The sequence below is a fragment of the Delftia sp. ASV31 genome (genome assembly GCF_016428765.1).
In the GTDB taxonomy this organism is placed as follows: Bacteria; Pseudomonadota; Gammaproteobacteria; order Burkholderiales; family Burkholderiaceae_C; genus Comamonas; species Comamonas acidovorans.
On the sequence record NZ_JAELTK010000010.1, the window covers coordinates 56681 to 101451 of the forward strand.

General features: G+C 68.5%; 43 protein-coding genes and 1 pseudogene. 26 read left to right on the plus strand and 18 right to left on the minus strand.

Annotated elements, in window-relative coordinates:
• Positions 1-105: 105 nt before the first annotated feature.
• The 14 genes and pseudogenes from JHD82_RS05810 to JHD82_RS05875 all read left to right on the plus strand — a co-directional run bounded on the left by JHD82_RS05810 (position 106) and on the right by JHD82_RS05875 (position 12409).
• Entirely contained in the window at positions 106-786 is a 681-nt protein-coding gene (locus tag JHD82_RS05810; protein WP_199135693.1) for a fumarylacetoacetate hydrolase family protein, read from the plus strand.
• Positions 783-1544, plus strand: coding sequence for a fumarylacetoacetate hydrolase family protein (locus tag JHD82_RS05815; protein WP_199135694.1), 762 nt, complete (start codon positions 783-785; stop codon positions 1542-1544). Before JHD82_RS05810 ends, JHD82_RS05815 begins: the two co-directional genes overlap by 4 nt.
• Before the next feature lie 27 nt (positions 1545-1571).
• Positions 1572-3029, plus strand: coding sequence for a 5-carboxymethyl-2-hydroxymuconate semialdehyde dehydrogenase (gene hpaE, locus JHD82_RS05820; protein ID WP_061287518.1), 1458 nt, complete (start codon positions 1572-1574; stop codon positions 3027-3029).
• A gap of 42 nt (positions 3030-3071) precedes the next feature.
• A pseudogene (locus JHD82_RS05825) lies at positions 3072-4067 on the plus strand (tripartite tricarboxylate transporter substrate binding protein); the annotation flags it as partial.
• 20 nt (positions 4068-4087) lie between these two features.
• Positions 4088-4414, plus strand: a complete 327-nt coding sequence (locus JHD82_RS05830; protein ID WP_012202043.1) for an aromatic ring-opening dioxygenase subunit LigA — start codon at positions 4088-4090, stop codon at positions 4412-4414.
• Position 4415: 1 nt separating this feature from the next.
• Positions 4416-5234, plus strand: a complete 819-nt coding sequence (locus JHD82_RS05835) for an extradiol ring-cleavage dioxygenase (RefSeq protein WP_199135695.1) — start codon at positions 4416-4418, stop codon at positions 5232-5234.
• Positions 5235-5669 (plus strand): 5-carboxymethyl-2-hydroxymuconate isomerase, encoded by a 435-nt coding sequence (locus JHD82_RS05840; protein WP_199135696.1) that lies wholly within the window; start codon positions 5235-5237, stop codon positions 5667-5669.
• Position 5670: 1 nt separating this feature from the next.
• Entirely contained in the window at positions 5671-6504 is an 834-nt protein-coding gene (gene hpaH / locus JHD82_RS05845) for a 2-oxo-hept-4-ene-1,7-dioate hydratase (RefSeq protein WP_199135697.1), read from the plus strand.
• Between the two features lie 45 nt (positions 6505-6549).
• A complete protein-coding gene (locus JHD82_RS05850; protein WP_151020354.1) occupies positions 6550-8004 on the plus strand; it encodes an NAD-dependent succinate-semialdehyde dehydrogenase in 1455 nt (484 codons plus the stop codon).
• 18 nt (positions 8005-8022) lie between these two features.
• Positions 8023-8844: an aldolase/citrate lyase family protein gene (locus tag JHD82_RS05855; RefSeq protein ID WP_012202038.1), complete on the plus strand. Its 822-nt coding sequence runs from the start codon at positions 8023-8025 to the stop codon at positions 8842-8844.
• 86 nt (positions 8845-8930) lie between these two features.
• Positions 8931-9419 (plus strand): homoprotocatechuate degradation operon regulator HpaR, encoded by a 489-nt coding sequence (gene hpaR, locus JHD82_RS05860; RefSeq protein WP_013800005.1) that lies wholly within the window; start codon positions 8931-8933, stop codon positions 9417-9419.
• Between the two features lie 44 nt (positions 9420-9463).
• Entirely contained in the window at positions 9464-10099 is a 636-nt protein-coding gene (locus tag JHD82_RS05865; protein ID WP_199135698.1) for a PolC-type DNA polymerase III, read from the plus strand.
• 190 nt (positions 10100-10289) lie between these two features.
• On the plus strand, positions 10290-10793 hold the full coding sequence (locus JHD82_RS05870) for a flavin reductase family protein (RefSeq protein WP_012202035.1): 504 nt from the start codon (positions 10290-10292) through the stop codon (positions 10791-10793).
• Positions 10794-11002: 209 nt separating this feature from the next.
• On the plus strand, positions 11003-12409 hold the full coding sequence (locus JHD82_RS05875) for an amino acid permease (RefSeq protein WP_199135699.1): 1407 nt from the start codon (positions 11003-11005) through the stop codon (positions 12407-12409).
• Between the two features lie 229 nt (positions 12410-12638).
• Here JHD82_RS05875 and minE read toward each other — a convergent pair whose 3' ends face one another.
• The 7 genes from minE to JHD82_RS05910 all read right to left on the minus strand — a co-directional run bounded on the left by minE (position 12639) and on the right by JHD82_RS05910 (position 20020).
• Positions 12639-12902, minus strand: coding sequence for a cell division topological specificity factor MinE (gene minE / locus JHD82_RS05880; protein ID WP_012202033.1), 264 nt, complete (start codon positions 12900-12902; stop codon positions 12639-12641).
• 6 nt (positions 12903-12908) lie between these two features.
• Positions 12909-13721 carry a septum site-determining protein MinD gene (minD, locus tag JHD82_RS05885; RefSeq protein ID WP_016447327.1) on the minus strand — a complete coding sequence of 271 codons (813 nt, stop codon included), beginning with the start codon at positions 13719-13721 and terminating at the stop codon, positions 12909-12911.
• A 49-nt stretch (positions 13722-13770) separates the two neighbouring features.
• Positions 13771-14517 (minus strand): septum site-determining protein MinC, encoded by a 747-nt coding sequence (gene minC, locus JHD82_RS05890; protein ID WP_199135700.1) that lies wholly within the window; start codon positions 14515-14517, stop codon positions 13771-13773.
• 168 nt (positions 14518-14685) lie between these two features.
• Positions 14686-15474 carry a crotonase/enoyl-CoA hydratase family protein gene (locus JHD82_RS05895; protein WP_071953930.1) on the minus strand — a complete coding sequence of 263 codons (789 nt, stop codon included), beginning with the start codon at positions 15472-15474 and terminating at the stop codon, positions 14686-14688.
• Between the two features lie 24 nt (positions 15475-15498).
• Entirely contained in the window at positions 15499-16527 is a 1029-nt protein-coding gene (locus JHD82_RS05900; protein WP_199135701.1) for an acyl-CoA dehydrogenase family protein, read from the minus strand.
• 183 nt (positions 16528-16710) lie between these two features.
• On the minus strand, positions 16711-17868 hold the full coding sequence (locus JHD82_RS05905) for an acyl-CoA dehydrogenase family protein (protein WP_199135702.1): 1158 nt from the start codon (positions 17866-17868) through the stop codon (positions 16711-16713).
• Positions 17869-17956: 88 nt separating this feature from the next.
• Positions 17957-20020, minus strand: coding sequence for an acetoacetate--CoA ligase (locus tag JHD82_RS05910; RefSeq protein ID WP_199135703.1), 2064 nt, complete (start codon positions 20018-20020; stop codon positions 17957-17959).
• 195 nt (positions 20021-20215) lie between these two features.
• On the opposite strand from JHD82_RS05910, the gene JHD82_RS05915 reads away from it, so the two are divergent.
• The 5 genes from JHD82_RS05915 to JHD82_RS05935 all read left to right on the plus strand — a co-directional run bounded on the left by JHD82_RS05915 (position 20216) and on the right by JHD82_RS05935 (position 25413).
• Positions 20216-21523 (plus strand): solute carrier family 23 protein, encoded by a 1308-nt coding sequence (locus JHD82_RS05915; protein WP_012202026.1) that lies wholly within the window; start codon positions 20216-20218, stop codon positions 21521-21523.
• 207 nt (positions 21524-21730) lie between these two features.
• Entirely contained in the window at positions 21731-23245 is a 1515-nt protein-coding gene (locus JHD82_RS05920) for an acetyl-CoA hydrolase/transferase family protein (RefSeq protein WP_043789488.1), read from the plus strand.
• Positions 23246-23375: 130 nt separating this feature from the next.
• Positions 23376-23849 carry a hotdog fold thioesterase gene (locus tag JHD82_RS05925; protein ID WP_012202024.1) on the plus strand — a complete coding sequence of 158 codons (474 nt, stop codon included), beginning with the start codon at positions 23376-23378 and terminating at the stop codon, positions 23847-23849.
• Positions 23850-23956: 107 nt separating this feature from the next.
• Positions 23957-24571 carry a type IV toxin-antitoxin system AbiEi family antitoxin domain-containing protein gene (locus tag JHD82_RS05930; protein ID WP_199135704.1) on the plus strand — a complete coding sequence of 205 codons (615 nt, stop codon included), beginning with the start codon at positions 23957-23959 and terminating at the stop codon, positions 24569-24571.
• The gene (locus JHD82_RS05935) at positions 24568-25413 is read left to right on the plus strand and encodes a nucleotidyl transferase AbiEii/AbiGii toxin family protein (protein ID WP_199135705.1); all 846 of its coding nucleotides are present in this window, start codon (positions 24568-24570) and stop codon (positions 25411-25413) included. Before JHD82_RS05930 ends, JHD82_RS05935 begins: the two co-directional genes overlap by 4 nt.
• Before the next feature lie 34 nt (positions 25414-25447).
• Here the strand turns inward: JHD82_RS05935 and JHD82_RS05940 are convergent, their stop codons facing one another.
• From JHD82_RS05940 to JHD82_RS05965, 6 genes are read right to left on the minus strand one after another with little or no spacing between them, the layout of a single operon-like run.
• Positions 25448-26161, minus strand: a complete 714-nt coding sequence (locus JHD82_RS05940) for an ABC transporter ATP-binding protein (protein WP_374191638.1) — start codon at positions 26159-26161, stop codon at positions 25448-25450.
• Positions 26154-26912 (minus strand): ABC transporter ATP-binding protein, encoded by a 759-nt coding sequence (locus JHD82_RS05945; RefSeq protein WP_126311553.1) that lies wholly within the window; start codon positions 26910-26912, stop codon positions 26154-26156. The genes JHD82_RS05940 and JHD82_RS05945 overlap by 8 nt, the downstream gene beginning before the upstream one ends.
• Complete coding sequence (locus JHD82_RS05950; protein ID WP_199135706.1) at positions 26905-27972, minus strand: branched-chain amino acid ABC transporter permease; 1068 nt, start codon at positions 27970-27972, stop codon at positions 26905-26907. The genes JHD82_RS05945 and JHD82_RS05950 overlap by 8 nt, the downstream gene beginning before the upstream one ends.
• A gap of 3 nt (positions 27973-27975) precedes the next feature.
• On the minus strand, positions 27976-28848 hold the full coding sequence (locus tag JHD82_RS05955; protein WP_013799989.1) for a branched-chain amino acid ABC transporter permease: 873 nt from the start codon (positions 28846-28848) through the stop codon (positions 27976-27978).
• 42 nt (positions 28849-28890) lie between these two features.
• Positions 28891-30054, minus strand: coding sequence for an ABC transporter substrate-binding protein (locus JHD82_RS05960; protein WP_013799988.1), 1164 nt, complete (start codon positions 30052-30054; stop codon positions 28891-28893).
• A 58-nt stretch (positions 30055-30112) separates the two neighbouring features.
• Positions 30113-31669 (minus strand): benzoate-CoA ligase family protein, encoded by a 1557-nt coding sequence (locus JHD82_RS05965; RefSeq protein WP_199135707.1) that lies wholly within the window; start codon positions 31667-31669, stop codon positions 30113-30115.
• A gap of 174 nt (positions 31670-31843) precedes the next feature.
• Between JHD82_RS05965 and JHD82_RS05970 the strand changes: the two genes are divergently transcribed.
• The 4 genes from JHD82_RS05970 to boxA all read left to right on the plus strand — a co-directional run bounded on the left by JHD82_RS05970 (position 31844) and on the right by boxA (position 37446).
• Positions 31844-32758, plus strand: a complete 915-nt coding sequence (locus JHD82_RS05970; protein WP_012202015.1) for a helix-turn-helix transcriptional regulator — start codon at positions 31844-31846, stop codon at positions 32756-32758.
• Positions 32759-32951: 193 nt separating this feature from the next.
• On the plus strand, positions 32952-34622 hold the full coding sequence (boxC, locus tag JHD82_RS05975; RefSeq protein WP_012202014.1) for a 2,3-epoxybenzoyl-CoA dihydrolase: 1671 nt from the start codon (positions 32952-32954) through the stop codon (positions 34620-34622).
• A gap of 38 nt (positions 34623-34660) precedes the next feature.
• Positions 34661-36088: a benzoyl-CoA 2,3-epoxidase subunit BoxB gene (gene boxB, locus JHD82_RS05980; protein ID WP_047217550.1), complete on the plus strand. Its 1428-nt coding sequence runs from the start codon at positions 34661-34663 to the stop codon at positions 36086-36088.
• A gap of 26 nt (positions 36089-36114) precedes the next feature.
• Positions 36115-37446 carry a benzoyl-CoA 2,3-epoxidase subunit BoxA gene (gene boxA, locus JHD82_RS05985; RefSeq protein WP_199135708.1) on the plus strand — a complete coding sequence of 444 codons (1332 nt, stop codon included), beginning with the start codon at positions 36115-36117 and terminating at the stop codon, positions 37444-37446.
• Positions 37447-37584: 138 nt separating this feature from the next.
• Here boxA and JHD82_RS05990 read toward each other — a convergent pair whose 3' ends face one another.
• Positions 37585-38352, minus strand: a complete 768-nt coding sequence (locus tag JHD82_RS05990) for an aspartate/glutamate racemase family protein (RefSeq protein WP_199135709.1) — start codon at positions 38350-38352, stop codon at positions 37585-37587.
• A 14-nt stretch (positions 38353-38366) separates the two neighbouring features.
• Positions 38367-39248: an amino acid ABC transporter substrate-binding protein gene (locus tag JHD82_RS05995; RefSeq protein ID WP_016447309.1), complete on the minus strand. Its 882-nt coding sequence runs from the start codon at positions 39246-39248 to the stop codon at positions 38367-38369.
• Positions 39249-39470: 222 nt separating this feature from the next.
• Between JHD82_RS05995 and JHD82_RS06000 the strand changes: the two genes are divergently transcribed.
• Complete coding sequence (locus JHD82_RS06000) at positions 39471-40700, plus strand: D-amino acid dehydrogenase (RefSeq protein WP_199135713.1); 1230 nt, start codon at positions 39471-39473, stop codon at positions 40698-40700.
• Between the two features lie 12 nt (positions 40701-40712).
• On the opposite strand, the gene JHD82_RS06005 is transcribed toward JHD82_RS06000, so the two are convergent.
• Complete coding sequence (locus tag JHD82_RS06005; RefSeq protein WP_012202007.1) at positions 40713-41618, minus strand: LysR substrate-binding domain-containing protein; 906 nt, start codon at positions 41616-41618, stop codon at positions 40713-40715.
• 42 nt (positions 41619-41660) lie between these two features.
• Positions 41661-42233 carry a cob(I)yrinic acid a,c-diamide adenosyltransferase gene (locus JHD82_RS06010; RefSeq protein ID WP_013799980.1) on the minus strand — a complete coding sequence of 191 codons (573 nt, stop codon included), beginning with the start codon at positions 42231-42233 and terminating at the stop codon, positions 41661-41663.
• A 181-nt stretch (positions 42234-42414) separates the two neighbouring features.
• Between JHD82_RS06010 and JHD82_RS06015 the strand changes: the two genes are divergently transcribed.
• Positions 42415-42768, plus strand: coding sequence for an EF-hand domain-containing protein (locus JHD82_RS06015; RefSeq protein ID WP_199135710.1), 354 nt, complete (start codon positions 42415-42417; stop codon positions 42766-42768).
• An 82-nt stretch (positions 42769-42850) separates the two neighbouring features.
• Entirely contained in the window at positions 42851-44275 is a 1425-nt protein-coding gene (locus JHD82_RS06020) for an FAD-binding oxidoreductase (RefSeq protein WP_199135711.1), read from the plus strand.
• Here JHD82_RS06020 and JHD82_RS06025 read toward each other — a convergent pair.
• Positions 44265-44771, minus strand: a 507-nt coding sequence (locus JHD82_RS06025; protein WP_233174637.1) for a LysR substrate-binding domain-containing protein, incomplete at its 5' end; no start/stop codon positions are given. The genes JHD82_RS06020 and JHD82_RS06025 overlap by 11 nt on opposite strands.

Genomic DNA, 44771 nt, shown 5'->3' on the forward strand with positions numbered 1-44771 from the left:
CGCCGCGCAGGGGCTTTTTGCTGCGGCCTGGGAAAACCCTGAATCCACCGTGTTGACGGGGCTTGTTGCAAAAACAATAATTACCACGTTAACTAAATCCACACCATGCAGATTCAGCCCTTTCTCCTGGATGACGGCCTTGCGCTGGGCACGGTCTACGGCACGCTGCTCAACCAGCAGGCCACCGTGCAGCGCCTGTCGCCGCAGTTCGACAGCGCGCCCTACAAGGCCGCTCCGCGCGCCCCCGTGCTCTATCTCAAGCCACGCAACACCTGGGCGCGCGACGGCGCTGCGGTGGCCCTGCCGGCCGATCCGGGCGAGGTCCGCGTCGATGCCAGCATCGGCCTGGTGATCGGCCGCAGCGCCACGCGCGTCAGCGAAGCAACGGCTATGGACCATGTGGCCGGCTGGCTGATCGCCAGCGACCTCACGCTGCCGCACGAGAACTACTACCGCCCCGCCATCCGCCAGCGCTGCCGCGACGGTTTCTGCCCGCTGGGCACCCTCGTTCGCGCCACAGGCTTTGACGCACAGGCGGCCACGCTCACGGTGTCCATCAATGGTGAACAGGTCTGGCAGCGCGGCTTTGCCGACCTGGTGCGCCCGCCCGCAAGGCTGCTGGCCGACGTGACCGAATTCATGACGCTGTCGCCCGGCGACGTGCTGCTGCTGGGCCCGGGCGAAGGCGCGCCGCTGGCGCGGCCCGGGGACCGCGTGGTCATCGAGGTGCCCGGCCTGGGCCGGCTCACGCATTCGGTGGTGGCAGAACAGGGAGCAGCAGCATGAAGCACGGACGCGTCATCTTCGAAGGGCAGACCCTGCAGGTCACCGAAGGCCCGCACGGACAGGTGCAGTTGCCCAATGGCCGCCTGGTGGCGGAGACCGCCGTGCAGTGGCTGCCGCCGCTGCAGTTCGGCACCGTCTTCGCGCTGGGCCTGAACTATGCGGACCATGCCAAGGAAATCGCCTTCAACAAGGCGCCCGAGGAGCCGCTGGTCTTCCTCAAGGGCCCGAACACGCTGAACGGCCACCACGGCCGCACGTACCGGCCCGCCGACGTGGCCTACATGCACTTCGAGTGCGAGCTGGGCGTGGTCATAGGCAAGACCTGCCGCAACGTGCGCCGCGAAGACGCCTACGGCGTGGTCGCCGGCTACTGCACGGCCAACGACTACGCCATACGCGACTACCTGGAGAACTTCTACCGGCCCAACCTGCGCGTGAAAAACCGCGACGGCGCCACGCCCGTGGGCCCGTGGTTCGTCGATGCAGCCGATGTGCCCGACCCCATGAATCTGCGCCTGCGCAGCTGGGTCAACGGCGAGCTCAAGCAGGACGGCAGCACGCGCGACATGGTGCATGACATCCCCTCGCTGATCGCCCACCTGTCGGGCTTCATGACCCTGAACCCCGGCGATCTCATCCTCACCGGCACGCCCGACGGCGTGGCCGACTCCCGCGTGGGCGACGAGATCGTCACCGAGATCGAAGGCCTGGGCCGCCTGGTCAACACCATCGTCGGCGACGCGCCGGCCGCCTCCTGAACCCATCGCACACGCCAAGGAATCCCCATGCGCATTGACCACCTGATCGACGGCAAGGCCGTCGCCGGCAAGGACTATTTCGAGACCGTCAACCCCGCCACCCAGGAGGTGCTGGCCGAGGTCGCCGCAGGCGGCGAGGCCGAGGTGCAGGCCGCCGTCGCCGCCGCAAAGAACGCCTTCCCGAAATGGGCCAACACGCCCGCCACCGAACGCGCCAAGCTCGTGCGCAAGCTGGGCGACCTGATCGCCCGCCATGTGCCCGAGATCGCGCAGACCGAGACCAACGACTGCGGCCAGGTCATCGCCCAGACGGGCAAGCAGCTGGTGCCGCGCGCGGCCGACAACTTCTACTACTTTGCCGAGATGTGCACGCGCGTGGACGGCCACACCTATCCCACGCCCACGCACCTGAACTACACCCTGTTCCACCCCGTGGGCGTGTGCGCGCTGATCTCGCCCTGGAACGTGCCCTTCATGACGGCCACCTGGAAGGTGGCGCCCTGCCTGGCCTTCGGCAACACGGCCGTGCTCAAGATGAGCGAGCTGTCGCCCATGACGGCCGCGCGCCTGGGCGAGCTGGCGCTGGAGGCCGGCATTCCGCCCGGCGTGCTCAACCTGGTGCACGGCTACGGCAAGGACGCGGGCGAGCCCCTGGTGCGCCACCGCGATGTGCGCGCAGTCTCGTTCACGGGCTCGACCCAGACCGGCAACCGCATCGTGCAGGCCGCCGGCCTCAAGAAGTTCAGCATGGAGCTGGGCGGCAAGAGCCCCTTCGTGATCTTTGACGACGCCGACTTCGAGCGCGCGCTGGATGCGGCCGTGTTCATGATCTTCTCCAACAACGGCGAGCGCTGCACGGCCGGCAGCCGCATCCTGGTGCAAAAGGGCATCTACGCGAAGTTCGTGGACCGCTTCGTGGAGCGCGCCAGGAAGATCACCGTGGGCGACCCGCTGGACGAATCCACCATCGTCGGCCCCATGATCAGCGCCAGCCACCTGGCCAAGGTGCGCCACTACATCGAACTGGGCCAGAAGGAAGGCGCCAGCATGCTGTGCGGCGGCCTGGATGCGCCCGTGCTGTCCGAGCGCGTGCGCAAGGGCAACTACGTGCTGCCCACGGTGTTTGCCGACGTGGACAACCGCATGCAGATCGCCCAGGACGAGATCTTCGGCCCCGTGGCCTGCATCATCCCCTTCAGCGACGAGGCCGAGGCCGTGCGCCTGGCCAACGACATCCAGTACGGCCTGTCCAGCTACGTCTGGACCGAGAGCGTGGGCCGCGCCCACCGCGTGGCCGCCGCCATCGAGGCCGGCATGTGCTTCGTCAACAGCCAGAACGTGCGTGACCTGCGCCAGCCCTTCGGCGGCACCAAGGCCTCGGGCACGGGCCGCGAGGGCGGCAGCTGGAGCTACGAAGTCTTCTGCGAGCCCAAGAACGTGGCCGTCTCGCTGGGCTCGCACCATATCCCGCACTGGGGCGTCTGAACGGGCGACCAGCGACAACGACAAAGAGAACCGAGGAGACAAGACATGCAACGCCGCCATTTCCTGCAATCCACCGCAGCCACCACGGCCGCAGCGCTGATGCTCCCGGGCCTTTCCCAGGCCCAGCCCGGTAGCCCGGCCGGCACCTGGCCTGCAAAACCGCTGCGCATCATCGTGCCCTTCACGCCGGGCGGCACCACCGACCTGGTGGCGCGCCTGGTGGGCACCGAGCTGGGCAAGTCCCTGGGCCAGCCTGTGATCGTGGAGAACAAGCCCGGCGCGGGCACGGTGATCGGCGTGGACTATGTGTCCAAGCAGCCGGCCGACGGCTACACCCTGGTGTGCGTGGCCAACAGCTTCACGGCCAACAAGACGCTGGTGAAGAACCTGCCCTACGACACCACGCGCGACCTCAAGCCCGTGGCGCTGATGGGCCTGTCAGAGCATGTGCTGGCCACCCACCCGGGCAGCGGCCTGAAGACGCTGGCCGATCTGCGCAGCCGCGCCAAGGCCAGGCCCGGCGAGCTCAGCTATGCCTCGTTCGGCAACGGCACCTCGGCCCATCTGTCGGGCGCGCTGCTGTGCCAGGAGATGGGCATCGAGATGGTCCACATCCCCTACAAGGGCCAGGGCCCGGCGCTGGCCGACCTGCTGGGCGGCCAGGTGGACGTGATGTTCGGCAACTGGCCCGAGTTCCGTGGCCATGTGCAAAGCGGCAAGCTGGTGGCACTGGGCATGGCCACGCGCCAGCGCTCGCAGTTCGCGCCCCAGGTGCCCACGCTGGCCGAGCAGGGCGTGGCGCTGGAATCCAACTCCTGGCAGGGTCTGCTGGCACCCGGCGCCACGCCCGATGCGCTGGTGCAGCGCATCAACGCCGCCGTGGTCAAGGCCCTGGCCGAGCCCGCCGTGGTGGACGCTTTCGCGCGCGGCGGCATCGTCTCGCAGGCCGGCACGGCGCAGCAGTTCGCGGCCTTCGTCACCAGCGAAATCGCCAAGTACGAAGCCATCATCCGCCGCGCCAACATCACGCTGGGTTGAGGCAGACACCGGGAGCCGCCATGAGCCTGTACACCATGCAGAAATTCCTGTTCCAGCTCAACCGCGAGCCCGAGGTGCAGCGGCGCTTTGCCGAGGACCGCGCCGCGCTGCTGGCCGAGTACGCGCTGGAGCCCGAGGAGTACGAAGCCATGTTCCACGGCGACATCGGCAAGCTCTACGTGCTGGGCTGCAACGGCCAGCTGCTGATGCACTTCGCGCCGCTGCTGGGCATGCCCTGGGCCGACTACCTGCAGGCCATGCGCGACGGCGTGCAAAAGCACGGACCGGTGCGCGCGGGCGTCTACGCGATGACGACAGCCACCAACGAAAAGATCGCAGGAGTTTGAGATGAGTCTGGTATTTGCAGGCGTTTGCAGCCACGCGCCCGGCATCACGGGCCGCGCACACCTGGCCGATCCGGCCACCAGGGATGCCTTCCATGCCGCCTTCCGCGACATGGGCGCACGGCTGGAGGCGGCGCGCCCCGATGCCGTGATCGTCATCGCGGCCGAGCACTTCGCCAACTTCTTCATGAACAACATGCCGGCCTATGCCATCGGCATGGCAAACCACTACGAAGGGCCCATCGAGGACCCGGCCTGGCTGGGCATAGAGCGCCACCGCATCCCCGGCAATGCCGAGCTGTCGCGGCGCCTGATCACCGAGGTCATGCAGACCGTGGACGTGGCCTTTGCCGAGGAGTGGAAGTTCGACCACGGCATCATGGTCCCGCTGCACTTTCTGACGCCGGCCTATGACAAGGACATCATCCCCGTCAACATCAACTGCCAGGGCCCGCCGCTGACGCCGCTGCACCGCGCCTGGGCCTTTGGCGAGGCCCTGCGCCGCGCCTGCGACAAGGCGCCCGAGCGCATCGCCATCGTGGGCACGGGCGGCATCTCGCACTGGCCGGCCACGCCCGACTCGGGCAAGGTCAACTGGGAGTGGGACCAGCAGTTCATGGACCGCTGGTGCCGCAACGACCGGGACGCGCTGCTGTCGTACACCGACGCCGAGACCTACCGCGACGGCGGCCAGGGCGGCTTCGAGATCCGCAGCTTCATCGCCGTGGCCGCCGCCGCGCGCGGCGCGGGTCAGGTGCTGTACTGCCAGCCCATTCCCATCTTCGCCGTGAGCTGCACGGCCGCCACCATGGAGGTGGCCTGAATGCCGCACGTGGTCATCCTCTACACGGCCAGCCTGGACGCGCACACCGACATGACGCAGCTGTGCCGCGCCCTGGCCGACACCATGCTCACCGTGCGCGCCGAAGACGGCGCCCAGGTCTTTCCCACGGGCGGCACGCGCGTGCTGGCCTACCCCGCGCCGCACAGCGCCGTGGCCGATGGCGGGGCTGCGGGCCGCGCAGCGGGCGGCGATGGCGACTACGGCTTCATCTACATCAACCTGCGCATGGGCCGGGGCCGCTCGGCCGCCGTGCAGCAGCAGGCAGGCGACGCCCTGCTGGCCTGCGCGCGCCGCCATCTGCAGCCGCTGTTCGCGCAGCGCCACCTGGGCCTGACCGTGCAGGTCGATGAAAGCCCGAGCCAGGTGTATGACGGCAAGCACAGCACCCTCCACCCTCTCTTTTCCAGGCCTTGAAATGTTTTCCCAAGAACTGTTGACCCAACTGGCCCAGGAGCTCGACCGCAGCGAGAAGACGCGCGTGCAGGTCGAGCATTTCTCCAAGCGCTTTCCCGGCATGACCGTGGAGGATGGCTACCGCGTCTCGCGCGAATGGGTGCGCCTGCAGATCGCGGCGGGGCGCAAGGTGATCGGCCACAAGATCGGCCTGACCTCGCGCGCCATGCAGATATCGAGCCAGATCGACGAGCCCGACTACGGCACCCTGCTCGACAGCATGCTCTACCGCTGCACGCCGGGCCAGGTGCTGGACATCCCGGCCGCCCACTTCATCGCGCCGCGCGTGGAGGTGGAGCTGGCCTTCGTGCTCAAGGCGCCGCTGCGCGGCCCGGGCCTGCCTGGCGGCAAGGAGATCACGCTGCAGGACGTGCTGGACGCCACCGACCATGTGACGCCGGCCATCGAGATCATCGACGCGCGCATCGAGCAGTTCGACCGCCACACCAAGGCCATGCGCAAGGTCTACGACACCATCAGCGACAACGCGGCCAATGCGGGCATCGTGGTCGGCGCCGGGCAGGCTGTTCCCGGGGTGCTTGACCTGCCCTGGTGCGGCGCCATACTGCGCCAGAACGGGGTGGTCGAGGAGACCGGCCTGGCTGCCGGCGTGCAGGGCCATCCCGCCATCGGCGTGGCCTGGCTGGCCAACAAGCTCTCGCCCTGGGGCGAGGCCCTGGAGGCCGGCCAGACCGTGCTGGCCGGCTCGTTCACGCGCCCCGTGGCGGCCAGGGCCGGCGACCTGTTCGATGCCGACTACGGCCCGCTGGGCCGCCTGCAATTCCGTTTTTTCTAGGCGCCGTCGTCCCGACGCCTGCCCCGCCCTTATTGGAGATTTCCCATGCCGCTTGCCCTGCGCGACCCCAGCCTGCTCAAGAACCTCTGCCTGATCGACGGCCAATGGCTGGCCGCCGACGATGGCAGCCGCATCGACGTCCACAACCCCGCCACGGGCGAGTCCGTGGGCCATGTGCCCCGCATGGGAGAGGCCGAGACGCAGCGCGCCATCGCCGCCGCCGAACGCGCCTTCGCCCTCTGGAAGCAGCAGACCGCCGAGGCCCGCGCGCGCCTGCTGCAGCGCTGGTTCGAGCTGATGATGGAGAACCAGGAGGACCTGGCCCTGATCATGACCAGCGAGCAGGGCAAGCCCCTGGCCGAGTCGCGCGGTGAGATCGCCTACGCGGCCTCCTACGTGCAGTGGTTTGCCGAGGAAGCGCGCCGCATCTACGGCTCCACCGTGCCCGCGCCCTGGGCCGACAAGCGCATCATCGTGACCAAGGAGCCCGTGGGGGTCTGCGCCGCGATCACGCCCTGGAACTTCCCGGCCGCCATGATCACGCGCAAGGTCGCACCCGCCCTGGCCGCGGGCTGCACCATCATCGTCAAGCCCGCGCAGCAGACACCGCTGTCGGCCCTGGCCATGGCCGAGCTGGCCCAGCGCGCCGGCATTCCCGAAGGCGTGTTCAGCGTGATCACGGGCTCCTCGCGCGCCATCGGCGGCGTGCTCACGGCCAGCATGGCCGTGCGCAAGCTGACCTTCACGGGCTCCACCGAAGTGGGCCGCGTGCTGGCCGAGCAATGCGCGCCCACGCTCAAGAAGATGTCGCTGGAGCTGGGCGGCAACGCGCCCTTCATCGTCTTCGATGACGCGGACCTCGATGCCGCCGTCGAAGGCGCCATGGCCTCCAAGTACCGCAACACTGGCCAGACCTGCGTGTGCGCCAACCGCCTGCTGGTGCAGGACGGCGTGTACGACGCCTTCATGGCCAGGCTCAAGGTCGCCGTGCAGGCCCTCAAGGTGGGCAACGGCCTGGAGGCCGGCGTGGGCCAGGGCCCGCTGATCGACCAGGCCGCCGTGGACAAGGTCGAGGAACTGGTGGCCGATGCCGTGAAGAACGGCGCCGAGGTCGTGCTGGGCGGCAAGCGCCACGCGCTGGGCGGCACCTTCTACGAGCCCACCATCCTGGCCAACGCCACGGACCGCATGCGCATCGCCAGGGAAGAGGTCTTCGGCCCCGTGGCGCCCGTGTTCCGCTTCAAGACCGAGGAAGAGGCCATCCGCATGGCCAACGACACCGAGTACGGCCTGGCTGCCTACTTCTACGCCCGCGATGTGGGCCGCGTGTGGCGCGTGGGCGAGGCGCTGGAGTACGGCATGGTGGGCATCAACAGCGGCATCATCAGCACGGCCGTGGCGCCGTTTGGCGGCGTCAAGCAGTCGGGCATGGGCCGCGAGGGCGGCGCCGCCGGCATAGAGGAATACCTGAGCACCAAGTACCTGTGCATGGGCCACTGAGGCCCGGACAATCACACCATGCAGACACCTGTGAACCGCTTCAAGGCCGCCATTGCGGCCGACCAACCCCAGATCGGCCTGTGGCTGGGCCTGGCCGACGCCTATTCGGCGGAAATCTGCGCGGGCGCCGGTTTCGACTGGCTCCTGATCGACGGCGAGCATTCGCCCAACGACACGCGCACCCTGCTGGCGCAGCTGCAGGCCATCGCGGCCTATCCCGACAGCCATGCCATTGCCCGCGTGCCCATGGGACACGGCGAGGTCGGCGAGATGCTGATCAAGCAGTACCTGGACATCGGCGTGCAGACCCTGCTCGTGCCCATGGTGGACACGGCCGAGCAGGCCGCACGCATCGTGCGCGCCGCGCGCTATCCGCAGGCCGACGGCCAGGGCGGCATCCGCGGCATGGGCGGGGCGCGCGCCTCGGCCTGGGGCCGGCGCGCCAACTACGCCCATGAAGCCAACGCCCAGGTCTGCGTGCTGGTGCAGGTGGAGACACGCCAGGCGCTGGCCCACCTGGACGCCATTGCCGCCACCGAGGGTGTGGACGGCGTCTTCATCGGCCCGGCCGACCTGTCGGCCTCCATGGGCCACATCGGCAACCCCGGCCACCCCGAGGTGCAGGAGGCGATTGCCGACGCCATCGCGCGCATACGCCGCGCCGGCAAGGCGCCCGGCATCCTCACGCCCAACGAGGCCCTGGCGCGCAAGTACCTGGAGCTGGGCTGCACCTTCACGGCCGTGGGCCTGGACACCAGCGTGCTGGTGCAGGCCACCAGCGCGCTGGCTGCGCGCTTCAAGCAGGCAGCGGCCCCCGCGCCGAAAAGCCAGACCTATTGAGGCCCCGGCCTGACAAGGCGCCCGCAACGCCGCTCCGGGGAGGGAGCGGCGGCTGCATAGAATCCAGCCGACAGATGCTGCCGAACATGCCCCAGACCACGCCCTCTTTTGCCCCCGAGCCGCTGCGCGCCTTCTCGCGCTCCCTGCCCATGGCGCTGCTGCGCGCCCGCGAATCGGTCATGGTGCGCTTTCGGCCCATGCTGCGCGCCCATGGCCTGACCGAACAGCAGTGGCGCGTGCTGCGCGCCATGGCGGCGGTCACGCACAGGCTGCGGCCCATGGAACTGTCGCAGGCCACCTACATCAGCATGCCCAGCCTCTCGCGCCTGCTCAAGACGCTGGAAGGCCGGCAGCTGGTGGAGCGCTCGCGCCACGCCAGCGACATGCGCGGCGCCGAGTTCGAGCTCACGGCGGCCGGCCACGCCATCGTGGCCGAGATCGCGCCGCATTCCTCCGAGACCTATGCCGAGATCGAGCGCCTGGTGGGCCATGAAGAGATCGAGCAGCTCTACGCCCTGCTCGACCAGGTCGTGCAGCGCCTGGGCGCGGCCGACGGCAGCCAGGCCGAGGAATAGCCGCCCCGGCACGCCGGTCGGGCACTGCCGGGCACAATCGCCCCATGCCGCAGCCGATTGCCGTCATCGACTTTGAAACCACGGGCATGGCGCCCGCCCAGGGCGCGCGTGCCACCGAGGTCGCCATCGTGCTGATCGAGGGCGGCCAGGTCGTGGACCGCTTCCAGAGCCTGATGCGCACCGGCGCCTGGATACCGCCCTTCATCACGCGGCTGACCGGCATCACCAATACCATGGTCGCAGCCGCGCCGCCCGCCGAGGACGTGATGCGCGATGCCGCCCGCTTCGTTGGCAGCGCCCCCATGGTGGCGCACAACGCGGCCTTCGACAGCAAGTTCTGGCAGTCCGAACTGGCCCTGGCCGGCGAGGCCGCGCCCCAGCCCTTTGCCTGCACCGTGCTGCTGTCGCGCCGCATCTACCCGGAGGCGCCCAGCCACAGCCTGAGCCGGCTCACCGCCCACCTGGGCCTGCCCGTGGCCGAGCGTGCCCACCGGGCGCTGGCCGATGCCGAGATGGCCGCCGCCCTGCTGGCGCGCATGCAGCAGGACCTGTGCCTGCGCCACGCGCTGGCCTGGCCAGAGCATGCCCTGCTGATGCAGCTGCAGCGCTGCACGCGGGCCCGCATGAAGGCCTGGCTGAACGAGAACGCCGCGCCCGCCCAGATGAGCATGGCGCTGTGAGCCGGCGCCGCGCACACAGGGCAAAGACCTCCCTGGCAGAGGCCCCATCGGCCGCTTCTGCCGGCATCCGCACCCATAATGCAAGGTTGCTGCCCGGCTCCGGGCGCCCGTCCCAAACGCTGCAGCCCTGCTGCGGCCTTGCTGCCGCCTGGTTCTTGCACCCGTGAATTCCGCACTGCCTCCCGCCGCCATGGCCGCCCTGCCTCCACAGTCCCCGTTCTCGTCGCGCGAGTTCCGCGACGCGCTGGGCCAGTTCGCCACGGGCGTGACCATCGTCACCGCACGCAGCCCGCAGGGCCATCCGGTGGGCGTCACCGTGAGCTCGTTCAACTCCGTCTCGCTCACGCCGCCGCTGGTGCTGTGGAGCATGGCGCTGTCGGCGGCCTCGCTGCCCGTGTTCCAGCATTGCTCGCACTACGCCATCCACGTGCTGTCGGCCTCGCAAAAGCCCCTGGCCGAGCTGTTCGCGCGCAAGGGCGTGGACCGCTTCGCCAACACCGCCTGGCGCAGCTCGGCCCAGGGCGTGCCGCTGCTGTCCGAAGCCACCACCGTCTTCGAGTGCCGCAACCGCCATCGCCATGAAGAAGGCGACCATGTGATCTTCATCGGCGAGGTCGAGCAGTGCAGCCACCAGGCCGGCCACACGCCGCTGCTGTACCACGCAGGCCGCATGCACACGGGCGGCCTGGGCTGAGCCCGGGCCCGCGGCAGCACTCTCGTCGCCTCTTTCAGCGACTCCCCCATTCCCGTACCTTCCCGCCTCCGGGTAATCCCCGGTCCGGGAAATCGGTGTCTGCGCATATTGTATATACAGGCTTATACATCTGATCGCAGACCCATCCACAGGCTGATGAAGCCCGTGGATGCGGCAGCCATTTCACCAATGACGGGGGGAGACAGCACATGAGTTCACCATCTGCAGGCAGCCTGCACCGAGGGCTGTCGGCCCGCCATATCCGCTTCATGGCACTGGGCTCGGCCATAGGCACGGGGCTGTTCTACGGCTCGGCCAAGGCCATACAGCAGGCGGGGCCCTCGGTGCTGATCGCCTACCTGCTGGCGGGCGCGGCGGTCTACATGGTGATGCGCGCGCTGGGCGAGATGGCCGTGCACAACCCCGTGCCCGGCTCCTTCGGCCAGTACGCCAGCGACTACCTGGGGCCGTTCGCCGGCTTCGTCACGGGCTGGACCTATACCTTCGAGATGGTCATCGTCTGCCTGGCCGACGTCACGGCCTTCGGCATCTACATGGGGTTCTGGTTTCCCGAGGTGCCGCGCTGGATCTGGGTGCTGTCCATCGTCTGCTTCATCGGCGCGCTCAACCTGTGCTCGGTCAAGGTGTTCGGCGAGATGGAGTTCTGGCTGTCCCTGCTCAAGGTGGCGGCCATCATCGCCATGATCGGCGGCGGCCTGGGCATCATGGTGTTCGGCTTCGGCATGGCGGCCGGCCAGGCGCCCACCGGCGTGCAGAACCTGTGGGTGCACGGCGGCTTCATGCCCCATGGCGTCTCAGGGCTGATCGCCTCGCTGGCGGTGGTGGTGTTCGCCTTCGGGGGCATCGAGATCATCGGCATCTCGGCCGGCGAGGCCAAGGACCCGGCGCGCGTGATCCCGCGCGCCATCAACGCCGTGCCGCTGCGCATCCTGCTGTTCTACGTGCTCACGCTGTTCGTGCTGATGAGCATCTTCCCCTGGCCGCAGATCGGCAGCCAGGGCAGCCCCTTCGTGCAGATCTTCAGCGGCCTGGGCATTTCCTCGGCCGCCACCATCCTCAACATCGTGGTGATCTCGGCGGCCGTGTCGGCCATCAACAGCGACATCTTCGGCGCCGGCCGCATGCTGTACGGCATGGCGCACCAGGGCCAGGCCCCCGCCGGCTTCGGCCGCGTCTCGCGCCATGGCGTGCCCTGGATGACGGTGGTGGTGATGGCCGTGGCGCTGCTGGCCGGCGTGGTGCTGAACTACCTGATCCCCGAGGACGTGTTCCTGCTGATCGCCTCCATCGCCACCTTCGCCACGGTCTGGGTCTGGCTGATGATCCTGCTGTCGCAGTTCGCGGCGCGCCGCCGCATGAGCCCGCAGCAAGTGGCCGCGCTGAAGTTCCCGGTCCCGCTGTGGCCCGCTGCGCCGCTGGCCGCCATCGCCTTCATGCTGCTGGTGCTGGGCGTGCTCGGCTACTTCCCCCACACCCGTGCAGCCCTGGTCGTGGGCGGCCTGTGGATCGCGCTGCTGGGCGCCGCCTACCTGCTGTGGGTGCGCCCCGCCGCCGCGCGTGCGCAAAGCGAGGTGATGCTGCCTGCGGCAGAGTGAACTGCTGCAGGCCCCCGGGTGGACAATCGACTACCGTATCCAGAAAGCCCGGGCATGCAAATCTTCCAATAGGGCGAAAGTCTTGCCGCATGCCAGCCGGACTGCGTTGGAGCCGCGATGAATCCAATGCAAGAGACTGAGCAAGCACTGTGACCAGGCCATCGGCAGCCTGGCCATCCGCAACCCTTTCAGGATTGCATGAAGCCACGGCCCCAGGCCGTGGCAGCGCTCAGCGCGAGGCGTCGGGCAGTTCGATCTTGACTTCGAGCACTTCGAGGTTTTCCTGGCGCTCCAGGTGCACCTTGATGTCGTTGACGTCGATGTCCACGTACTTGGAGATCACCGCCATCAGCTCCTTTTGCAGCGCAGGCAGGTAGTCGGGACCGCCGCCGTTGCCGCCCACGCGCTCACGCGCGAGGATGATCTGCAGGCGCTCCTTGGCCACCGAGGCCGTCTTCTTCTTTTCTCCGAGCAGGAAAGAGAGCATGGACATGGCCGCTTACCTCCCCCCGAACATGCGTTTGAAGAAGCCGGGCTTTTGCGCTTCGGTGAAGCGCATGGGCTTTTCCTCGCCCAGGAAGCGCGCGACCACGTCCTGGTAGGCCTCGGCCACGTCCGAGCCCTGCATGTGCACGGCGGGAATGCCCTGGTTGGAGGCCTGCAGCACGGTTTCGGACTCGGGCACGACGCCGATCAGCTCGATGCGCAGGATGTCCTGGATGTCCTCCAGCGACAGCATCTGGCCGTCCTGCACGCGGTTGGGGTTGTAGCGCGTGATCAGCAGGTGTTCCTTGACGCTCTCGCCCGCGATGGCGCGCGCGGTCTTGGAGCTGAGCATGCCCAGGATGCGGTCGGAGTCGCGCACGGAGGAGACTTCCGGGTTGGTCACGACCAGGGCCTCGTCGGCGAAGTGCATGGCGATCAGGGCGCCGCTTTCGATGCCGGCCGGCGAGTCGCAGACGATGTACTCGAAGTCCATGCCCGCCAGGTCGTCCAGGATCTTCTTGACGCCTTCCTGCGTCAGCGCATCCTTGTCACGCGTCTGGGAGGCGGCCAGCACGAAGAGGTTGTCGCACTGCTTGTCCTTGATCAGGGCCTGGTTGAGGTTGGCCTCTCCCTGGATGACGTTGATCAGGTCGTAGACCACGCGGCGCTCGCAGCCCATGATCAGGTCCAGGTTGCGCAGGCCCACGTCGAAATCGATGACGGCGGTCTTGTGCCCGCGCAATGCGAGGCCCGATGCGAAGCTGGCACTGGTGGTGGTCTTGCCCACGCCACCCTTGCCGGAGGTCACGACGACTATTTTGGCCATGTTTGCACGGTTCCTTAAAGACTGGAGAGCAAAGAAGAGGGGTCCGGTGTCATACCGGCTCGATGAGGATTTTCTCGCCGTCGAGACGCACCTTGGCGGGCCTGGCAGCCACGTCCGCCGGGAGATCGGTCTCGATTGTGCGATAGATGCCGGCAATCGACAGCAGCTGTGCTTCCATGCAGGTGCTGAAGATGCGCGCCTCGGTGTTGCCGCGCGCCCCGGCGATGGCCCTGCCGCGCAGTGGCGCGTAGACATGGACGTTGCCGTCGGCGATGACTTCGGCACCATAGCTGACCATGGCCAGCACCACGATGTCGGTGCCGCGCGCATAGACGCGCTGGCCCGAGCGCAGCGGCTTGTCCACGATGAGGGCGTCGGCCTGGGGAGCAGGCACCTCGCGCACCACCTCGATCTCGCGCACGACTTCCTGGATCTCGATCTCGGGCACCGTGGGCCGCACGGGTGCGGCCTCGGGCGCGGGCGCCAGGCCTGCGGCACGCGCCGCCTCCATCTGCGCCGGGCTGCCGCCGCGCACGGCCACGGGCACGGTGCGGTGAAAGCGCAGCGCCTCCACGAGCACGGCGAAGTCGATGGACTCCTCGGCCTCGCGCACATGGGCCAGGTCGATCAGCACGGGGTCGTTGTCGAAGAAATCCGGGTCGTCGGCCAGGCGCTGGGCCAGGTCGGCCACGAGCGCACGTACGTCGGTATCCCGCAGGGTCACGGCCACCACGGGCAGCTGCGCGCTCTTGAGGTCGAAGCTGGGGCGGGCAGTACTCGTCGTTTCAACGGCCATGGGACTGGGAGTGCGGTGGATGGGAGAGTTGCCTCTCGACGCGCAAAGTGTACTGTGTGCGCAGTACATGGGCGCCCACTCCCGCCGGGAGGCCGGCACCGGGGAGTGTCCATTTGTGTTGTGTCACATACGGCCCATGCCCCCGTGGCGGGGGCCGGGCGGGCCCGGTCACTGAAACCGGGGCTTACGCTTCTCCACGAAGGCCATCACGGCCTCGCGGTGGTCGGCGGTCTTGTGGGCCAGGGCCTGGTAGCCGGCGGACAGCTCCAGCAGCGACTCCAGCGTGCTGTGCTCGCCCTCGCGCAAGAGGCGCTTGGTCATGCGCATCACGGCGCCGGGGTTGGCGGCGATCTTGTCGGCCAGCGCGCGCGCCGTGGGCAGCAGCTGGTCGGCGGGCACGACGCGGCTGACCAGGCCACAGGCCAGGGCCTGCTGCGCGTCGATGGCCTCGCCCGTGAACGCCATCTCGGCCGCCTTGGCGCGGCCCACGGCGCGCGGCAGCAGCCAGGCGCCGCCGTCCCCGGGGACGATGCCCACGCGCACGAAGCTCTCGGCAAAGGTGGCCGTCTCGCTGGCGATGCGGATGTCGCACATGCAGGTCAGGTCCAGCCCCGCGCCGATGGCCGGGCCGTTGATGGCGCAGATCACGGGCACGTCCAGCTGGGTCAGGGCGCGCGGAATGCGCTGTATGCCCTGGCGGTACTCCTCGCGGATGGCATCGGGCGTGAGCGCGTCGTCGAAGAAGCGCTGCATGTCCTTGACGTTGCCGCCCGAGCTGAAGATGGGGCCGGCGCCCGTGAGGATGACGGCCTTGACCGAGGCATCGCGCCGGATCTCGTCGCAGACCTGCACGAATTCCTCCACGGCCGTGTTGCCCGTGAGCGCATTGCGCGTCTCGGGCTGGTTCATGGTGAGGGTCCAGATGGCGCCGTCGCGCTCGATGTTCAGAAAGGGCATGGATGGGGTTCCTTCGAAAGCCTGTCAGGCGGTGATATCGGCGGTGATATCGGTGGTGGAGCGGATCAGATCCAGGGTGCTGCCCGCGTGGCCATGGACCAGCGCGGCGCCTGCCACACCGTGCCAGTACGACTCGGAGCCCGCCGTCTGGCGCCAGGCATGCAGGCGGCGCGTGAGCAGTTGCAGGTCGTATTCCTCGGTGAAGCCCATGGCGCCGTGGATGGCGTGGGCCGCCTCGGCCACGGCCAGCGCGGCCTGGCTGCAGCGCGCCTTGGCCACGGCCACGCGCAGCCGCTCGGGGAAGATGCCTTGCCCCGCGCAGCCCAGCCGGGCCGCCATGCGCGCGGCGAAGACATGCTCGCTCATCACCGCCAGCTGGTGCTGAATGGCCTGGAACTTGCCGATGGGGCGGCCGAACTGCTGGCGGTCATTCGCGTACTGCAGCGTGCGCTGGAACACCTCCATGAGTGCGCCCGCGAGCTGCGCCGCCACCAGGCCGGCCTGCAGCGTGCGCAGGTCCAGCCCATCCGGCAGGGCGATAGCGGGAGCAGGTGCCGCGCGGACCTGATCGGCGCTCCAGCGCAGGTTCACGTCCAGGCAAAAGGCCGCTGGCTCGGACTGCGCCTGCGCCACGGGCAGCAGGCTACAGCCCTGCGCATGCTGCACCAGCACGCTGTCCGCCACCGCTCCCAGGCGCACGGGTGCGCAGTGCAGGCTGCCATCCGGCTGGAGCAGGCCTTGCGCCAACGCGATGGCGCCTGGTGGACGCTCCGCCCCCGCGCCCGCCAGCAGCGCGCGCGCCAGCATGGTTTCGCCCAGCGGCACGGGCAGCGCATGGGCGCCGGCCTGCGACCACACATCGAACAGCTGCGCCAGCGCCAGCCCCGCGCCGCCCGCGTGCTCAGGCACCAGGGCATCGGCAAAGCCGGCCTGCTCCAGCGATTGCCACAGCGCCCGGGGCGAGCCCCCGGCCTCGATGGCGCGCACCCGCGCGGGCGTGCACTCGCCCTGCAGCAGCTGGCGTGCGGCATCGGCAAACAAATCGTCTTCCATGTCTCTCTCCATTCATGACACATGACGCCAGGCCTTGGGCGTTCCGTTTGAAACTGGCGCACCTTTAACACCAGGGACACCGAGGAAGGGCCTACGCCGGCCGCGCCGCCCCGCACCGAGGGTGTCGTCCCCCCCGCGAAGCGAGAGGGGGAAGACGCGCAGCGGCTCAGGGGGCGCTTCGTGTCAACGAAGCCCCAAACCTCGCGCAATCATTCCGCGCAGGATGTCGCGCGTGCCGCCGCGCAATGAATACGAAGGCGCAACCTCCGTCACGTAGTTGAGGGTGCGCAGCAGCTCCAGCGGAACCTCGGACGCCTCGCGTGCGAACAGGACATCGGCGATGGCGGCGGGAATGGACTGCTCCAGCGTCGTGCCCAACTCCTTGACCAGGGCCGCCTCGACGATGGGGCTTTCGCCGCGCACCAGCTTGTCCTGCACGGCCACCGACATGGCGCGCAGCGGGGCCAGCTCGGTGAACACGCGGCCGGCCAGGCGCAGCGCGCCTTCGCTGCGCTCGCCCGTTGCACGCAGCCAGGCCAGCCATTCGTCGAACAGCACGATGCTGGAGAACAGCCGCTCGGGCCCGCTGCGCTCGAAGGCCAGCTCGGCCGTGACCTGCTCCCAGCCCTGGCCTTCCTGGCCGATCAGGGCGTCGGGCGGCAGCTGCACGTTGTCGAAGAAGACTTCGCAGAAATGGCTGTCGCCCGAGAGGTCGGTGATGGGCCGCACGGTCACGCCCGGCAGCGACAGGTCCACGATGACCTGGGACAGCCCCTTGTGCCGGTCACCCGCCTCGCCCGAGGTGCGCACCAGGGCGATCATGTAGTGGCAGTGGTGGGCGTTGGTGGTCCAGATCTTCTGGCCGTTGAGCACGAAGCCCTTGTCGTTCGGCGCGGCGCGCGTCTTCACGCTGGCCAGGTCCGAGCCCGCACCGGGCTCGCTCATGCCGATGCAAAAGAAGGCCTCGCCCCGGCAGATGCGCGGCAGGTAGAACCGCTTTTGCGCCTCGGTGCCGTACTTGAGGATCAGCGGGCCGCTCTGGCGGTCGGCAATCCAGTGCGAGCCCACGGGCGCGCCGCAGGCCAGGTATTCCTCCACCAGCACGTAGCGCGTGAAGGCGCTGCGCCCGCCGCCGCCGTACTCGCGCGGCAGGGTGACGCCTATCCAGCCCTTTTCGCCCAGCTGCCGGCTCAGTTCGGCGCTGTAGCCGCCCCAGGAGCGCGCACGCACATGGGGCGGCAGGCCGCTTATGGCCTGGGCGAGGAAGGCGCGCACCTCGGCGCGCAGGGCTTCGTCCTCGGCGGGGATGCGGGTCAGGGCAAGGGAATCAAGCACGCTCATTGCAGGGCTCCATGGTTGGACCCCACTCTAGGCAGCCGGTCTGTCGCAGTCCAATATTAAAAACCGAGCCACTGATACCGTTTGAATATCAGGCAGCCTGTGCCTTGGCATGCTGCGCCGCAAAGCCCACATACCAGTCCAGGCAGCCCGGGTTGGCCATGGCCTCCTTGTTGACCACCTTGTCCAGCGGCTGGCCCAGCATCAGCTTCTTGATGGGCAGCTCCTGCTTCTTGCCGCTGAGCGTGCGCGGGATCTCGGCCACCTGCACGATATCGTCGGGCACGAAGCGTGGCGACAGGGCCTGGCGGATGGCGCCCTGCAGGCGCGTGCGCAGGGCGTCGTCCAGATCCACGCCCGGGCGCAGCACCACGAACAGCGGCATGTAGCTTTCGCGGCCCAGGTATTCGAGGTCCACGACCATGGAGTCCAGCACTTCGGGCAGGGCCTCGACGGCGCTGTAGATCTCGCTGGTGCCCATGCGCAGGCCGTGGCGGTTGATGGTGGCGTCGCTGCGGCCGTAGATGATGCAGCCGCCCTCCGGGAGGATGCGTATCCAGTCGCCGTGGCGCCAGACCGGGCCCATGGCGGCGGGGCCGTCGCCGCCGCCGGGCGCGCGGCCATGGCCGGCCGGGTACATGTCGAAGTAGCTGGACAGGTAGCGCTTGCCGTCCGCATCGCCCCACAGGTACAGGGGCATGGAGGGAATGGGCTGGGTGCAGACCAGCTCGCCCACCTCGTCGATGACGGGCTGGCCCTGCTCGTTCCACGCCTCCACGGCCGCGCCCAGCTGGCGGCACTGCATGATGCCCGGCTGCTGGGGCAGCTCGCGGTGGCCGCCGATGAAGGCGCCCGCGAAGTCGGTGCCCCCCGAGATGTTGTTCCACCAGATGTCAGGCCGCCCCATGCCTGCGAACTGCGCCGTGCCCCAGCTTTGCACCTCCGGCGACAGCGGCGAGCCCGTGGTGCCCAGGCTGCGGATGCGCGACAGGTCGCCGCACTGGGCCAGGTCCACGCCGGCCTTCATGCAGTTGGCGTAGAAGGCCGCGCCCGAGCCGAAGCTGGTCACGCCGGTCTCGGCCGCGAAGCGCCACAGCACGCCCCAGTCGGGCCTGTCCTTGCTGCCGCCGGGGCTGCCGTCGAAGATCACGCAGGTGGTGCCGCCCAGCAGGCCCGAGACCTGGGCATTCCACATCACCCAGCCCGTGGAGCTGTACCAGTGGTAGCGCTCGCCCCAGCTGTTGGGGTGGTAGCTGCAGCCCACGTCGTTGTGCAGGGCCTTGAGCTGCAGGGCCACCAGCACCATGCCGCCATGGCCGTGGACGATGGGCTTGGGCAGGCCGGTGGTGCCGCTGGAGTAGACGATCCACAGCGGGTGGTCGAAGGGCAGCCATTCGGGCTCGAAGGCCGCCGTGGCCGCGTCGTCGCGGGCCGTGACCTGGCCGTAGTCGGCGGCATCGGCCAGGCTGGCCTGCAGGTCCAGGTTGGGCACAAGGACCACATGCTCCACGCTGGGCAGGCCCGCGCGCAGCTCCGCCAGCACGGCCATGCGGTCGATATCGCGCCCGGCGTAGTGCACGCCATCGACGGCGATCAGCGCCTTGGGCGCGATCTGGCGGAAGCGGTCCAGCACCGCGTTGGTGCCCATGTCAGGCGCGCAGATGCTCCAGACGGCGCCCAGGCTGGCCGTGGCCAGCAGGGCGACCATGGCCTCGGGGATGTTGGGCAGGTAGGCGGCCACGCGGTCGCCGCGGCCCACGCCCTGGGACTTCAGGTGCAGGGCCAGGGCGGCGACCTGCCGGCGCAGGTCGGGCCAGGACAGTTCGCGGTGGCGGCCCGTCTCGTTGCGGCTGACCACGGCGGGCATGCCGGCCGCATGGGCGGCATCCACATGGCGCAGCGCCTGGCGCGTGTAGTTGATCTGGGCACCCGGAAACCACTGGGCGCCGGGCATGGTGTTGCGCTCCAGCACGGCCGTGTGCGGCGTGGGCGACTGCAGCGCGTTGTAGTCCCAGATGCTTTGCCAGAAGGCGTCCAGGTCGGTGACCGACCAGCGCCACAGCGCGTCGTAGCTGTCGAACTGCAGGCCGTGGCGCTCGCGCAGCCAGTCCTGGTACAGGCGGATCTGGGGGATGAAGGCAGGGGTGTGGCTCATGACCGGCCACGGTACGCGCGCGCTGCCCGCGAGCCCAGACGGGAAAGCCACTAGCCTGGCACCTGGGCGACAAAGTCTGCGGGCCGGATCGCGTATCTCCGCACAAACACTGGGAAAAAATTTCCGCTCCACCCCACCTGCCAGAAAACAAATGCCTCTAATATCGCGCCAATTTTTTACAAGGAGCGATGCCACATGGGCCTTTTCCAATGGACGGAAAAATCCGCCAACCAGCTGCAACGGGGAGGCGTGATCGGCCCCGATGAGCGCCTGCCCTGGCCCCAGACCGGGCTGATGGGCATACAGCACGTGATCGCCATGTTCGGCTCCACCGTGCTGGCGCCCATCCTCATGGGGTTCGACCCCAACGTGGCCGTGCTCATGAGCGGCATCGGCACGCTGATCTTCTTCCTGATTACGGGCGGCAAGGTGCCCAGCTACCTGGGTTCGTCCTTTGCCTTCATCGGCGTGGTGATCGCAGCCACGGCCTATGGCGGCAAGGGCGCCAACGGCAACATCGGCGTGGCGCTGGGCGGCATCATTGCTTGCGGCGCGGTCTATGCGCTGATCGGCCTGGTGGTGCAGATGGTGGGCACGCGCTGGATCGAGCGCTTCATGCCGCCCGTGGTCACGGGCGCCGTGGTGGCCGTGATCGGGCTGAACCTGGCGGCCATCCCCGTCAAGAACATGGCGGCCAACAACTTCGAGTCGTGGATGCAGGCCCTGACCTTCGTCTGCGTGGGCCTGGTGGCCGTGTTCACGCGCGGCATGGTGCAGCGCCTGCTGATCCTGGTGGGCCTGATCGCCGCCAGCCTGCTGTACGGCCTGTTCACCAATGTGCTGGGCATGGGCAAGCCCGTGGACCTGTCGGGCGTGATCAACGCCGCCTGGTTCGGCCTGCCCCAGTTCCACGCGCCCGTGTTCAGCGGCCCGGCCATGGTGCTCATCGTGCCCGTGGTCATCATCCTGGTGGCCGAGAACCTGGGCCACATCAAGGCCGTGACCGCCATGACGGGCAAGAACCTGGACCAGTACATGGGCCGGGCCTTCATCGGCGACGGCGTGGCCACCATGGTCAGCGGCGCGGCCGGCGGCACCGGCGTGACCACCTATGCCGAGAACATCGGCGTGATGGCCGCCACGCGCATCTACTCGACGGCCGTGTTCTTCGTGGCCGCCGTCCTGGCCGTGCTGCTGGGCTTCTCGCCCAAGTTCGGCGCGCTGATCCAGGCGATCCCGCTGCCCGTGATGGGTGGCGTGTCCATCGTGGTGTTCGGCCTGATCGCCGTGGCCGGCGCCAAGATCTGGGTGGACAACCGCGTGGACTTCTCGCAGAACAAGAACCTGATCGTGGCGGCCATCACCCTGATCCTGGGCACGGGCGACTTCACGCTCAAGTTCGGCGACTTCGCGCTGGGCGGCATCGGGACCGCGACTTTCGGCGCCATCATCCTGTACGCGCTGCTGGATCACGCACGCGACGATCAGCCACTGATTCATTGAATGTGAGCACACGCAAACATTCTTTGAACCTTTGACTGCGCGGCAGGGCCTTTACGGGGAAACCCGAGGGCCGCTGCCAGCGCTGCTACCATCGGTTTCCGGAGATATACCGCCCTTGCGTTCTTGCATGGGGCGGTTTTTTTTAGGCTTGCAAGCCAGCGCTGCGGCACCCTGCCGGCTGGCGCGAGCCGTCAGCCGGAGCCATAGATGTCCCTCGCAGACCGCGTACGTTTCCCAGAATTCCTTTCGCGCACCATGACGGCCGAGCAGGCCGCCGCCCTGATCCCCCACGGCGTCAACGTCGGCATGAGCGGATTCACGGGCGCGGGCTACCCCAAGGCCCTGCCCCAGGCCATCGCCCAGCACGCCAAGAGCGAACACGCGGCCGGCCGGCCCTACAAGATCAATGTCTGGACCGGCGCCTCCACGGCCGCCGAGATGGACGGCGCCCTGGCCGAGGCCGGCGCACTGGGCCAGCGCCTGCCCTTCAACACCGACCCGACCTGCCGCGCCAGGATCAATGCCGGCGAGATCGACTTCATCGACATGCACCTGTCCCACGTGGCCCAGCATGCGTGGTTCGGCTTCCTGGGCCCCATGAGCGTGGCCGTGGTCGAGGTGCTGGGCGTGACCGAGGACGGGCGCCTCATCCCCTCCACCGCCGTGGGCAACAACAAGACCTGGCTGGAGATCGCCGACAAGGTGATCCTGGAGGTCAACACCAAGCCGCCGGCCAAGATGGAAGGCATGCACGACATCTACTACGGCACGGCCATCCCGCCGCGCCGCGTGCCCATTGCCCTGACCCATGCCGATGACCGCATCGGCGAGCCCTACCTGCGCGTGGACCCGGCCAAGGTGGTCGCCGTGGTCGAGACCCACAAGGGCGACCGCGACAACGTCTTCGCCCAGCCCGACGCCAACTCCAACCTGATCGCCGCGTCCATCATCGACTTCCTCGCGCACGAGATGAAGATGGGACGCCTGCCCAAGGAGATGCTGCCCATACAGTCGGGCGTGGGCAACGTGGCCAACGCCGTGCTGGCCGGCCTGCTGACGGGGCCGTTCGAGAACCTGCTGGGCTTCACCGAGGTGCTGCAGGACGGCATGCTGGACCTGCTGCGCGCGGGCAAGATGAGCCGCGCCTCGGCCACCTCGATCTCGCTGTCCGGCAGCGCCTACAGGGACTTCGAGGAGAACATCGACTTCTACCGCGACCGCATCATCCTGCGCCCCCAGGAGATCAGCAACCACCCCGAGCTGGTGCGCCGGCTGGGCGTGATCGCCATGAACTCCATGATCGAGGCCGACATCTACGGCAACATCAACTCCACCCACGTCATGGGCACGGGGATGATGAACGGCATCGGCGGCTCGGGCGACTTCGCGCGCAACGGCTATCTGTCCTTCTTCGTCACGCCCTCGGTGGCCAAGGGCGGCAAGATCAGCTGCATCGTGCCCATGTGCTCGCACGTGGACCATACCGAGCACGACACGCAGATCATCGTCACCGAGCAGGGCCTGGCCGACCTGCGCGGCCTGTCGCCGCGCAAGCGCGCCCAGGTCATCATCGACCGCTGCGCCCATCCCGACTTCCGCCCCCAGCTGCAGGACTACTTCGACCGCGCCCAGCGCCAGGGCGCGCTGCACACACCCCACATCCTGGGCGAAGCGCTGAGCTGGCACCAGCGCTTTGTCGAAACGGGCGACATGCGCGCCTGAACTGCGCAAGCGCGCCAGCGCGCAGTCTCCTGGGCTACAGGCAGCCATCGGCATGGCTGCCCGGACTGGCGTAGCATGCAAGGACGGCCCCCGGGGCCGTCTTTTTCGTTGCACCCACAGGACTTCTCCCATGCCGATCTGGAAGCGCAGCTTCACCCTTGAAGACATCACCTCGCTGAGCGCCGACACGGCCGTCTCGCACCTGGGCATCGAGTTCACCGAGATCGGTGACGACTTCCTGCGCGGCCGCGTGCACGTGGACCAGCGCACCTGCCAGCCCTACGGCATCCTGCACGGCGGCGTGAACGTGGTGCTGGCCGAAACCCTGGGCTCGGTGGCCGCGGCCTGCTCCATCCCCGAAGGCTGGCGCAGCGTGGGCCTGAACGTCTCGGCCAACCATGTGCGCGCCGCGCGCCAGGGCTGGGTCACGGGCACGGCCCGCCCCGTGCACCTGGGCCAGACCACCCATGTCTGGGCCATCGAACTGCACGACGAAACCGGCCGCCTGACCTGCACCTGCAGCCTGACCATGGCGCTGCTGCCGCCCACGCATGCGCAGAACGTCAAGCTCGCGGCGCAGCCGCCGGTGGCGGCCCAGCCCTGACCGCTTGATGGACCGGGAACCGTCGCGCTCTCGGTCACGTTGCTGTCGTCCGTTGTATTTCTTCTTCAGTTATTGATAATTGCCTAATCAATACAACAGACTCCGGCATGCCCGCTCCTGGCTCCGCGCTCGAACAAGCCGTTCTGGCACTGGCCGAACAACGGCCGCTGCTGCGCGCACGCGACCTTGCCGCGCTTGGCCTGCCGACCATGGCGCTGAGCCGGCTGGTCGCGGCAGGCCGCCTTGAACGCGTTGCACGCGGCCTGTACAGCCTGCCGGGCCGGCCGCTCAGCGAGCACCGCTCGCTGGCGGAAGTGGCCCTGCGCGTACCGCAGGGCGTGGTCTGCCTGCTGTCCGCGCTGCGGGTCCACGGCATAGGAACGCAGGCACCCTTCGAGGTGTGGATGGCCATTCCCCATCACTCGCCCACGCCCCGCATAGACCAGCCTGCATTGCGCGCCATCCGCATGTCCGGTGCGGCACTGTCCGAAGGCGTGGAAACCCTGCAGATCGATGGCGTCGGTGTCGCCGTCTTCAACGCATCGAAGACCGTGGCCGATTGCTTCAAGTACCGCAACAAGATCGGCCTGGATGTGGCGCTGGAAGCACTGCGCGACGGATGGGCGCAGCGCAAGCTGACGGCCGACGCGCTCTGGCGCTACGCCGCCATCGACCGCGTCAGCAATGTGATACGCCCCTATCTCGAAAGCATCGCCGCATGAGCCGCGATATCGCAGCCTCGATCCGTGCACGTTTGAAGCACTGCGCGGACGCCCGCAGGCAGGACTTCAACCTCACGCTCACCCACTATGGCCTGGAGCGCCTGCTGTACCGCCTGTCCATCTCGCCCCATGCGGACAGCTATCTGCTCAAGGGCGCACTGCTGTTCGCCATCTGGTACGAGCAGCCGCACAGGCCGACCCGCGACGCCGATCTGCTGGGCTTTGGCCTGGACGACGTTGACTCGGCGGTGAGCGCTTTCCGCGAGATCTGCGGGATTGCCGTGGACGACGGCATTGCCTTCGATGCCGCGTCGGTGCGTGGAATCGTCATCCGCAAGGAAGCCGGCTATGGCGGAGTACGGATTGACCTGCGCGCCACGCTGGACGGTGCACGCATCACGCTGCAGGTGGACATAGGCTTCGGCGATGCCGTGACACCATCGCCACAAGCCATCCGCTACCCCGTGCTGCTCGACGGCCTGCCCGCACCGCAACTGCGCAGCTACCCCAAGTACACCGTGGTGGCCGAAAAACTCCACGCGATATGCCTGCTGGGCATGGCCAATACCCGGATGAAGGACTACTTCGATCTCTGGGTGTTGATGACCGAAGGCACGCTGGACCCTGCCGAACTGCGGCGCGCCATGGCAGCGACCTTCGAGCGCCGCCAACTCGCGCTGCCCGCAGGCCTGCCTGCCGGATTGAGCGATGGCTTCAGCAGCGATGCGGCCAAGCAGGCGCAGTGGGCCGCCTTCCTGAAGAAGAACCGGCTTGCAGCGCTGGAGCTGGCCCCTGTCGTGGCAAGGCTGCGAGAGGAATTCCAGCAATGCGGCATCTTCTGATACCGCCTGGAAGTCCTCCACATCCCCCGCCATCTCAAACCCCCAGCAACTCCGACAGGCGCTCCGGCTGCGCCAGCAGCTCCCGCGAATCGGCCTGCAGCGCCAGCCGGCCCTTGGCCATGACGACGGCGCGGTCGGTGTGGGCCAGGACCTTTTTGTAGTCGCGGTCCACGATCAGGGTGGAGATGCCGGTGCTGCGGATGGCGGCGATCACGCGCCAGATTTCGGCGACGACCAGGGGGGCCAGGCCTTCGGTGGCTTCGTCGAGGATGAGCAGGCGCGGGTGCGTCATCAGCGCGCGGCCTATGGACAGCATCTGCTGCTCGCCGCCAGAGAGCTGGTCGCCGCTGTTGGCCAGGCGCTCCGCGAGCCGGGGGAAGGTGTCGAGCACGCGCTCCAGCGTCCAGTGGCGCTCTCCCTGCAGGCCGGGGCGGGCGCTCATGACCAGGTTCTCGCGCACGCTGAGGTTGGGGAAGATGCCGCGCCCCTCTGGCACATAGCCAATGCCCAGCCGCGCCATGCGTTCGGGCGGTGCGCCCGTGCAGTCGCGGCCATCGGCGCGCAGGCGGCCGCGGCGCGCGGGCACATAGCCCATGAGCGTGCGGATCAGCGTGGTCTTGCCCATGCCGTTGCGCCCCAGCAGGCCCACGGCCTGGCCCGCGCCCAGCGCCAGGCTCACGCCCTGCAGGATGTGGCTGCCGCCGTAGTAGGTATGCAGCTCGTCGATGGCGAACATGGGCTCAGTCATGGTCTTCTCCCAGATACGCAGTACGGACCACGGGATCGACACGGATCTGCGCGGGCGTGCCCGTGGCCACCACGCTGCCGTTGACCATCACGGTGATGCGGTCGGCGATGCGGAACACGGCGTCCATGTCGTGCTCGACCAGCAGCACCGCGTGGCCGCGCTTGAGCTCCTGCAGCAGGGCCAGCATGCGCTCGGTCTCCTCGGCGCCCATGCCGGCCAGCGGTTCGTCCAGCAGCAGCACGCGCGGGCCGGTGGCCAGGCACATGGCCACTTCAAGCTGGCGCTTGGCGCCGTGGCTCAGCGTGCCGGCCACGGCCAGCGCCTGCCCGGCCAGGCCCGCACGCTCCAGGGCCGCATGGGCCTGGCGCAGGCTGTCCGCGCAGCGCTGTGCGGACAGGCCCAGCTGCCAGGGCCTGAGCGCCATCTGCGCCTGGGCCGCGAGCCGGCAGTTCTCCAGCGCCGAGAACTCGGGAAAGATGGTGGTGCGCTGGTAGCTGCGGCCCACGCCGGCACGCGCGCGCCGGGGCTGGGGCATGCGCGTGACGTCCTGGCCCGCGAGCGCGATGCGCCCCGCGCTGGCCGCCAGTTCGCCCGAGAGCATGTTGACCAGGGTGGACTTGCCCGCGCCGTTGGTGCCGATCACGGCATGGACCTCGCCCTCATGCAGGTCCAGGTCCACGCCGCCCACGGCCGTGAGCCCGCCGAAGCGGCGCGTGAGGCCGCGCACCGAAAGCAGTGCCGCATCAGCCATGTCCGGCCTCCTTGTGATGGACCTCGTTGTGCACTCCAGCGCGTTGCCGTGCAAGGCCCGCCAGCCCGATCAGCCCCATCAGTCCTTTCGGCAGCAGGGCCACGAGCACGATGATGGCCAGGCCCAGGCTCAGCTGCCAGTGGTCGGCCATGGGGCCGACGATGGCATGCGTGGACAGCACCTCCTTGAGCGCGATGAAGGCCACCGTGCCGAGCACGGCGCCGCGCAGCGAGCCCAGGCCGCCGAGGATGACCATCAGCAGCACCTCACCCGAGTGGTGCCAGGACAGCAGCTCGGGGTTGACCACGGCATCGCGCACCGCCAGCAGAAAGCCCGCCACGCCGGCCAGCATGCCGGCCAGCACGAAGGCCGCGAGCTTGTACCCGTAGGTGGTGAAGCCGGCCGCACGCATGCGCTGTTCGTTGACGCGTATGCCCGCCAGCGCCGCGCCGAAGCGCGACTGGCGCAGCCCGGCCAGGAAGGCATAGACCAGCACCAGGGCGGCCAGCACCACGTAGTACTGCACGCGCGGGATTTCCATGTCGATGGCGCCCAGCGCGGGCCGGGCCATCAGGTAGATGCCATCGCTGCCGCCGCCGATGCCCGTGTCGTGGACCACGAAGTAGGCCATCTGTGCGAAGGCCAGCGTCACCATGATGAAGTAGATGCCGCGCGTGCGCAGGCTCAGCAGGCCCACCAGCAGCGCATAGCCGCCCGAGGCCAGCAGCGCCCAGCCCAGCATGGCCGGCAGGCTGCCGCCTTCGTTGCCTGCGGACAGCACGGCGGCATAGGCGCCCAGGCCCATGAAGGCCGCATGCCCCAGGCTCACCAGGCCCGTGCCGCCCACCAGCAGCTGCAGGCTGAGCGCGAAGATGGCCAGGATCATGGTCTTGACCACCAGGCCCGACAGATAGTCCGACCACCAGGGGCCGGCCATCGCCAGCAGCGCCACGCAGGCCAGCGGCACGGCGCAGGCCTGCCATCGGCAGGCGCGCTGCGGCATCTCTGCGGGCTGCACGGCGGCCGCCAGCAGGGCCGGAGAAGGATTGGATACGGCCATTGTTCAGCTCCTTTGCCCCATCAGGCCCTGGGGCCGCCACACCAGCACCACCGCCATCAGCAGGTAGACGCTCATGCCGCTGAGCTCCTGGAAGAACAGCTTGCCGAAGGTATCGACAAAGCCCACCAGCAGCGAGGCCAGCAGCGCGCCCGTGATCGAGCCGATGCCGCCGATCACCACCACCACGAAGCAGATGATGAGCACGTTGCCGCCCATGCCCGGATAGACCGAACTCATGGGCGCGGCGATCATGCCCGCCAGTGCCGCCAGCGCCACGCCGATGGCGAAGACGATGCGGTACAGGCGCTTCACGTCGATGCCCAGGCCGCGCACCATGTCGCGGTTGCTGGCGCCCGCGCGCACCATCATTCCCAGGCGCGTGCGGTTGACCACCCAGTACAGCGCCAGCGCCACCAGCAGGCACACGCCCGAGGCGAACAGCCGGTACCACGGATAGCTCATGAGCCCGCCCAGCGAGAAGCTGCCCGACAACCAGCCGGGCAGCGGCACGCCATGCACGTCGTTGCCCGCCAGCAGCGAGCGCAGCTCCTCGAACACCAGGATCAGCCCGAAGGTCATCAGCACCTGCTGCAGGTGCTCGCGCTCGTAGAGGTAGCTGAAGAAGGCCCACTCCAGCGCATAGCCCAGCACCACGGTCAGCGCCACTCCGGCCAGCAGCATGGTGATGAAGTGCTGGCCCAGCAGCGGGGACAGCGCAAAGGCCATGTAGGCGCCGATCATGTAGAAGCTGCCATGGGCCAGGTTGATCACGCCCATGATCCCGAAGATCAGCGTCAGGCCCGAGGCCAGCAGGAACAGCAGCAGCCCGTACTGGACGGCGTTCAGGCACTGCACGAGAAAGGTGGCAAGGTCCATGGCGATGTCCGTATGCGTCCGTATATGAGTGCGCCCCGCGCCTCACATGCGGCAGCCGCGGCCGGTATCGCCCAGGGCCTTGATGGCCACGCCCATGCGCTGGTTCTCCTTGCCCACGACCTTGCGCAGGTACATGTCCTGCACGGGGTTGTGCGACTTGCTGATGGTGAAGTCACCGCGCGGGCTGGGGATGGTGGCCTTCTCGATGGCCTGGCGGAACTCGGCCTTCTTCGCGATGTCGCCGCCCGCCGCCTTCAGGCCCACGCCCAGCATCTGGGCGGCGTCGTAGCCCTGCACGGCATACACATCGGGCATCAGCTTGTAGGCCTGGGCATAGGCGGAGCGAAAGCGCCGGTCGCGCTCCGTGCCCAGCTCGTCGGCGTAGTGCAGCGTGGTCAGCACGCCCTGGGCGGCCTCGCCCTGGGCCTCCAGCGTGCCGTCGGTCAGAAAGCCCGAGCCGTACAGCGGGATGGTCTTGTGCAGGCCGGCCGCGTGGTAGTCCTTGACGAACTTGACGGCGCCCGCGCCCGCGAAGAAGGCAAACACCGCATCGGGCCTGGCCGCCGCGATCTCGGTCAGCAGGGCCTGGAACTCCACGTTGGGAAAGGGCACGGTGAGCTGCTTGCTGACCTTGCCGCCCTCCTTCTCGAAGCCTTCCTTGAAGGCATTGGTCATCTCCTCGCCGGCCGCGTATTTCCAGGTGATGGTCATGGCGGTTTTCCTGCCTTCCTGCCTGGCGGCCACCACGCCCATGGGATAGGAGGACTGCCAGTTGGAGAAGGACGAGCGGAAGATGTTGGGCGCGCACATGGCGCCCGTGACCGCATCGGCGCCCGCATTGGGCACGATGAGCACGGTGCCGCTTTCCTTGGCCGCGCGCGCCATGGCCATGGCCACGCCCGAATGCACGGTGCCCACCAGCACATCGACCTTGTCGCGCTTGATCAGGCGGTTGACGTTGTCCGTGGCCTTGGCCGGATCGGACTCGTCATCGACCTTGAAGAACTCGATCTCGCGCCCGCCCAGCCTGCCGCCCTGCTCGTTCACGAACATGCGAAAGCCGTTCTCTATGGCCGAGCCCAGCGCCGCATAGGTGCCGCTGTAAGGCAGCATGAAGCCGACCTTGATCCTGTCCTGCGCATATGCGCCGCAGGACAGGGAGGCCGTCAGGGCGAGGACGGCCCAGTGTTTGCGATCGGTGTTCATGCGTGTCTCCTTGTGGTGGATGGGTCTTGCTTTTGTCAGGGGAATCGGAAGGGGCTGTTCAGCCGACGCTGGCCTCGCGTTCACGCAGGCGAAAGCGCTGGATCTTTCCGGTGGCGGTCTTGGGAAGTTCGTCCACGAACTCGATGAAGCGCGGGTACTTGTAGGCGGCCAGGCGCTGCTTCACGAAGGCCTTGAGTTCGGCCTCGGTGGCGCTGCAGCCGTCCTTGAGCACGACGAAGGACTTGGTCTTGAGCAGGCCGTCTGCGTCGGTCTTGCCGATCACGGCGGCCTCCAGCACGGCCGGGTGCTGCATCAGCGTGGCCTCGACCTCGAAGGGCGAGACATAGATGCCGCTGACCTTGAGCATGTCGTCGCTGCGCCCGGCATAGGTGTAGTAGCCATCGGCGTCGCGCACGTACTTGTCGCCGCTCTTGAGCCAGCCGCCCTGGAAGGTCTCGCGCGTCTTGTCGCGGTTGCCCCAGTACATGAGGGCGGCGCTGGGCCCCTGGATGAACAGGTCGCCCACCTCGCCATCGGCCACGGGGCGGCCGTCCTCGCCGCGCAGCTCCACGCGGTAGCCGTCCACGGGCTTGCCCGTGGTGCCGTAGCGGATGTCGCCGGGCCGGTTGGACAGGAAGATGTGCAGCATCTCGGTGGAGCCGATGCCGTCCACGATGTCGGCGCCGAAATGCGCCTTGAAGCGCTGGGCGATCTCGGCCGGCAGCGCCTCGCCGGCCGAGGAGCACATGCGCAGGCTGACCTGCTCGCGCGCGGGCAGCAGCGGCGAGGCCAGCATGCCCGCAAAGCCCGTGGGCGCGCCGAAGAACACCGTGGGCCGGTGCTGCACCCAGCGCGCGAAGGTGGCCTCGGGCGTGGGCCGCTCGGCCATCAGCAGCACGGTGGCGCCCACGCTCAGCGGAAAGCTCAGGGCATTGCCCAGGCCGTAGGCGAAGTAGAGCTTGGCGGCGGAAAAGCAGATGTCGCCCTCGCCCAGGCCCAGCACCGGGCCGCCATAGAGTTCGGCCGTCCAGTACGGATTGGCATGCGTGTGGACCGCGCCCTTGGGCTTGCCCGTGGAGCCCGAGGAATACAGCCAGAAGCCCGGGTCATCGCCCAGCGTGGGCGCCGGTGCGGGCAGCGGCGGCTGCGCCGCCAGCCAGGGCTGCAGGGGCGCAAAGCCTGCGGCGCGAGCCGCCTCTTCGTCGCCGGCCACCCAGACATGGCGCACCTCGTTGGGCGCCCGGTCCAGCGCCTGGCGCAGCAGGGGCAGCAGCGCATCGCAGGTCAGCACGGCCTGGGCGCGGCTGTGGCCCAGCATGTAGGCGTAGTCGTCGGCCGTGAGCAAGGTGTTCACCGCCACCGGCACCACGCCCGCATACAGCGCGCCCAGAAAGGCCACGGCCCATTCATGGCGGTCGTGCATGAGCAGCAGCACGCGCTCCTCGCGGTGGATGCCCGCCGCCAGCAGGCCGCTGGCCATGCGCTGCGCCTGCTGCTGCAGCTGGCCGTAGCTCAGCGTGCCGTGGTCGTCGATGTAGGCGATCTTGCCGGGCCGCCCCTCATTGAGCGCGAACAGGTGCGCGGCGAAATTGAAGGGCTGGGTGAAGTCGATCATCGGGGTCTCCTTCGACATCGGGCATCCGGCCCGACTTGTGATCTTCCGCACAACATGCAATATTGTGCGTGCATCAGAAAGATAGTTAGAACACCACCGAGCGTCAAGCACTATATTGCATGGCTGGTGTTAACCCCGACTGTTTATCATTCACGCCCTCTTCAAGGAAACTCTATGGACCAGTTCGAGACGGCAGCCCAGTCCGCCGGGGCGGCGGATTCCCTCTCAGAAGCCCCCAGGAACCAGGTGCTGCAGGCGCTGGGCGAGCGTGTGCGCAGCCTGCGCTCGCGCCGGGGCATGACGCGGCGCGCCCTGGCGGCGGCGGCCGATGTCTCGGAGCGCCACCTAGCCAACCTCGAATACGGCACGGGCAATGTGTCGGTGCTGGTCCTGCACCATATTGCACAGGCCCTGCAATGCTCCATGGCCGAGCTGCTGGGCGACGTGACCACCACCAGCGCCGAATGGCTGCTGATCCGCGAACTGCTGGAAGGCCGCAATGAAGAGGACCTGCGCCGCGTGCGCCTGGCCGCAGGCGAGCTGCTGGGCACGGCGCCCAGCGACCGCCAGCGCCACACGCGCATCGCCCTGATCGGACTGCGCGGCGCGGGCAAGTCCACACTGGGCCGCATGCTGGCCGAGCAGCTGGGCGTGCCCTTCCTCGAACTCAACCAGGAAATCGAGCGCATTGCCGGCTGCAGCGTGCGCGCCATCCACGACCTGTACGGCGCCAACGCCTACCGCCGCTACGAGCGCCGCGCGCTGGAGGAGGCCGTGCAGATCTACAGCGACGTGGTCATCGCCACGCCGGGCGGCATCGTCTCCGACCCGGCCACCTTCAACGAGCTGCTGTCGCACTGCACCACGGTCTGGCTCAAGGCCCAGCCCGAGGAGCACATGGCCCGCGTCGTGGCCCAGGGCGACACCCGCCCCATGGCCGCCAATCCCGAGGCCATGGACGATCTGCGCAGCATCCTCGAAGGCCGCGCCGGCTTCTACGCCAAGGCCGACCACGTGGTGGATACCAGCGGCCAGACGCTGGAGCAGAGCTTCGACCAGTTGAAGGCACTGTTCCTGCCCGCACGCTGAGACGGCGGCAGCAACCCACGGCATCCAGGTCCCAGGCCTGGATTTTTTTCGCCTGCACTGCTGGGGTTTACCCTGGATATCAACAAAACACGCACTATCGTGCGTGTTGTTGCGTGCATTTTTTGAATGAATCTGCATAATTGTGCCTGCACCGTATCTGCGACTGCACTATTTTTCATCCAAGAGGCCGTCCATGCACCCGTCCAGCCCCACTGTCGATTACCGCACCGAGCCCGCCCAGTACCGCCACTGGTCGTTCACCGTCGAGGGCGCCATCGCCCGCATGCAGCTGAACATCGCCGAGGACGGCGGCATACGGCCCGGCTACAAGCTCAAGCTCAACAGCTACGACCTGGGCGTGGACATCGAGCTGCACGACGCGCTCAATCGCATCCGCTTCGAGCATCCGCAGGTGCGCACCGTCATCGTCACCAGCGGGCGCGACCGCATCTTCTGCTCGGGCGCCAACATCTTCATGCTGGGCGTGTCCAGCCATGCCTGGAAGGTGAACTTCTGCAAGTTCACGAACGAGACGCGCAACGGCATCGAGGACAGTTCGCGCCACTCGGGCCTGAAGTTCCTGGCCGCCGTCAACGGGGCCTGCGCGGGCGGCGGCTACGAGCTGGCCCTGGCCTGCGACGACATCGTGCTGATCGATGACCGCTCCTCCTCCGTCTCCCTGCCCGAGGTGCCGCTGCTGGGCGTGCTGCCCGGCACGGGTGGCCTCACGCGCGTGACCGACAAGCGCCATGTGCGCCATGACCTGGCCGACATCTTCTGCACCAGCGTGGAAGGCGTGCGCGGCCAGCGCGCCGTGGACTGGCGCCTGGTCGATGCCGTGGCCAAGCCCGCGCAGTTCGAGGCCGTGGTGGCCCAGCGCGCGCAGCGCCTGGCCGAGGGCAGCACGCGCCCCGCCAATGCGCAGGGCATCACGCTCACGCGCCTGGAACGCGAAGCCACGGACGACGCGCTGCACTACCGCCATGTCAGCGTGCAGATCGACCGCGCGCGCCGCAGCGCCACGCTGACCGTGAAGGCGCCCACGCTTGGGCAAGGCCCGCAGCCGGCCACCATCGAAGCCATCGAGCAGGCCGGCGACGCCTGGTGGCCGCTGGCCATGGGCCGCGAGCTGGACGACGCCATCCTGCACCTGCGCACCAATGAGCTGGACGTGGGCACCTGGCTGCTCAAGACCGAAGGCGATGCCGCCGCCGTGCTGGCCGCAGACGCAGCCCTGCTGGCCCACCAGGACCACTGGCTGGCGCGCGAGACGCTGGGCCTGCTGCGCCGCAGCTTTGCGCGGCTGGATGTGTCCTCGCGCACGCTGTTCGCGCTGATCGAGCCCGGCTCCTGCTTCGTGGGCATGCTGGCCGAGCTGGCCTTCGCGGCCGACCGCGCCTACATGCTGGTGCTGCCCGATGACACCGAGCGCGCCCCGCGCATCCAGCTGGACGAATTCAATTTCGGCCTGCTGCCCCTGGTCAACGACCAGTCGCGCCTGCAGCGCCGCTTCTACGAGGAGGCCGCGCCGCTGGAGGCCGCGCGCGCCGCCACGGGCCGCGCGCTGGACGGCGACCAGGCCCTGGCCCTGGGCCTGGTCACGGCCGCGCCCGACGACATCGACTGGGACGACGAGATCCGCATCGCCATGGAAGAGCGCGCCGCCATGTCGCCCGATGCACTCACGGGCCTGGAGGCCAACCTGCGCTTTGCCAGCCGCGAGAACATGGTCACGCGCATCTTCGGGCGCCTGTCGGCCTGGCAGAACTGGATCTTCAACCGCCCCAATGCCGTGGGCGACAAGGGCGCTCTCAAGCTCTACGGCACGGGCCAGAAGGCCGGCTTCGACTTCAACCGCGTCTGACCGCAGGCACGCCCCGAAACATCCACGGAGACCCCACCATGAGCGCCATCAACTACAGCGAGAAGATCCCCAACAACGTCAACCTCGGCGAAGACCGCACCCTTCAGCGCGCGCTGGAGAGCTGGCAGCCCAACTTCCTGAACTGGTGGGGCGACGTGGGCCCCGAAGGCTCCACCGACTACGACGTCTACCTGCGCACCGCCATCAGCGTGGACCCCCAGGGCTGGGCCCAGTTCGGCCACGTGAAGATGCGCGACTACCGCTGGGGCATCTTCCTGAACCCGGCCGAGGCCGACCGCAAGGTGCACTTCGGCGACCACGCGGGCGAGAAGGCCTGGCAGGACGTGCCCGGCGAGCACCGCGCCAACCTGCGCCGCATCATCGTCACCCAGGGCGATACCGAGCCCGCCTCGGTGGAGCAGCAGCGCCACCTGGGCCTGACCGCGCCGTCCATGTACGACCTGCGCAACCTGTTCCAGGTCAACGTGGAGGAAGGCCGCCACCTGTGGGCCATGGTCTACCTGCTGCACAAGCATTTCGGCCGCGACGGCCGCGAGGAGGCCGAGGCCCTGCTGGAGCGCCAGTCCGGCGACGAGAACAACCCGCGCATCCTGGGCGCCTTCAACGAGAAGACGCCCGACTGGCTGTCCTTCTTCATGTTCACCTACTTCACCGACCGCGACGGCAAGTTCCAGCTGGCCGCGCTGGCCGAAAGCGCCTTCGACCCGCTGGCGCGCACCACCAAGTTCATGCTGACCGAGGAGGCCCACCACATGTTCGTGGGCGAGTCCGGCGTCTCGCGCGTGCTGCAGCGCACCTGCCAGGTCATGAACGAGCTGCGCACCGACGACGTGGGCCGCCTGCGCGCGGCCGGCGTGATCGACCTGCCCACGCTGCAGCGCTACCTGAACTTCCACTACAGCGTGACCATCGACCTGTTCGGCGCCGACCAGTCCAGCAATGCCGCCACCTTCTACAGCAGCGGCCTCAAGGGCCGCTACGAGGAAGGCAAGCGCGCGGACGACCACCGCCTGCACGACCAGCACTACAAGGTGCTGGAAGTGGTGGACGGCAGGCTGCAGGAAAAGGAAGTGCCCATGCTCAACGCGCTCAACGAGGTGCTGCGCGACGACTACATCAAGGACTCCAACGCGGGCGTGGGCCGCTGGAACAAGGTCATGGAAAAGGCCGGCATCGACTTCCGCCTCACCGTGCCGCACAAGGCCTTCAACCGCCAGATCGGCGCGCTGGCCGGCGTGCGCATGAGCCCCGACGGCCGCGTGGTCAGCGAGCAGGAATGGCGCATGCGCGAGGCCGAATGGCTGCCCACGGACGCCGACCGCGCCTTCGTCGCCTCGCTCATGGGCCGCTGCGTGGAGCCGGGCCAGTTCGCGGGCTGGATCGCGCCGCCGGTCATGGGCATCAACCGCCAGCCCGTGGATTTCGAATACGTGCGCTTCAACTGAAGCGCCGCGCCAGCAGGGAGTCGCCCATGACAGTCGCCTTGGTAGAACACGGCATCCTCACGCAGCACCTGATAGACCCGGAGATCTGCATTCGCTGCAACACCTGCGAGGCGACCTGCCCCGTGGGCGCCATCACGCACGATGACCGCAACTACGTGGTCCTGGCCGAGCAGTGCAACGGCTGCATGGACTGCGTCTCGCCCTGCCCCACGGGCGCCATCGACAATTGGCGCAAGGTGCCGCTGGCGAGCGCCTATCCCGTGGCCGAGCAGCTGCTCTGGGACGAGCTGCCCGAGGAGCTGCCGCCTGAGGCGCTGGTCCAGGCACGGGCCCAGGCACAGGACACAGTGGACGCGCCCGCCGCCGAGGACCTGAGCCAGGCCCAGGCCGTGATCGCGGCGGCCGCCACGCGCGGTGCGGATGCGGCCCGGCCCGATGACCAGGCCGATACCCAGGTGTTGCGCAGCGCCAGCTACGGCGCCACCGTGCCGCCCTGGTCAGCCGCCCATCCGTACACCAACCTGCATGGCCCCAGGAGCCCCGTCACGGCCACCGTGGTCGGCAACCTCAACTGCACGGAGGCGGGCTTCGACAGCGAGACCCACCACATCGTGCTGGACTTCGGCAGCCAGCCGTTCCCCGTGCTCGAAGGCCAGTCCATCGCCGTCATCGCGCCCGGCACCGATGCCCAGGGCCGCCCGCATGTGGCGCGCCAGTACTCGGTGGCCAGTGCGCGCAATGGCGAGCGGCCCGGCTACAACAACCTGGCGCTGACCGTGAAACGCGTCACCCAGGACCACCAGGGCCGCCCCGTGCGCGGCGTGGCCAGCAACTACCTGTGCGACGCACGCATCGGCGACAGGGTCCAGGTCATAGGCCCGTTCGGCCAGTCGTTCCTGATGCCCAACCATCCCCGCTCGCACATCGTGATGATCTGCACGGGCACGGGCAGCGCCCCCATGCGCGCCATGACCGAATGGCGCAGGCGGCTGCGCAAGAGCGGCAAATTCGAGGGCGGCAAGCTCATGCTGTTCTTCGGCGCACGCACGCCGCAGGAGCTGCCCTACTTCGGCCCGCTGCAAAGCCTGCCGCGCGACTTCATCGACAACAACCTGGCCTTCTCGCGCGTGGCCGGCCAGCCCCGGCGCTACGTGCAGGATCTGCTGCGCGAACGTGCGGCCGACCTGGCGGCCCTGCTGCGCGACGACAACGCGCACTTCTACGTCTGCGGAATCAAGAGCATGGAGGAAGGCGTGGTGCTGGCACTGCGCGACGTGGCGCAGCAATCGGGACTGGACTGGGAACAGGTCGGCGCGCGCCTCAAGCGCGAAGGCCGGCTGCACCTCGAGACTTATTGACCCCCCCTGAGTCGCTTCGCGCCTTCCCCCCGAAGGGGGACGACACCCTCGGTGCGGGGCGGCCCTTCCTCGGTGTCCCTGAGTTGAGCCGCGCCAGGTTCCTAGGCAGCTATTGAATGGCGCGCAACACCTTAAAAACTAATGCGCTGGAGTTCGGACCTGTCCATAGGCATCGTCGGCCAGGGCCTGGGCCAGGATCCAGGCCGGGTCCACCAGCCCGGCGCCGCGCGCCAGCGGCGACTGCGGCAGGGCCAGCGGGATCTCGGTGCAGCCCATGATCACGGGCACATCGCCATGGCGCTGCAGCAGCGGCGCCAGCACCTCGCCGAAGCAGCGCGCGGCCAGGTCCATGTCGCCCTGCTTGACGCCGTCGTAGATGCCCTGCATGAGCCGCGCGCGGCCCTGCGCATCGGGCTGCAGCGCGGTGATGCCGCACTCCCTCAGCGCCGCGTCGTACAGGCCGCTGCCATAGGTGCCCTGCGTGGCCAGCACGATGGCCTGCTGCGCGCCGCCGGCCTGCAGGTGCAGGGCAGCCTGGCGCGCGATGTGCAGCACATGCAGCTGCGGAAACAGCGCCTGCAGCTGCCCATGCCAGGCATGGGCCGTGTTGCAGGCCAGGGCCACGCTGCGCACCCCCAGCGCCGCCATGCGGCCCACGCCCTGCAGCAGGTGCTGGGCCGGCCCCGTGGGCGACTGCGGGTCCGCCCGCAGCGCGGCGCTGCGGTCGGGCATGGGCAATTGCACCAGCCAGTGCTCGGGATAGGCCTGGTCATGCACGGGCAGGCCCTGCTGCTGCAGGTGCGCCGTGCAGGCCTGCACGAACAGGCGCACGAAATCCGCGCCTGCGGCCGGGCCCATGCCCCCGAGAATGCCCACCGCGCGCGGGGGCTGAAGCTGCTGCTGCATGCTGCGATCCGAAATCAAAAAGCGGGTTTGTCGCTGAGGTCCTGCAGGTTTTTCTGCAATTGCTCGCTCATCGGCAGGCCCAGGGCCACGTTCCTCGGGGCAATGGGCTGCATGAACCACTTGTCATAGAGCCTGGCGAACGCGCCCGACTTCATCATGTCGCCGATCACGCCATCGACCAGCTGCTTGAACTGGGCATCGTCCTTGCGCAGCATGCAGGCATAGGGCTCGACCTGCAGCGAGTCGGCCACCACCTCGAAGTCCCCGGGGTTCTTGGCCGTGGGGATCAGGCCGAAGAGCAGGATGTCGTCCATGCCGAAGGCCGCGGCGCGGTCGTTCTCCACCAGCAGGAAGCCGTCCGCATGGTCCTTGGCCATGACGATGTTCATGCCCCAGGCCTTGTCGGCATTGGCCTTGCGCAGCACCTGCAGGTTGGTGGTTCCCGTGGTGATGGCCACGGTCTTGTCCTTGAGGTCGGCGTAGTTTTTGATGCCCGAGCTCTTCTTCACCAGCAGCCGCGTGCCCGTGTAGAAATGGTTGATGGCAAAGGCCACCTCCTTGCCGCGCACCGTGTTGTTGGTGGTCGAGCCGCATTCCAGGTCGATGGTGCCGTTGGCCAGCAGCGGCATGCGGTTCTGCGAGGTCACGGCCTGCCACTGCACCTTGAGATCGGGCCGGTTCACCGCCTTCTTCACGGCCTCGGCCACGGCCTGGGACATCTCCACCGTCATGCCGATGGGCTTGCCGTTGTCCAGGTAGCTGAAGGGCACGGAGGACTCGCGGTAGGCCAGCGTGATGCGGCCGCTGTCGCGCACCTTGGCCAGCGTGTCGGCATGGGCCGCAGCCAGGCCTCCCAGGGCCAGGGCCGCGCACAGCGCGGTGGTGTGAAGTTGCATGCTTGTCTCCTCGTCTTTGGTGGATGTGCGGCCAGTGTAGGAAGGGCGGCGGCCTTTGCGGAATGACAATATCGGGCCGACCCATGCCCGCCGGTTATGGGCGGTCCCCCTGCACTGGGCAGCGGCCCGCAGCCATAACCTGCATGCATACCCCCTGTGCTAAATGCCATGGCCCAGCCTGCCGCGCGCGGCCTACAGTGCGGCTGCATGGAGAAACGATCAATGCATGTCTGCATCGTGGGCGCCGGCATCGTCGGCCTGGCAACGGCCTGGGCGCTGCAGCAGGCCGGCCACCGCATCACCGTGCTGGACCGCGCACCGGGCCCCGCCCAGGGCGCCAGCGGCGGCAATGGCGCGCAGCTGAGCTATTCCTACGTGCAGCCGCTGGCCGATCCCGGCATCTGGAAGATGCTGCCCCGCCTGCTGCTGGAAAAGGATTCGCCGCTGGCCTTCCGCCTGCGCGCCGACCCCGCGCAATGGGCCTGGGGACTGCGCTTTCTGGGCGCCTGCAATGCCCATGCCTCGGCCGAAGGCACGCGCGCCCTGCTGGCCCTGGCCGCCGAAAGCCGCCAGGCCTTCGAGTCGCTCCAGGCCGACGAGGCACTGGCCTGCGACCTGCACACGCCGGGCAAGCTGGTGCTCTACCCCACCCAGCAGGCGCTGGATGCCGCCGCGCAGCAGGTGGCACTGCAAGCGGGCCTGGGCGGTGCGCCGCAGCGCATCGTCAACGCCGCCGAAGTGGCGCGCATCGAACCCGCGCTCGCCCGCTACGCGCAACGTATTGCAGGCGCCGTGCACACGCCCAGCGAGGCCGCCGCCGACTGCCGCCTGCTGTGCGAGCAACTGGCCGCCCGGCTCACCGCACGCGGCGCCGAACTGCGCTACGGCGTGGAGCTGCAGGGCTTCGAGCGCGAAGGCGACGCCATTACCGGCCTGCGCACCGCCGCAGGCCCGCTGCCGCTGCGCGCCGACCACTACGTGCTGGCCAGCGGCTGGGAAAGCGCGGTCCACGCGCGCCAGCTGGGCCTGCGCATTCCCGTCTACCCGCTCAAGGGCTACAGCATCACCGCCGATGCCGCCGCGCAACTGCCGCACGCCGCACCCCGGGTCAGCGTCACCGACACCGCACGCAAGGTCGTCTTCGCACGCATCGGCGAACGCCTGCGCGTGGCCGGCATGGTGGAGATCGTGGGCCACGACACAGGCACCGACCCGCGCCGCATCGCCAGCCTGCGCCGCTGCACGCAGGAGGTCTTCGCCGACCTGCCGCTGGACGGCGACCTGCACCCCTGGACCGGCATGCGACCCGCCACACCCACCGGCCTGCCCCTCACCGGCCGCCAGCGCGGCGGTCCGCGCAACCTGTGGCTGCAGACGGGGCACGGCGCGCTGGGGCTGACGCTGGCGTTCGGGTCGGCGCAGAGGCTGGTGGGGCAGATGGAGCAGGCCTGAAACCCGCAGGCCTCAACCAGCCAGCAACTCGCGCAAGGCCTTGCGCATTTCCTCGGTCATTGCCCGCGCCAGCACGGACCCCGGCCGCTGGGGCAGGCTGAGTGCATTCACACCCACCGTGATGCGCGGCAGCAGGGGCACGACATGGACCTTGCGGCGGTCGGCGGCCAGGGCGGTGCAGCCGTCCATGATGGCGGCGCCCAGGCCGTACTCGGCCATGGACAGGGCCGCGTGGTAGGTCTGCACGGTGACCACGGGCGACAGACCCACGCCGTGCTCGCGGCAGGCCTGGCCCAGGCGCATGCCCAGCGGGTCGCGTGCATCGAGAGCGACCACGGGCAGCTCGGCCAGGTCCTTGAGCTCCATCCCCTCTTCGCGCACGCGCGAGGGCGGCAGCAAGCCCTTGGGCAGCACGCAGAACATGTCCACCTCGGCCAGCAGTTCATGCTCCAGCGCGGGCTGGCCCACGGAGCTGATGACGAAGCCCACGTCGGCCTCCTGCAGCAGCAGGGCCGAGACCACCTGGGGGGTGTGCAGTGCCTGCACATGGACCTGCACCTGGGGGTGGCGACGCCGAAAGCCGGCCACGGCGCGAGGCAGCACCTCGCGGCTGAGCGCGAAGACGGTGAGCACGGTGAGCCGGTCCGCGGCCTGGCCATGGCGCAGGTTGTCGGCCAGGCGCTGGACCTCGTCGAGCTGCTCGAACAGCTTCTCGATGTGGGGGAACAGCGCCAGCGCCTCATTGGTGGGCGTGAGCCGGCCGCGTGCGCGCTGGAACAGCGCAAAGCCCAGCTGCAGCTCCGCGTGCTGCAGGGTGCGGCTGACGGCCGGCTGGGTGATGTTGATCAGCCGTGCGGCAGCGCTGACGCTGCCGGTCTGCATGACGGCATTGAAGACCTCGATGTGGCGCAGGCGCATGGGCCGTCCTAAACGCGGGATTAGCGCAGGTTCAGCGCGGGTTCACTCTTCGGCGGACTGCGCGCGGGCCATCCGCTCGCTCTTCCAGTAGACGTCGTCGCCGCCATCCATGCGGTTGAGCACGCGCGCCAGCACGAACAGCAGGTCGGACAGGCGGTTCAGGTACTGGCGCGGCGCGGGCCGCATGGCCTCGCCCTGCTCCAGCGCCACCACCATGCGCTCGGCGCGGCGTGCCACGGTGCGGCAGACATGGGCCTGGGCCGCGGCGCGGCTGCCCGCCGGCAGGATGAATTCCTGCAGCCGGGGCAGCTGCGCGTTGTAGTGGGCCAGCGCTTCATCGAGCTGCAGCAGGGCGTCGTCCTTGAGCAGTTCATAGCCGGGAATGGACAGCTCGCCACCGAGGTTGAACAGCTGGTGCTGCACATCGACCAGCAGTTCGCGCACGTCGTCGGGCAGGGCCTCGCACAGCAGCAGGCCGATGTGGGAATTGAGCTCGTCCACATCGCCCATGGCGTGCGGGCGGCCGCTGTTCTTGGAGACGCGCGTGTTGTCGCCCAGGCCCGTGCTGCCGTCGTCTCCGGTGCGCGTGGCGATCTGTGTCAAACGGTTGCCCATGGGCGTTCTCCTTGGCGGTGCGGGGGTGGAAAGCCGGACCCGTAACGGCCCAACACCCAATTGTGCGTTACAGGCGGCACGCAAATGTTGTAGCAGGCAACAGCCGGCAAAAGTGCTGGCCCTGCTGCGCTGCAACAGGTGGAATGCAGTCATGTTCCACTTTCGACAAGGAGTTCGACACATGACCTCTCAACTGCGCAAAGTCTCCGGTTTTGAAATCCGCAGCGTGATGTTGTTCGCGGCCATTTCGCTGGGCAGCGTTGCTGCCATGGCGCAGACACAGGCGCCTGCCGCGCCCGCATCTTCCGCCGCCCAGATGGGACCTGCCGCTGGCGTGCAAAGTGCCCCCGCCCCGGCTGGTGCCAACGACGTCCAGGCCGCATTTGATCGCGCCGACACCAACCGGGACGGCAAGCTGAGCAAGAAGGAGGCCGAGGCCCTGCCCGCCGTGAGCAGCAATTTCGCCCAGATCGATGCCGACAAGAACGGATCGCTGTCGCGCGATGAATTCAGCAAGGCTGTCCAGCCGCGCTGACACCCGGATGCTTGGCGGCTGACCCACACGGTTGGGCGGCAGGGCCGGTGGTATTCTTTCCAGTTCCCCCTGGAGAACACCGATGAACGCCCCTGTCGCCCCCGTCCGCCTGCAGCCTGACTTCGCTCAGCGCCCCATCCCCGAAGCCTTTCTCCAAGCCCTGGCCCAGCGTTTCGGCGCCCAGTGCTCCACGGCTTTGGCGGTGCGCGAACAGCACGGCCGCGACGAGGGCGCCATCCAGGCGCCCCCGCCTGCGGCCGTGGTCTTTGCCGAAAGCACGCAGGACGTGCAGGACGCGCTGAAGCTGGCCGACCAGCATGCCGTGCCGGTCATCCCCTACGGCGCTGGCTCCTCGCTCGAAGGCCATCTGCTGGCCGTCGAGGGCGGCATCAGCCTGGACCTGAGCCGCATGAACCGCATTCTCTCGGTCAACGCCGAGGACCTGACGGTCACCGTGCAGCCCGGCATCACGCGCAAGCAGCTCAACGATGCCATCAAGGACACGGGCTTCTTCTTCCCCATCGATCCTGGCGCAGATGCCTCCATCGGCGGCATGACCGCCACGCGCGCCAGCGGCACCAATGCCGTGCGCTACGGCACCATGCGCGAGAACGTGCTGGCTTTGGAACTGGTCACGGCCAGCGGCGAGCTGATGCGCACCGGCACGCGCGCCAAGAAAAGCAGCGCGGGCTATGACCTCACGCGCCTGATCGTGGGCAGCGAAGGCACGCTGGGCGTGGTCACCGAGATCACGGTGCGCCTGTACCCGCTGCCCGAGGCCGTGAGCGCGGCCATCTGCTCCTTCCCCAGCATCGAGGCCGCCGTGCGCACGGTCATCCAGACCATCCAGATGGGCGTGCCGATTGCCCGCGTGGAGCTGGTGGACGTGAACTCGGTGCGCATGGTCAACGCCTACAGCAAGCTCACGCTGCGCGAGGAGCCCATGCTGCTGATGGAGTTCCACGGCTCGCCCACGGGCGTGAAGGAGCAGGCCGAGATGGTGCAGGACATCGCGGGCGAGTTCGGCGGCAATGCCTTCGAATGGGCCGAGCGTCCCGAGGACCGCACGCGGTTGTTCACGGCCCGCCACAACGCCTATTTCGCGGCTGTCTCCAGCCGCCCCGGCTGCCGCTGCATCACCACCGACGCCTGCGTGCCCATCAGCCGCCTGGCCGATGCGCTGCTGGACTCGGTGCGCGAGGCCGATGACAGCGGCATTCCCTACTTCCTCGTCGGCCACGTGGGCGACGGCAACTTCCACTTCGGCTACCTGATCGACCCGGACAACAAGGACGAGCGCTCGCGCGCCGAGCAGCTCAACCACCAGCTGGTGTCGCGCTCCATTGCGCTGGGCGGCACCTGCACGGGCGAGCACGGCGTGGGCATCCACAAGATGGACTTCCTGCGCGAGGAAGCCGGCGACGGCGCGGTGCAGATGATGCGCTCCATCAAGCAGGCGCTGGACCCGAAGAACATCCTGAACCCCGGGAAAATCTTCAGCCTCTGAGTCCCTCCGCCGCGGCCTTCTCGCGCAGGAAGTCGATCAGCGTGGTGATGGCCCGCGTCTGGTAGTGGGACGGCATGTACAGCAGGTACTGGCGCGTGGCCAGAAAGTCCAGGCTGCCGGGCGGCAGCGGCAGGCGCTCAAGCGCGCCGCTGGCCAGTTCGGCCGCCACCATGTAGCGCGGCACCACGGCCACGCCCAGGCCCTGCAGCACGGCATCGCGCAGGAAATGGAAGTTGGGCGACATCAGGCGCGGGCGTATGCGCAGCTCGGTGGGCCGGGCGCCGTTCATGCCCGCCGTGCGCAGCTTCTGGCCCGTGAGCGCCGAGGTGATCAGCGGCACGCGCTTGAGCGCCAGCAGCGAGTCGGGATGGCCATGCGCAGCCAGAAACTGCGGCGTGGCGCAGGCCTCGTAGAGCACGTCACCGAGCTTGCAGGCCACCAGGCTTTCGGGCGGCTCGGTCATCACGCGCACGGCGAAGTCCACCGCGCCCTGCAT

Bases quoted from the DNA above. Each gene is read 5' to 3' on its own strand.
- JHD82_RS05810 (WP_199135693.1), top strand. From the start codon at position 106: ATGCAGATTCAGCCCTTTCTCCTGGATGACGGCCTTGCGCTGGGCACG.
- JHD82_RS05815 (WP_199135694.1), top strand. From the start codon at position 783: ATGAAGCACGGACGCGTCATCTTCGAAGGGCAGACCCTGCAGGTCACC.
- hpaE (WP_061287518.1), top strand. From the start codon at position 1,572: ATGCGCATTGACCACCTGATCGACGGCAAGGCCGTCGCCGGCAAGGAC.
- JHD82_RS05830 (WP_012202043.1), top strand. From the start codon at position 4,088: ATGAGCCTGTACACCATGCAGAAATTCCTGTTCCAGCTCAACCGCGAG.
- JHD82_RS05835 (WP_199135695.1), top strand. From the start codon at position 4,416: ATGAGTCTGGTATTTGCAGGCGTTTGCAGCCACGCGCCCGGCATCACG.
- JHD82_RS05840 (WP_199135696.1), top strand. From the start codon at position 5,235: ATGCCGCACGTGGTCATCCTCTACACGGCCAGCCTGGACGCGCACACC.
- hpaH (WP_199135697.1), top strand. From the start codon at position 5,671: ATGTTTTCCCAAGAACTGTTGACCCAACTGGCCCAGGAGCTCGACCGC.
- JHD82_RS05850 (WP_151020354.1), top strand. From the start codon at position 6,550: ATGCCGCTTGCCCTGCGCGACCCCAGCCTGCTCAAGAACCTCTGCCTG.
- JHD82_RS05855 (WP_012202038.1), top strand. From the start codon at position 8,023: ATGCAGACACCTGTGAACCGCTTCAAGGCCGCCATTGCGGCCGACCAA.
- hpaR (WP_013800005.1), top strand. From the start codon at position 8,931: ATGCCCCAGACCACGCCCTCTTTTGCCCCCGAGCCGCTGCGCGCCTTC.
- JHD82_RS05865 (WP_199135698.1), top strand. From the start codon at position 9,464: ATGCCGCAGCCGATTGCCGTCATCGACTTTGAAACCACGGGCATGGCG.
- JHD82_RS05870 (WP_012202035.1), top strand. From the start codon at position 10,290: ATGGCCGCCCTGCCTCCACAGTCCCCGTTCTCGTCGCGCGAGTTCCGC.
- JHD82_RS05875 (WP_199135699.1), top strand. From the start codon at position 11,003: ATGAGTTCACCATCTGCAGGCAGCCTGCACCGAGGGCTGTCGGCCCGC.
- minE (WP_012202033.1), bottom strand. From the start codon at position 12,902: ATGTCCATGCTCTCTTTCCTGCTCGGAGAAAAGAAGAAGACGGCCTCG.
- minD (WP_016447327.1), bottom strand. From the start codon at position 13,721: ATGGCCAAAATAGTCGTCGTGACCTCCGGCAAGGGTGGCGTGGGCAAG.
- minC (WP_199135700.1), bottom strand. From the start codon at position 14,517: ATGGCCGTTGAAACGACGAGTACTGCCCGCCCCAGCTTCGACCTCAAG.
- JHD82_RS05895 (WP_071953930.1), bottom strand. From the start codon at position 15,474: ATGCCCTTTCTGAACATCGAGCGCGACGGCGCCATCTGGACCCTCACC.
- JHD82_RS05900 (WP_199135701.1), bottom strand. From the start codon at position 16,527: ATGGAAGACGATTTGTTTGCCGATGCCGCACGCCAGCTGCTGCAGGGC.
- JHD82_RS05905 (WP_199135702.1), bottom strand. From the start codon at position 17,868: ATGAGCGTGCTTGATTCCCTTGCCCTGACCCGCATCCCCGCCGAGGAC.
- JHD82_RS05910 (WP_199135703.1), bottom strand. From the start codon at position 20,020: ATGAGCCACACCCCTGCCTTCATCCCCCAGATCCGCCTGTACCAGGAC.
- JHD82_RS05915 (WP_012202026.1), top strand. From the start codon at position 20,216: ATGGGCCTTTTCCAATGGACGGAAAAATCCGCCAACCAGCTGCAACGG.
- JHD82_RS05920 (WP_043789488.1), top strand. From the start codon at position 21,731: ATGTCCCTCGCAGACCGCGTACGTTTCCCAGAATTCCTTTCGCGCACC.
- JHD82_RS05925 (WP_012202024.1), top strand. From the start codon at position 23,376: ATGCCGATCTGGAAGCGCAGCTTCACCCTTGAAGACATCACCTCGCTG.
- JHD82_RS05930 (WP_199135704.1), top strand. From the start codon at position 23,957: ATGCCCGCTCCTGGCTCCGCGCTCGAACAAGCCGTTCTGGCACTGGCC.
- JHD82_RS05935 (WP_199135705.1), top strand. From the start codon at position 24,568: ATGAGCCGCGATATCGCAGCCTCGATCCGTGCACGTTTGAAGCACTGC.
- JHD82_RS05940 (WP_374191638.1), bottom strand. From the start codon at position 26,161: ATGACTGAGCCCATGTTCGCCATCGACGAGCTGCATACCTACTACGGC.
- JHD82_RS05945 (WP_126311553.1), bottom strand. From the start codon at position 26,912: ATGGCTGATGCGGCACTGCTTTCGGTGCGCGGCCTCACGCGCCGCTTC.
- JHD82_RS05950 (WP_199135706.1), bottom strand. From the start codon at position 27,972: ATGGCCGTATCCAATCCTTCTCCGGCCCTGCTGGCGGCCGCCGTGCAG.
- JHD82_RS05955 (WP_013799989.1), bottom strand. From the start codon at position 28,848: ATGGACCTTGCCACCTTTCTCGTGCAGTGCCTGAACGCCGTCCAGTAC.
- JHD82_RS05960 (WP_013799988.1), bottom strand. From the start codon at position 30,054: ATGAACACCGATCGCAAACACTGGGCCGTCCTCGCCCTGACGGCCTCC.
- JHD82_RS05965 (WP_199135707.1), bottom strand. From the start codon at position 31,669: ATGATCGACTTCACCCAGCCCTTCAATTTCGCCGCGCACCTGTTCGCG.
- JHD82_RS05970 (WP_012202015.1), top strand. From the start codon at position 31,844: ATGGACCAGTTCGAGACGGCAGCCCAGTCCGCCGGGGCGGCGGATTCC.
- boxC (WP_012202014.1), top strand. From the start codon at position 32,952: ATGCACCCGTCCAGCCCCACTGTCGATTACCGCACCGAGCCCGCCCAG.
- boxB (WP_047217550.1), top strand. From the start codon at position 34,661: ATGAGCGCCATCAACTACAGCGAGAAGATCCCCAACAACGTCAACCTC.
- boxA (WP_199135708.1), top strand. From the start codon at position 36,115: ATGACAGTCGCCTTGGTAGAACACGGCATCCTCACGCAGCACCTGATA.
- JHD82_RS05990 (WP_199135709.1), bottom strand. From the start codon at position 38,352: ATGCAGCAGCAGCTTCAGCCCCCGCGCGCGGTGGGCATTCTCGGGGGC.
- JHD82_RS05995 (WP_016447309.1), bottom strand. From the start codon at position 39,248: ATGCAACTTCACACCACCGCGCTGTGCGCGGCCCTGGCCCTGGGAGGC.
- JHD82_RS06000 (WP_199135713.1), top strand. From the start codon at position 39,471: ATGCATGTCTGCATCGTGGGCGCCGGCATCGTCGGCCTGGCAACGGCC.
- JHD82_RS06005 (WP_012202007.1), bottom strand. From the start codon at position 41,618: ATGCGCCTGCGCCACATCGAGGTCTTCAATGCCGTCATGCAGACCGGC.
- JHD82_RS06010 (WP_013799980.1), bottom strand. From the start codon at position 42,233: ATGGGCAACCGTTTGACACAGATCGCCACGCGCACCGGAGACGACGGC.
- JHD82_RS06015 (WP_199135710.1), top strand. From the start codon at position 42,415: ATGACCTCTCAACTGCGCAAAGTCTCCGGTTTTGAAATCCGCAGCGTG.
- JHD82_RS06020 (WP_199135711.1), top strand. From the start codon at position 42,851: ATGAACGCCCCTGTCGCCCCCGTCCGCCTGCAGCCTGACTTCGCTCAG.